Origin of the sequence: Tumebacillus permanentifrigoris, assembly GCF_003148565.1 — a bacterium.
Lineage (GTDB): Bacteria > Bacillota > Bacilli > Tumebacillales > Tumebacillaceae > Tumebacillus > Tumebacillus permanentifrigoris.
This window is the reverse complement of the sequence record NZ_QGGL01000019.1, coordinates 1-57,671: the sequence shown is the minus strand read 5'-3', so window position 1 is coordinate 57,671 and position 57,671 is coordinate 1. Positions and strand designations below refer to the sequence as shown.

General features: G+C 57.0%; 56 protein-coding genes and 3 tRNA genes (1 of these 59 running past the window's edge). 52 read left to right on the top strand and 7 right to left on the bottom strand.

The features are described 5' to 3' along the window. From mqnE to ndk, 5 genes are all read left to right on the top strand, one after another. Positions 1–198, top strand: the final stretch of a protein-coding gene (gene mqnE, locus C7459_RS18840; protein ID WP_109690830.1) for an aminofutalosine synthase MqnE. Its footprint begins 966 nt before the window's first position; 198 of the gene's 1,164 nt are visible here — the last part of the coding sequence; the start codon falls outside the window, past its left edge; it ends in the stop codon at positions 196–198. A 1-nt stretch (position 199) separates the two neighbouring features. Continuing rightward, entirely contained in the window at positions 200–1,087 is an 888-nt protein-coding gene (locus tag C7459_RS18835; protein WP_109690829.1) for a menaquinone biosynthetic enzyme MqnA/MqnD family protein, read from the top strand. Beyond that, a complete protein-coding gene (gene mqnC, locus C7459_RS18830) occupies positions 1,084–2,178 on the top strand; it encodes a cyclic dehypoxanthinyl futalosine synthase (RefSeq protein WP_109690828.1) in 1,095 nt (364 codons plus the stop codon). Before C7459_RS18835 ends, mqnC begins: the two co-directional genes overlap by 4 nt. Positions 2,179–2,190: 12 nt before the next feature. Next, a complete protein-coding gene (locus C7459_RS18825; RefSeq protein WP_109690827.1) occupies positions 2,191–3,156 on the top strand; it encodes a polyprenyl synthetase family protein in 966 nt (321 codons plus the stop codon). Positions 3,157–3,263: 107 nt separating this feature from the next. Continuing rightward, a complete protein-coding gene (ndk, locus tag C7459_RS18820; protein WP_109690826.1) occupies positions 3,264–3,710 on the top strand; it encodes a nucleoside-diphosphate kinase in 447 nt (148 codons plus the stop codon). Between the two features lie 51 nt (positions 3,711–3,761). Here the strand turns inward: ndk and C7459_RS18815 are convergent, their stop codons facing one another. Then, the gene (locus tag C7459_RS18815; RefSeq protein WP_170119557.1) at positions 3,762–4,673 is read right to left on the bottom strand and encodes a patatin-like phospholipase family protein; all 912 of its coding nucleotides are present in this window, start codon (positions 4,671–4,673) and stop codon (positions 3,762–3,764) included. Between the two features lie 93 nt (positions 4,674–4,766). On the opposite strand from C7459_RS18815, the gene C7459_RS18810 reads away from it, so the two are divergent. After that, a complete protein-coding gene (locus tag C7459_RS18810) occupies positions 4,767–5,549 on the top strand; it encodes a CheR family methyltransferase (RefSeq protein WP_109690824.1) in 783 nt (260 codons plus the stop codon). A 402-nt stretch (positions 5,550–5,951) separates the two neighbouring features. Here C7459_RS18810 and C7459_RS18805 read toward each other — a convergent pair whose 3' ends face one another. Beyond that, on the bottom strand, positions 5,952–6,302 hold the full coding sequence (locus C7459_RS18805) for a c-type cytochrome (RefSeq protein WP_109690823.1): 351 nt from the start codon (positions 6,300–6,302) through the stop codon (positions 5,952–5,954). A 243-nt stretch (positions 6,303–6,545) separates the two neighbouring features. Between C7459_RS18805 and C7459_RS18800 the strand changes: the two genes are divergently transcribed. From C7459_RS18800 to C7459_RS18775, 6 genes are all read left to right on the top strand, one after another. Continuing rightward, on the top strand, positions 6,546–11,159 hold the full coding sequence (locus tag C7459_RS18800) for a diguanylate cyclase (RefSeq protein ID WP_170119556.1): 4,614 nt from the start codon (positions 6,546–6,548) through the stop codon (positions 11,157–11,159). A gap of 138 nt (positions 11,160–11,297) precedes the next feature. After that, entirely contained in the window at positions 11,298–11,666 is a 369-nt protein-coding gene (locus C7459_RS18795) for a hypothetical protein (RefSeq protein WP_109690821.1), read from the top strand. A gap of 32 nt (positions 11,667–11,698) precedes the next feature. After that, positions 11,699–12,244 carry a GNAT family N-acetyltransferase gene (locus C7459_RS18790; RefSeq protein ID WP_109690820.1) on the top strand — a complete coding sequence of 182 codons (546 nt, stop codon included), beginning with the start codon at positions 11,699–11,701 and terminating at the stop codon, positions 12,242–12,244. 41 nt (positions 12,245–12,285) lie between these two features. Further along, complete coding sequence (locus C7459_RS18785; RefSeq protein WP_109690819.1) at positions 12,286–12,489, top strand: hypothetical protein; 204 nt, start codon at positions 12,286–12,288, stop codon at positions 12,487–12,489. Between the two features lie 55 nt (positions 12,490–12,544). Then, entirely contained in the window at positions 12,545–13,564 is a 1,020-nt protein-coding gene (locus tag C7459_RS18780) for an RluA family pseudouridine synthase (RefSeq protein ID WP_109690818.1), read from the top strand. Then, the gene (locus C7459_RS18775) at positions 13,533–13,784 is read left to right on the top strand and encodes a DUF1450 domain-containing protein (protein WP_109690817.1); all 252 of its coding nucleotides are present in this window, start codon (positions 13,533–13,535) and stop codon (positions 13,782–13,784) included. Before C7459_RS18780 ends, C7459_RS18775 begins: the two co-directional genes overlap by 32 nt. Positions 13,785–13,831: 47 nt before the next feature. Here C7459_RS18775 and pyrH read toward each other — a convergent pair whose 3' ends face one another. Both pyrH and C7459_RS18765 read right to left on the bottom strand, forming a co-directional pair. Beyond that, a complete protein-coding gene (gene pyrH, locus C7459_RS18770; protein ID WP_109690816.1) occupies positions 13,832–14,575 on the bottom strand; it encodes a UMP kinase in 744 nt (247 codons plus the stop codon). 100 nt (positions 14,576–14,675) lie between these two features. Continuing rightward, positions 14,676–14,885 carry a hypothetical protein gene (locus tag C7459_RS18765; protein ID WP_109690815.1) on the bottom strand — a complete coding sequence of 70 codons (210 nt, stop codon included), beginning with the start codon at positions 14,883–14,885 and terminating at the stop codon, positions 14,676–14,678. Positions 14,886–15,014: 129 nt separating this feature from the next. On the opposite strand from C7459_RS18765, the gene C7459_RS18760 reads away from it, so the two are divergent. From C7459_RS18760 to aroA, 13 genes are all read left to right on the top strand, one after another. After that, a complete protein-coding gene (locus C7459_RS18760; protein ID WP_146201047.1) occupies positions 15,015–15,335 on the top strand; it encodes a hypothetical protein in 321 nt (106 codons plus the stop codon). A gap of 90 nt (positions 15,336–15,425) precedes the next feature. Continuing rightward, positions 15,426–16,502, top strand: a complete 1,077-nt coding sequence (locus C7459_RS18755) for a M42 family metallopeptidase (protein WP_109690813.1) — start codon at positions 15,426–15,428, stop codon at positions 16,500–16,502. Next, positions 16,484–17,509 (top strand): M42 family metallopeptidase, encoded by a 1,026-nt coding sequence (locus tag C7459_RS18750; protein WP_109690812.1) that lies wholly within the window; start codon positions 16,484–16,486, stop codon positions 17,507–17,509. The genes C7459_RS18755 and C7459_RS18750 overlap by 19 nt, the downstream gene beginning before the upstream one ends. Next, positions 17,506–18,498 carry a M42 family metallopeptidase gene (locus C7459_RS18745; protein ID WP_109690811.1) on the top strand — a complete coding sequence of 331 codons (993 nt, stop codon included), beginning with the start codon at positions 17,506–17,508 and terminating at the stop codon, positions 18,496–18,498. The genes C7459_RS18750 and C7459_RS18745 overlap by 4 nt, the downstream gene beginning before the upstream one ends. Positions 18,499–18,635: 137 nt before the next feature. Next, positions 18,636–19,793, top strand: a complete 1,158-nt coding sequence (gene aroC / locus C7459_RS18740; protein ID WP_109690810.1) for a chorismate synthase — start codon at positions 18,636–18,638, stop codon at positions 19,791–19,793. After that, complete coding sequence (aroB, locus tag C7459_RS18735; protein WP_109690809.1) at positions 19,793–20,884, top strand: 3-dehydroquinate synthase; 1,092 nt, start codon at positions 19,793–19,795, stop codon at positions 20,882–20,884. Before aroC ends, aroB begins: the two co-directional genes overlap by 1 nt. A gap of 6 nt (positions 20,885–20,890) precedes the next feature. Continuing rightward, a complete protein-coding gene (aroH, locus tag C7459_RS18730) occupies positions 20,891–21,271 on the top strand; it encodes a chorismate mutase (RefSeq protein ID WP_170119555.1) in 381 nt (126 codons plus the stop codon). Between the two features lie 297 nt (positions 21,272–21,568). Then, positions 21,569–22,603, top strand: coding sequence for an anthranilate phosphoribosyltransferase (gene trpD / locus C7459_RS18725; protein ID WP_109690856.1), 1,035 nt, complete (start codon positions 21,569–21,571; stop codon positions 22,601–22,603). Further along, a complete protein-coding gene (gene trpC, locus C7459_RS18720) occupies positions 22,603–23,391 on the top strand; it encodes an indole-3-glycerol phosphate synthase TrpC (protein ID WP_109690808.1) in 789 nt (262 codons plus the stop codon). Before trpD ends, trpC begins: the two co-directional genes overlap by 1 nt. Then, a complete protein-coding gene (trpB, locus tag C7459_RS18715) occupies positions 23,388–25,211 on the top strand; it encodes a tryptophan synthase subunit beta (RefSeq protein WP_109690807.1) in 1,824 nt (607 codons plus the stop codon). Before trpC ends, trpB begins: the two co-directional genes overlap by 4 nt. Then, positions 25,208–26,044: a tryptophan synthase subunit alpha gene (gene trpA / locus C7459_RS18710; RefSeq protein ID WP_109690806.1), complete on the top strand. Its 837-nt coding sequence runs from the start codon at positions 25,208–25,210 to the stop codon at positions 26,042–26,044. Before trpB ends, trpA begins: the two co-directional genes overlap by 4 nt. Before the next feature lie 16 nt (positions 26,045–26,060). After that, positions 26,061–27,203 (top strand): prephenate dehydrogenase, encoded by a 1,143-nt coding sequence (locus C7459_RS18705; protein ID WP_109690855.1) that lies wholly within the window; start codon positions 26,061–26,063, stop codon positions 27,201–27,203. Between the two features lie 28 nt (positions 27,204–27,231). Further along, the gene (aroA, locus tag C7459_RS18700; RefSeq protein WP_211320425.1) at positions 27,232–28,515 is read left to right on the top strand and encodes a 3-phosphoshikimate 1-carboxyvinyltransferase; all 1,284 of its coding nucleotides are present in this window, start codon (positions 27,232–27,234) and stop codon (positions 28,513–28,515) included. Between the two features lie 192 nt (positions 28,516–28,707). Here aroA and C7459_RS23495 read toward each other — a convergent pair whose 3' ends face one another. Continuing rightward, positions 28,708–28,848 carry a hypothetical protein gene (locus tag C7459_RS23495; protein WP_170119554.1) on the bottom strand — a complete coding sequence of 47 codons (141 nt, stop codon included), beginning with the start codon at positions 28,846–28,848 and terminating at the stop codon, positions 28,708–28,710. A 130-nt stretch (positions 28,849–28,978) separates the two neighbouring features. Here C7459_RS23495 and C7459_RS18695 point away from each other — a divergent pair, with 130 nt between their 5' ends. From C7459_RS18695 to C7459_RS18650, 10 genes are all read left to right on the top strand, one after another. Then, the gene (locus C7459_RS18695; protein ID WP_109690804.1) at positions 28,979–29,506 is read left to right on the top strand and encodes a hypothetical protein; all 528 of its coding nucleotides are present in this window, start codon (positions 28,979–28,981) and stop codon (positions 29,504–29,506) included. Between the two features lie 124 nt (positions 29,507–29,630). Continuing rightward, a complete protein-coding gene (locus tag C7459_RS18690) occupies positions 29,631–30,878 on the top strand; it encodes a DNA polymerase IV (RefSeq protein WP_109690803.1) in 1,248 nt (415 codons plus the stop codon). A 376-nt stretch (positions 30,879–31,254) separates the two neighbouring features. Further along, positions 31,255–32,730: a tRNA (N6-isopentenyl adenosine(37)-C2)-methylthiotransferase MiaB gene (miaB, locus tag C7459_RS18685; protein WP_109690802.1), complete on the top strand. Its 1,476-nt coding sequence runs from the start codon at positions 31,255–31,257 to the stop codon at positions 32,728–32,730. Then, positions 32,727–33,131: a YlbF/YmcA family competence regulator gene (locus C7459_RS18680; protein WP_109690801.1), complete on the top strand. Its 405-nt coding sequence runs from the start codon at positions 32,727–32,729 to the stop codon at positions 33,129–33,131. The genes miaB and C7459_RS18680 overlap by 4 nt, the downstream gene beginning before the upstream one ends. A 146-nt stretch (positions 33,132–33,277) precedes the next feature. Further along, positions 33,278–35,968 carry a DNA mismatch repair protein MutS gene (gene mutS / locus C7459_RS18675; RefSeq protein ID WP_109690800.1) on the top strand — a complete coding sequence of 897 codons (2,691 nt, stop codon included), beginning with the start codon at positions 33,278–33,280 and terminating at the stop codon, positions 35,966–35,968. A 2-nt stretch (positions 35,969–35,970) separates the two neighbouring features. Next, the gene (gene mutL / locus C7459_RS18670; RefSeq protein ID WP_109690799.1) at positions 35,971–37,965 is read left to right on the top strand and encodes a DNA mismatch repair endonuclease MutL; all 1,995 of its coding nucleotides are present in this window, start codon (positions 35,971–35,973) and stop codon (positions 37,963–37,965) included. Between the two features lie 3 nt (positions 37,966–37,968). Continuing rightward, the gene (locus tag C7459_RS18665; protein WP_109690798.1) at positions 37,969–38,772 is read left to right on the top strand and encodes a class I SAM-dependent methyltransferase; all 804 of its coding nucleotides are present in this window, start codon (positions 37,969–37,971) and stop codon (positions 38,770–38,772) included. Beyond that, positions 38,769–39,713, top strand: coding sequence for a tRNA (adenosine(37)-N6)-dimethylallyltransferase MiaA (gene miaA, locus C7459_RS18660; protein ID WP_109690797.1), 945 nt, complete (start codon positions 38,769–38,771; stop codon positions 39,711–39,713). The genes C7459_RS18665 and miaA overlap by 4 nt, the downstream gene beginning before the upstream one ends. Positions 39,714–39,762: 49 nt before the next feature. Beyond that, positions 39,763–39,993, top strand: a complete 231-nt coding sequence (gene hfq / locus C7459_RS18655; RefSeq protein WP_038094535.1) for an RNA chaperone Hfq — start codon at positions 39,763–39,765, stop codon at positions 39,991–39,993. A gap of 113 nt (positions 39,994–40,106) precedes the next feature. Next, on the top strand, positions 40,107–40,304 hold the full coding sequence (locus tag C7459_RS18650; protein ID WP_109690796.1) for a hypothetical protein: 198 nt from the start codon (positions 40,107–40,109) through the stop codon (positions 40,302–40,304). Between the two features lie 44 nt (positions 40,305–40,348). On the opposite strand, the gene C7459_RS18645 is transcribed toward C7459_RS18650, so the two are convergent. Further along, on the bottom strand, positions 40,349–40,873 hold the full coding sequence (locus tag C7459_RS18645) for an Hsp20/alpha crystallin family protein (protein WP_109690795.1): 525 nt from the start codon (positions 40,871–40,873) through the stop codon (positions 40,349–40,351). Between the two features lie 126 nt (positions 40,874–40,999). Here C7459_RS18645 and galT point away from each other — a divergent pair, with 126 nt between their 5' ends. From galT to C7459_RS18600, 9 genes are all read left to right on the top strand, one after another. Further along, positions 41,000–41,986: a galactose-1-phosphate uridylyltransferase gene (gene galT / locus C7459_RS18640; protein WP_109690794.1), complete on the top strand. Its 987-nt coding sequence runs from the start codon at positions 41,000–41,002 to the stop codon at positions 41,984–41,986. Beyond that, on the top strand, positions 41,983–43,158 hold the full coding sequence (locus tag C7459_RS18635) for a galactokinase (RefSeq protein WP_109690793.1): 1,176 nt from the start codon (positions 41,983–41,985) through the stop codon (positions 43,156–43,158). The genes galT and C7459_RS18635 overlap by 4 nt, the downstream gene beginning before the upstream one ends. Further along, on the top strand, positions 43,146–44,132 hold the full coding sequence (gene galE, locus C7459_RS18630; protein WP_109690792.1) for a UDP-glucose 4-epimerase GalE: 987 nt from the start codon (positions 43,146–43,148) through the stop codon (positions 44,130–44,132). Before C7459_RS18635 ends, galE begins: the two co-directional genes overlap by 13 nt. Further along, complete coding sequence (locus C7459_RS18625) at positions 44,129–45,229, top strand: M24 family metallopeptidase (protein WP_245884629.1); 1,101 nt, start codon at positions 44,129–44,131, stop codon at positions 45,227–45,229. Before galE ends, C7459_RS18625 begins: the two co-directional genes overlap by 4 nt. A 27-nt stretch (positions 45,230–45,256) precedes the next feature. Next, positions 45,257–46,492, top strand: coding sequence for an ROK family transcriptional regulator (locus tag C7459_RS18620; protein ID WP_109690791.1), 1,236 nt, complete (start codon positions 45,257–45,259; stop codon positions 46,490–46,492). A 127-nt stretch (positions 46,493–46,619) separates the two neighbouring features. Further along, positions 46,620–47,918 (top strand): ABC transporter substrate-binding protein, encoded by a 1,299-nt coding sequence (locus C7459_RS18615; RefSeq protein WP_211320424.1) that lies wholly within the window; start codon positions 46,620–46,622, stop codon positions 47,916–47,918. Between the two features lie 70 nt (positions 47,919–47,988). Beyond that, positions 47,989–48,966, top strand: a complete 978-nt coding sequence (locus C7459_RS18610; RefSeq protein WP_109690790.1) for a carbohydrate ABC transporter permease — start codon at positions 47,989–47,991, stop codon at positions 48,964–48,966. A gap of 12 nt (positions 48,967–48,978) precedes the next feature. Then, positions 48,979–49,821, top strand: a complete 843-nt coding sequence (locus tag C7459_RS18605) for a carbohydrate ABC transporter permease (RefSeq protein ID WP_109690789.1) — start codon at positions 48,979–48,981, stop codon at positions 49,819–49,821. A 9-nt stretch (positions 49,822–49,830) separates the two neighbouring features. Continuing rightward, a complete protein-coding gene (locus C7459_RS18600; protein ID WP_109690788.1) occupies positions 49,831–50,496 on the top strand; it encodes a YesL family protein in 666 nt (221 codons plus the stop codon). 33 nt (positions 50,497–50,529) lie between these two features. Here the strand turns inward: C7459_RS18600 and C7459_RS18595 are convergent, their stop codons facing one another. After that, a complete protein-coding gene (locus tag C7459_RS18595) occupies positions 50,530–52,026 on the bottom strand; it encodes a glycoside hydrolase 5 family protein (RefSeq protein WP_109690787.1) in 1,497 nt (498 codons plus the stop codon). 176 nt (positions 52,027–52,202) lie between these two features. Here C7459_RS18595 and C7459_RS18590 point away from each other — a divergent pair, with 176 nt between their 5' ends. From C7459_RS18590 to C7459_RS23490, 8 genes are all read left to right on the top strand, one after another. Then, positions 52,203–53,921: a glycoside hydrolase family 2 protein gene (locus C7459_RS18590; protein WP_109690786.1), complete on the top strand. Its 1,719-nt coding sequence runs from the start codon at positions 52,203–52,205 to the stop codon at positions 53,919–53,921. Between the two features lie 129 nt (positions 53,922–54,050). Next, entirely contained in the window at positions 54,051–55,289 is a 1,239-nt protein-coding gene (locus tag C7459_RS18585; protein ID WP_109690785.1) for a serine hydrolase domain-containing protein, read from the top strand. Positions 55,290–55,332: 43 nt separating this feature from the next. Beyond that, positions 55,333–55,408: transfer RNA gene (locus tag C7459_RS18580), tRNA-Trp, on the top strand. Between the two features lie 22 nt (positions 55,409–55,430). Further along, positions 55,431–55,505: transfer RNA gene (locus tag C7459_RS18575), tRNA-Gln, on the top strand. 156 nt (positions 55,506–55,661) lie between these two features. Continuing rightward, positions 55,662–55,744, top strand: a tRNA-Leu gene (locus C7459_RS18570). 151 nt (positions 55,745–55,895) lie between these two features. After that, the gene (locus tag C7459_RS18565; protein WP_109690784.1) at positions 55,896–56,873 is read left to right on the top strand and encodes a tyrosine-type recombinase/integrase; all 978 of its coding nucleotides are present in this window, start codon (positions 55,896–55,898) and stop codon (positions 56,871–56,873) included. A gap of 11 nt (positions 56,874–56,884) precedes the next feature. After that, complete coding sequence (locus C7459_RS18560; protein ID WP_146201046.1) at positions 56,885–57,178, top strand: hypothetical protein; 294 nt, start codon at positions 56,885–56,887, stop codon at positions 57,176–57,178. A 246-nt stretch (positions 57,179–57,424) separates the two neighbouring features. Continuing rightward, positions 57,425–57,565 (top strand): hypothetical protein, encoded by a 141-nt coding sequence (locus C7459_RS23490; protein WP_170119553.1) that lies wholly within the window; start codon positions 57,425–57,427, stop codon positions 57,563–57,565. Positions 57,566–57,671 lie beyond the last annotated feature (106 nt).

Here is a 57,671-nt window from a genome sequence, read left to right as displayed (position 1 = left end):
GAGGAAAAAATCTACCACGCAGCAGGCTCAAAGAACTCGCAAGGTCTGACCAAGCTTGAGTTGGTTCGCTTGATTCGCGATGCGGGCCGCCAGCCGGTGGAACGCGATACGCTGTATAAAGTTGTGAACACGGAGTTCCCGGAAACGACTGTGGAGATCAACGCCCACAACGATGTGGAAGAATTGACGGTGATCTAACGTGAGCAAGCTCAGCGCAGGCCATCGTTCCGGTCAGTCTGACACGCAAGTCTCCACCGAACACGCCAAGTTGCGCATCGGGCAGATCAAGTTCACCAACGCGTTGCCGATCTGTCACTTCATCGACCGATCGGACCCGATGCATGAGTTTTGGCCTGGCGCGCCTTCTGAGCTGAATAGCTGGTTGGCAGATGGTACGATTGATGCGGGGCTGGTGTCGGCGTTCGCTTATGCACAACTGGCAGACGATTTTGTGGCCTTGCGAGGACTTTCAGTGTCTTCGCGCGGTCCGGTCGGCTCGATTTTTCTGTTTAGCAAGCGACCGATCGAGGAATTGAGCGGTTGTACGGTGGCGCTGACGTCGCACTCGGCTTCGAGTACGAACTTGGCGCGCATCCTGCTGGGCGAAATCGGTGTGCGCGACGTGAACTATGTCACGCAAGAGCCTGATCTGCCCAGCATGTTGGACGGAGCGGAGGCAGCGGTGCTGATCGCCGATCATGCGCTGCATTGGTCCGTTCAGGATCACGGTCTCCAGATGTATGACCTCGGTGAGGAATGGCACACCCGCACCGGTCATTCGATGACATTTGCGGTGTGTGCCGTCCCGAGGCGATTGGTGGAGCAGGACCCAGAGAAGGCTCGGGGCATCCACCGTCTGTTTTTGGAAGGCAAGCGCAAGGGGTTGGGAGATCTCGAAGCGGTGATCGCAGAAGCGACCCGCATGATGGGGCAGACCGAGGACTTCTGGCGTTCATACTTTAGCAAGTTGATCTATGATTTACATGAGGAGTTGGCGGTGGGCGCAGATGCGTACTTTGACGCAGCGTACCGTCACGGTCTCTTGACCAAGCCGGTCAAGCTTGAATTGTGGGGTGACGAATCATGAGTTTTGTAAACACGAAATCCACGAAGTTGGATGAAGTTTTGGATAAAGCGTTGCAAGGCGAACGACTGACCTTGGAAGACGGTCTGGTGCTGTACAACAGCAACGACCTGATCAAGCTCGGGGGAGCGGCGAATGAGATTCGCAAACGTCAGCACCCGGAGAACATGGCGACCTTCGTCATCAACCGCAACATCAACTACACCAATGTTTGTGATACCTACTGCCGTTTCTGCGCGTTCTACCGCGGTGAAAAATCGCCGGATGCTTACGTGTTGACGGACGAGGTTATTTTTGACAAAATCCAAGAGTTGGCCGATCTGGGCGGTACGGAAGTCCTGATGCAGGGCGGCACCCATCCAGGTCTGCCGTTCTCGTACTACACCGACTTGTTGCGCAAGATCAAGGCGCGTTTCCCTCAGATCACGATGCACTCCTTCTCGGCCGCAGAGATCTGGAAGATGGTTGAAGTTTCCGATGGTCTGTCCTTGGAGCAAGTGATGCGTGAACTGCATGCGGCCGGTCTGGACTCGCTGCCGGGCGGTGGCGCGGAGATCCTCGATGATCGCACCCGCCTGCGCATCTCGAAGCTGAAGGAATCGTGGACGAAGTGGATGGATGTACACGATGTGGCACAACGCATCGGCATGAACACCACGGCAACGATGGTCATCGGTTTTGGTGAAACCAACGAAGAACGCCTCCTGCACTTCCTGCGCGTGCGCGATCAGCAGGACAAGACCGGGAAGTTCACCGCATTCATCTCTTGGACGTACCAGCCGGATAACACCGCGCTCAAAGGCACTCGTGCCACGGCGGTGGAGTACTTGAAGAACACCGCGATCTCGCGGATCATGATCGACAACGTCAAAAACTTCCAAGCTTCTTGGGTCACGATGGGTCCGAAGATCGGCCAGTTGGCGCTGGAATTCGGTTGCAACGACATGGGCTCGACGATGCTGGAAGAAAACGTAGTTTCGGCGGCCGGTGCACACAACCGCATGAATACGCAAGAGTTGATCAACGTGATTCAAAATGCGGGTCGCACCGCTGCACAGCGTGATACGCAGTACAACATTCTGAACGTTTTCTAAGGTGGATTTTTGATGAAGTTGATGGACATCTATTTCTCGCTCAAATCGGATATTGATGTTGTGGAACGGCGGTTGCATGATGAGGTGCACACACCGCAACGCAATCTCAAAAAAGCGTCCACCCACTTGTTGAAGGCGGGAGGGAAGCGAATACGCCCCATTTTTGTCCTGCTCGCTGGCAAGTTTGGGAATTATGATGTCGATCGACTGACGAAGGTCGCAACTGCACTCGAACTGATCCATTCGGCGACACTTGTGCATGACGATGTCATCGACGATGCTGCGTTGCGGCGGGGAACCCCGACGGTGAAGGCTGAATGGGGGAACCGGATGGCGATGTACACGGGCGATTTTATCCTCGCCCGCGCCTTGGTTTTAATTTCGGAACTGCCGAACGTACAATTCCATCAACTTCTTTCCAAGTCGATTGTCAGCATTGTTGAAGGCGAGATCGAACAGATCCGCGATTTTTACAACGTCGATCAGAACCTGAGGGTGTACCTGCGTCGGATCAAGCGCAAGACCGCGCTCCTGCTGGCCGTCTCCACGACGCTTGGCGCGATTGTGGCGGATTGCAAAGCGGAGACGACGCGGGCCTTGGAGCGCTATGGGTACTTTGCCGGGATGGCGTTCCAGATCATCGATGATATCCTCGATCTGACCGCAACATCCAAGAAATTGGGCAAACCGGTCGGCAATGACCTGCGCCAAGGCAACTTGACGTTGCCGGTGCTGTATGCGCTGGAGCACTCGCCTGAGCGCGATGTGTTGCGCGCCCACATTCATCGCGACATGACCGAGGCGCAAGCGGTCGAAGCGATCCGCATCGTAAAGGCATCGGGGGGGCTGGAGTATGCTCGCCAGCTCGCTGATCGCTACATGGAAAAGTGCCTTCGCGCGCTGGAGGGCCTGCCGCAGATCGAGGCGACCCGCCAGTTGACGGCGATTGCCCATTTCATCAACGAACGCGACCACTAAGCGGTGGTCGCGTTTTTTACAGATCGTGACTTGCTTCTGGTGGGCTCACTTGGTAAAATGGACAAGGATTGTAACAAGATGTACATAACGAAGGAGTGTTTAACCCAATGGCAGTTGAAAGAACTTTCCTCATGGTAAAACCGGATGGCGTACAACGCGGTCTGATCGGTGAAATCGTTTCCCGTTTCGAGAAAAAAGGCTTCAAGCTGATCAACGCGAAACTGATCCAAGTTTCCGAAGACCTCGCGAAGTCCCACTACGCAGATCTGTCTGACAAGCCGTTCTTTGGCGAACTGACCGAGTTCATCTCCTCTTCCCCGGTATTCGGCATGGTATGGGAAGGCGATAACGTCATCTCCACCGCTCGTGCGATGATGGGCGCTACCAACCCGGCAGCAGCTGTACCGGGCACCATCCGCAACGACTACGCGATCTCGATGGGTATGAACATCATCCACGGTTCGGACTCCCCGGAAAGCGCAGAGCGTGAAATCGGCCTCTGGTTTGATGGCGAAACCCTCTCCTACGACAAAGCGATCAACAAGTGGATCTAATCCACTTCGCACGATAAAAAAAGCCTGCTCCCCTCATGGGAAGCAGGCTTTTTATTGTTGTTGCAGGTATTCCTTGATTCTCGGCAGCGCCTCTAACGTCGCGTGACGCCCCGCTTCGATGCAATCCTCGATTTTGTCAAATGAGGTCCAGCCTATGTCGTGGATGACAGGGGATATGGCGAAAAGTTTGTCGTTGTGCAGTTGCAGCGCCGTCACTTCGGAGAGCAGGATGTCCCAGCTGCGCATGAACACATCGAAAAAAGTGTTCACCGTCCCGTGCTTCATCTCGGCGTTCAGGAGGTCCACGACGATCACTTTGTCACAACCTGCTTCAAACAGCAGGTCTGCCGGGATGTTCGTGCGGACTGCGCCGTCGATCAGCGTGCGGTCGTTGATCGTGCGCGGGGTGAACACGCCTGGCATCGAGCAGGAGGCGCGCACACAGGCGGCTTTGCGCTCGATGTCGTCGCCCATGTCGTGGAACACGGTTCGGGGCAGTTCATACGTGCTGCGAGGGTGCCAGCCGTCCGTAAATACCACCGCCTCTGTGCTGTAGAGGTCGACGGAGGTGACGAACAGCGGGATCGGCTTGTGCGACGGTGGGAGCCCGTAGAGGCGCGTGAGGTAGCGCTCGAAATGGACGCCGCGGATGAAACCGGTCGGCATCAGGCGTGTGAGGTCCCGGTACCAGCCGAACAGATAGAGCGGCAACACGCTGAGGAAGCGCACCGCCCCCCAGAAGCTCGTCGACCAGTCAACCAGCTGGCGGCCGGGGAAGGAGGTCGCGACTCTTCGCAGGGTCTGTGGCGAGAGTCCATGCGCGTAGAGTGCGGCGATCACGCTGCCGGCGCTGGAGCCGGCGATCATGTCTGGTTTGATGCCCGCTTCATGCAAAACTTCCAACACGCCGACATGCGCCGCGCCGCGCAACGTGCCACCACTGAGCGCTAAACCTATTTTCATAGAAGCTGTCATCTCCCTCAGCAGGAAAATTCGACAAACAGGGCGAATACTAGCAGACATCAACATGTGCTTGGAAAGCAAGGGGGATGGGACATGGCTGTAGGAAACGAATTCGATCTCTTTATGGAGAACATCTACAAATACACGAACATCGATCTCAAGAAATACAAACGCCCACAGATGGAGCGTCGTCTGACTGCGCTGCGCGATAAGCAAGGGTTCCAAGACTTCAAACCGTATTTTGAGGCGCTACAAAAAGACCAGAACTTGTTCCACGAGTTCTTGGACCGCATGACGATCAACGTATCCGAGTTTTTCCGCAACCCGAACCGCTGGGAAGTGGTCGAGCAACGTTTGGTACCAGAAGTCCTGAAGAAAAACAAAAAGATCAAAGTCTGGAGCGCCGCTTGTTCGACCGGCGAGGAACCGTATACGATCGCGATGATCCTGAACCAATACTTGCCGTTCTCCGAGATCAAAGTGCTCGCATCTGACATCGACGACGGTGCGATCGCTCGTGCGAAAAAGGGTGTGTACCACCAACGCTCCCTGCAATTTGTACCACCGGCCTATGTATCTAAATACTTTAAGCCTCTTGACAATCAACAGTATGCGATCTCTGAGGATGTGAAGAAGTGCGTCACGTTCAAAAAGCACAACTTGCTGGAGGAGCCGTTCGAGAGTGATTTTGACTTGATCGTCTGCCGCAACGTGATCATCTATTTCACCGAGCAGGCGAAAGACTTGCTCTACACCAAGTTTTCCAATGCCTTGAAGCCTGGCGGTGTGTTGTTTGTCGGCTCGACGGAGCAGATCTTCTCCCCGCAATCGTTCCGATTTGCTACGTATGACACGTTCTTTTACCAACGCCAGTAGCACCCTACTTATATGAATGGAGACACTTGTCCTATGTACAGACCGCCTATTCGTAAATGGCGGTTTTTTTTATAGTAGCCCGATGCGAATTGCCTATTTACATTTCCGTTCATACGGTCTAGAATTAGAAATGGAGCGGGGGATTAAGTAACTAATCACGTCTGGCTGACTAGTATTAATACTCACCGCCCACTAGAGAACCCCTACATAAAACCGGGGTCGGGAGGCTTTTCCTACAAATATTATGACTAAAAAGCCGCAGCAACGTACCTGACTACGACATTCCAACATACCTTACGGAAAAGGGATCGTCCGCACTGGACAGTCCCTTTTCTAATTCGATACTAGATAAAAAAGGGTTCGGGCCAACTTCGTTGGCCCGAACCCTTTTTGGTGGAAGATTTACTTCGATTCACCAAGGCTGGTGATGTATTTCGCGACAGCTGCGACTTCTTTGTCGTTCTTCAGGCCGCCGCCGCCCATCGGAGGCATTTTGCCGTTGACGCCATCGTGAATGATCTGTGCGATGGTCTCTTCGGTCAGCAGTGCACCCTTCTCGTGAAGGTTCGGGCCGGCGTCGCCTTTGAGGTCTTTGCCGTGGCAAGATGCGCAGTTTTGTTGTGCCAGCTTCTTGCCGTCGATGGTGACCTCACTGTGCGGGGTTACGATCGTCTGCGAGTAAGAAGCAAAGCCGCTGAACGCAATGCCCAGAACAAACAGGCTGAGGACGATGATGATACCACGAAAACTCATTGCTCACACTCCTTCCAATCTGTACTCAACTATTTTACCATGTCGAATCTAAAAACCGTACACTTGATTTTTTGGTAACTTGTGTCCATTTTCGTACAGTTAGCCATTTTCAGGTCAGGAATTAGAAAAATCACTCGATTGCGAATTTCTGCTGTAAGATATACGTTCGTCTATATGACTTTTATTAATCTTTGTGTTAAGATTTAGAGAGATAGACTGTATCGGAGAATGGATGTGATTTTCATGACAGAGCGGAAGGCCACAGTTGCAGAGTCTCGTTACACCGTCGTCGACAAGCTCTCCGGCAGCAGTTACTTTGGAGATCTGTACCGGGGGTTTGACGAGGAGACGGGACGTGCCGTGCAGATTTTGAGACTTCCTGCACACTTGGTTTCGTTTATTGGTCATGAGCAGATTGAATTGCGGGCGAATCTGTTCCAGCAAGATCCGGCGTTGCCAATGTTGAAGATCGCCGATGTGTTCAGCGGACCCGACGGCAGTTCTGTCGTCTATGATGTTCCGTTGGGCGCACGCCCGCTGCTTCACTTTCTGGATGGGGAATCTCTGCCGACGATGATCGAAGTTTTCAAGCGACTCTGCGATGCGGTGTCGCTGTTGCACAACCGCACGATGTGGCACGGGGCAATCGTGCCAGAGCATGTCTGGGTGATGCCGGATGGCAACGTCCGATTGATGACGATGTTGACAGATCAACCGTTGTCGCTGTACAACGCCTCTGGCTCCTCAGAGTCCTTGGAGTTTTTCGCCCCGGAATTGATGACGATGAGCCCATTTGACGCACGCACAGATATCTACAACCTCGGTGTGCTGTTCTACTACGTTTTGACCGATACGTATCCGTTCTCGTATGAGGAAGGTACGCTGTACCCGCCATCTCGCTTCAATCAACACATCCCGCCACAACTCGACCGCATGGTGCTCAAGATGATCAACCAACGCCCGACCAAGCGTTTTCAATGGATTGGGCAGATCATCGAGGAATTGACACGCACCCTCGGACGCCACGAGATCGCAGAGCAACAGGAGTCAGAGACGTATGGTTCGGAACACTTGTTCTCGCCGGAATTCACCGGTCGGATCGAAGAGGTCGCGCAGTTGTCGCTGTTCTACGAGCGCCAGGTGCAGGGGGGGCGCAGCTCGCTCCTGATCACCGGTCGACAAGGCATCGGACGGAAACGATTGATCTACGAAGTCTCGGGGCGCTACATGTTCAATGTCTCCGGGGTTTCGGTCGTCTGCAGCGATGTCGCCGGCGCAACGATTGAGGACCTGACCTGCCGCCTGTTGATGATCTGCTTTGGGGTTCCCAAGCTGGAGCGCGTCGGGCAACAGTACGTGCGCCCGCTTTCCAAAATCATTTCACGGATCGCTTTTGAGTACCGCGATATGTTGAATGCAGATACGGATGAGGAGTTGGCTGTGCGCGGAGCTGGCTTAGCGGAAGGGGATCGTCTGGAACCGGATGCGCTGTTGTTGGAGTTTTTCACACAGGTCATCGAGGTCACTGCTGAGCCGTTCGTGCTGGAGTTGTACGATGTGCATCGCCTGGACTACGAGACGGTGCAGTTTTTCAAAAAACTGCTCAGCAACGAGCAGTTGATGTTTGGCATCATCGGGGTCGCGGAAGACACGTCGTTGTTGCTCGGGGAGCTGTTCCAAGAACGGATGCACTTGAGCAATCTGCCGGTGCACCAATTGCGAGAGTGTGTGGCGTCGAGATTCGGGGACACCGACTTCCTCAGTGATCAATTTATCGAATGGTTGAATCACCACTCGAATGATACGTTAGGACAGGCTCTGCAATTGGTCGAGTACTTGGTCGACACGCGCCAGATCTACTTGCAGCGCTACGTGTGGCATATGGATGTGCCTACGATTGAAGATCTGAACATCCCGGAATCGATGGAAAGTCTGATCCTTTACCGTCTGGAAGCGTTACCAGATCAGGCCAAAAAGGTCTGCCGCGTGCTGACGTTGTTCAAAGGGGCATTTGTCGTCGAAGCAGCGGCCAAGGCCGCCGAGATCGGCTCGGCGCAGGAGTTGACGCAGATTCTGTATCAACTCGCGGAACAAGGTCTGCTGCTTCAGACGCACAACTATTATCGGTTCCCTTCAGCGAACGTCAAGCAACACCTCTACGAAGCGATCCCAGAGGGGGAGCGCCGGGAGATGCATCACGCGCTCGGGCACTGTCTGCTCGATGTGAACTCGCTGGAATTCATGGAGATCGCGTACCAACTCGAGTGCGGGAGGGAGTGGAGGCGTGCGATTGCGCACTATATCCAAGGCGCCCGTCGCAGTTTCCGCCGGAACCTGTTGCTCGATTCGGAGACGCAGATTCGCAAGGCGCTGGAGTTATATGTGCACTTGCCAGGGCGTACCTGCCCGAATGCATTTTATAATTACCGCGCCAAGCTTCTGAAGCTCTCAGGATCGCTTGAGGAAGCGAGTGACGTCTACCAAGAGCTCTACGAAAACACGGGCAACGTGCGCAGTCTCATCAACATGACGATCAGTCGGATCAACATCGGGATGTTCCACCGCGTGGAGCCCTACGTCGCCCTGATGGAGCAACTGATCCGCGAAGGCAAGTTGCAGCATAAAGTTCAGCAATCGCTGATGGTCATTCTCGGCATGTATTATATCGAGACGGAGGGCAATTACTCCTACATCCGCGATCTGGAGGAGTACCAGCAGCGCAATGGCTCGGTGTTGCGTGAAGAGATGCGGGTCAAGGATTACATCTCGTGGCTGTACAACTTGCAAGTGTTGCTGACCTACGTGCCAGGCATTCCGTGGGAGCATCGCGCCCGCTATCTGCACGAAGCGGCGACGCTCGCGGAGCACCACAATTTCCGAGCCTTGCTGGTCGGCATCTACAATTGCATGGCGATCGGCTTCCAAGAGACCGACCCGCTGAAGGCGAAGGATTACTACTTGCAATCGGCAAGTCTCGCCGCTGACCTCAGCGACAAGTCAAAGGAAGCGATCGCGTATATCAACCTGATTGAGATCTATCGCATGCTCGGCGACATGTACCATTCGCACCGCTACATCGAAAAAGCGCGCGAGACGGGCATTGCGGTCAACAAAGGTGACGACACCTATCTGTTGCAAAATGAGATCGAGCACTTCATGTTCATCGAGGATTATGAGAAGGCCGAACAGGTCATCAACAAAATGACCGTCGTCGCCAAGCGCAACGGCCAGCAAAAGATGCGCGACACCGCTTGGTTGTTCCGTTTTCAAATCTACTGTGAGCAAGGGAACAAGCGTCGGATCGATCGGCTGTGGCCGCTGATCCAGCACATCTGCGAAGCGCGCAAGTTCGAGTCGGAACTGCAGTTCCTGCGGGCGAAGTACCAGATCGTCTACCGGCAGTACCAGGAAGTCATCGATGTGTTCCTGCCGCTCGTCGAAGAGACGGGCGTGCCCAACGAAGTCCGCATCAAGCGCTACTTGCTGTTGCTTGAAGCGATGTTGCAGGCGGGTCGCTGGCATGATGGCTTGGAGCTCGGCACGCAAGTCCAGCAGTTGATTCACAACACCGGGTATGTCGGGTTCCTCGCGAAGGCACACTTCTACCTCGGCCGACTGTACCAACTGACACATCAGTTCGTGCAGGCCAACCTGAACTACAAGCGAGCGTTGATGTGGTTCCGCAAGCTCAACCAACAGGGGCGACTCGCGGCGATCGACCGTTACATGAGCCAGACCAACATGGAGATGGTGCGGGCGGCCGATGGGATCACCGATAGGATGTTGGGCGATGTACAAGGGATGGACCCGCGTGCGGGCGTCAGGATCGCCGATGGCGGCGCGCGCTTGAAGGACTGGGCGCGTGCGATCGTCAAGGAGCGGCAGGAGATGATCGACACCTTGACCGACAACGAGATTCTGCTAGATGCGATCCGTCGCGTCTCCTCCTCGATCATGGTCAAGACGGTCTGCGAAAACTTGGCAGCAGTCGTGTTCGAAAACCTCCTGCTCGATCAGATTCACCTGAGCATCAAGATCAACGAGGAGCGCATTGAGCGCATCCACCTGAACGAACAGTTGCAGGAGACCCCGTATCTTGAAGGCAGTGAAGTGGAGAAGGTCTTCCAGAGCGTCATCGAGGTGGAGCGTCCGGTGGAGATGGAAGGCACGACGTCTTACTTGTACGGCATCCCCGTGTACTCGCATGATCAGCAAGTCATCGCGATCATGGTGTTGGAGAAAATGTCGTTGCAGACGCCTTTCACGATCCGTGACAAGCGTTTCATCACATCGCTTGCTCAACTCGTCTCTTCCAACGTGGAGAACTCGATCCTCTACGAAGTGATGATCACCGACAACCTGACCGGGCTGTACCAACGCAATTACTTCCAGAAGCGACTCAATGAGGAATTTACGAAGATTCAGCGCTATGGCATCGACTTGTCATTCCTGATGATCGACTTGGACGACTTTTCGCAAGTCAACAACCGCTTCGGGCACAACGAGGGCGACCGCGTGTTGCGCGCGGTGGCGCAGACGTTACAACGTTCGGTGCGCAACGTGGACATCGTCGGACGCTTTGGCGGCGAAGAGATGGTCGTCATCCTGCCGAACACCAACGGTTCGGCTGCGCGGATTGTCGCGGAACGGATCTTGAACAACTTGCGCGCCCTCCCGATCGAGGGCAACCGCTACCAGATCACCGCCTCAATCGGCGTCGCGAGTTTCGATCTCGACCATCCGGTCGACGTGCTCGACCTGATTGAGAAGGCCGACCAAGCGGAGACCTATGCCAAGCGCAATGGCAAAAACCGTGTCGTCTGCCATTGGGAGATGGTGGCACAACAACGGGAGTAGCAAAAGAGACCGTACCCGCGCCTGTCGCGGATACGGTCTTTTTTACATGAAACTGGGTGGTGACGTTTACACTAGAATATCAACGTGAGTTCGGAAGGAGTTGACGTCGCTGTGAAAAGCCGGGAGACGAGGGCGAGGATGCTGGACGCGTATTTTGCCAAGCACAGCCGGTTTTCAATGCGCTTGTATCGGTATTACAGCGAAAAGTCGGATGAGGAGTTGTGCTTCATACGCGCCCATTTGATCCAAGAGCAACACATGTTGGGCAATGTGCCGTTGTTGGCTTCGACGATGCCGATCGTGTTTTTGATTTTTGGTTCACAACTAGGCAAGTATTTCCCGCATGACTCGCTGTCGTGGGTGATCGCGGCGATGGTGTCGATTCTGATCATCGTCTGGTCGATCAACCACAACTTCCGCCACAAAAGCCGTGTACATCTCGATCTCTATCTGATTGAGGAGATCCAAAAGGCACGTTCCCAAAACTCTCCACGTCCTGTACAATAAGGGGGACATGAGTTGGGAAGGAGCGAGACCGCATGCAGACAGCTAGTACCTGGTCGGTGCGTCCGCTGACGATGGACGATGTGCCATCGCTTTTGGAGTGGTACAACGACGAAGAATTGCACCATATCGCCAATTCGAGGGCATTCCTGCCCTATACGCTCGATGAATTGCTCACTTATTGGAAGAAAAAGCTCAACCGCGACCACGCACTCTATTTCGTGATCGAGCGGGACGGTGAGTTGATCGGACGGTGCGGCTTGAAAGCCTCGTTGCCGACCCGTGTCGAGATGGAGTTTTCCATCCTCATCGCCCGGCGTGCGCTGTTCAGCAAAGGGATTGGCACAGCGGTTACGACGCACATGCTCGATGTGGCGTTTGCCAACCCGCAGGTGCAGGTCGTTCGTTTGTATGTGCGCCGAGACAACGCACGAGCACAGCGCTGTTATGTGAAATCAGGCTATCGCATCGTGCATTCATTCACGCAAAATGGCGTGGCCACGGAGATGATGCAAGTGGAGCGCAGCGAGTGGTCGAAGCGTCGTACACAGCAGGACGAAGACCGGATGGAGTTGGCGTAGGTTCACGCGAAATCTTTTACAGTTAGGGGAAGTGGAAACACATGAAAATCAAATGCACAGATTGCTACGAAGAGAACCACGTATCGGAACCGAAATGCACCCGTTGTGGTCGCCTGCTCGACGATGCGCGCAAGGGTCAAACCAACGACCACTTTGAGTGGCAGCACCATGACGCGCCGAACACGATCGTCGATCGCAACAAGCGCGGCGGCAGTTCCCAAGAGAAGAAAAACACCGTTTGGTAAGCACCCGCGCCTTGGGGCCGGGTGTTTTTTCTCCACACAGAGGAGCGAGTATGTCATGAGAGATGAATTGGCGAGGTTGGCGATCGGGGAGGACTTGGCCGGCTTGATGGTCAAGGACGTGCTGCGCGATCGCTTTGAGATGTCGCGCAAGATCATCCGCAAGCTGGTGGAAGGACAGGGCGTGCTCGTCAATGGCGAGCACGTCTGGTTAACATGGAGACTGCGTGCGGGCGATGAACTGCGCCTGCTGCTGCCCGTTGAGGAGTCGGAGGATATCTTGCCTGAGCCGATCCCGTTCCGAAGCGTCTATGAGGACGAGGATGTGTTGGTGATCGACAAGCCAGCGGGGCTGATCGTGCATCCGACGACCGGACATTGGACGGGCACGTTGGCAAATGGTGTGGTGTACGATTGGAAGCTGCGCGGCGTGAGTGCGAGATTCCGCCCGGTACATCGCATCGACCAACACAGCTCAGGGCTGATCGTCGTGGCGAAAAATCACTATGCCCACAAATTGCTCGGTGAGCAGATGAAGCAGCGCACGGTGGAACGGCTGTACGAGGCGGTGATCCACGGCGTGATGGAGGAGGCTCGTGGCCTCGTCGACGCGCCGATTGAGCGTTCGGACGAAGACCGTCGGGTGCGCAAAGTGCGCAAGGACGGGCAGGAAGCGCGGACGGCGTACCGAGTCTTGGAGCGCTATCCGTTCGCAGACCCCAACCCGGAGGAGTTCATCGTGGTGCCGGGCGGGCAGATCAAGCCAGGCGGGACGCGGGTGGAGTTGAAGCTGTTCACCGGGCGCACGCATCAAATTCGTGTACATATGCAACATCTGGGCTACCCGTTGTTCGGGGATGCTATGTATTACAAAGGCGACGATTCCGCATGGATCGAGCGTCAGGCGCTGCATGCCAAACTGCTCGGCTTCGAACATCCGCGCACCAAGGAGTGGATGCGCTTCCAATCCCCGTTGCCAAACGACATGGAGCAACTGGTAGAACGTCTGCGCGCAGGAGATACTGCTGGGGGGAGGGGGATGACAGGTGGAGGCCCAAGAGAAGTGCTTCACGATTGAGGTCTGTTCGAGCAATCAGTTCCTCGATGACATCGAGACGGTCGATTGGTTGATCAAGACGTACCCGGATGCTGGCATCGAACCGGCCGATTGCTTGGATCGATGCGGGATCTGTATGCGGTATGCCTACGTGGTGATCAACGACAACTTCCTCTATGCACACGACGTGCCGGAGTTGCGCGAGAAGATCGTGCAGTACATAGAGAGTCATCAGGAGTGAGAAAAAAGGACACAGCCGCTGCGTGCGGATGTGTCCCTTTTTTACGCTTACAGGATGCGGGTGGTGGTGTGGGGGGCGATGTAGGTTCCCACGTTGTTGCCAAGCACGATCTTCTCCATCGTGTCGGTGGAATCGATGTCGAAGATGTGCAGGGGCAGGTTGTAGTCGCGGGCGAGCAGCATCGCGGACTGGTCCATGACTTTGAGATTGCCAGCGACGACGTCGGCGTAGGAGATCGTCTCGTAGCAACGGGCGTTCGGCTCCAATTTGGGATCGGCGGTGAAGATGCCGTTGACCCCGTGCTTGGCGACGAGGATCGCGTCACAGCGCAGTTCCAACGCCCGTTGGACGGCCGGGTAGTCGGTGGAGACAAAGGGCTGGCCCGTGCCGCCGGCGAGGAGGACGAGGTAGCCTTTTTCGAGATGGTGGATGGCGCGCAGACGGATGTAGGGCTCGACGATCGAGTTCATCTCGATGGCGGAGAGCACGCGGACTTCGAAGGCGGAACGCGCTTTCAGGACGCTGCGCAACATCAGCGAGTTGATCACGGTGCCCATCACGCCGATGCTATCCGCTTCGGCGCGTTCGATACCCCAATTGTCAGCCACGTTCCCGCGAAAGATATTGCCTCCGCCGATCACCACAGCCACTTCGACGCCGAGGTTGGCGACAGTGAGCACTTCGCGGGTGATATGTTCGAGCGCGTCTGGGTCAAAGCCGAACTCCTGCCGTCCCGCAACAGCAGCACCGCTCAGTTTGATCAGCACGCGGTTGTATCGTCTGTTCTCCAACGAGCTTCCCCCCCTTCACGCAGAGTTCTTCGGGGAATGATATGTGCGTGGAGGGCAAAAAAGCATCACGGCGCACGCGGCTGTGATGCTTTTTCCAAAGTTACTCCTGTTGCAGTTGCTCTACGACTTGCATCAATTCCATCGGTGCGATCATGCCCGTGTCATAATCGCCTTGCAACACGCGGTACTGGTCGGCGATGCTCTCGCCGCTGTGGTGGGACTCGCTTTCCGGGTATCCGTAGCCTTTGACCAGGAACCCCTTGGCCTGCAAGTAGTTGATCGCTTGCCCAATCTTCGAATGTGTCTCCATGAGGGGATCCCTGCCTTTCCGGGGGTAGTATGTGGAGGTTTGGTAGGTTTTAGTCGAGTTGACGAAGATTCCGACGATTGGTAGAATGTACATATTGTGTGGGATCGAGTCGAGAAGGGATGGATGGACATGCTACCGATGTTGATTCTTGCGGCGATTGCGTATGTGCTGTACTACGGAGGGATTCGCCTGCAAGTGCGCGCACATCTGTCTGGTCGGACACTTCTCGATCTGCTGGGCTATGCCTCCATGCTGTCGGCAGGTACTGCTCTGGGCATCTACGGCACGCTCACCCTCGCGGCGCAACTGGCTCCGCATGCGGGTGTAGGGCTATTGAGTGTGGCCTCGACCGTCGCATCCATTGCGATCGGCGAGTTTTTGTATGCCCGCAGTTTCCGACTCTCCTTGCAGTTGTTGGCTCCGCTGCGCTCTGAAAAGGGCAAGCAGTAGAGTTTGATCTATACATACGAGTTGCGAACGGCAGACACGCGATGTGCTGACCGTTCTTTTTTCATCTATCTACCGGAGGGGGTTACGATCTTGAGCGACTTAGATATTCGCGCGACTATGAAGGCTCTTCTCGCTGACCACGGTGTGTCCGGTCATGAACACGGCATCGCAGCGAGATTCACAGAGGCGCTTGCTCCTTTTACCACCGACATTCGCATCGACAAGATCGGCAACTTGATTGCCCGCATCGAGGGTGAAGGTGAAGGTCCTCGCCCGAGCGTGCTGCTCGCGGCGCACATGGATGAGATCGGTCTGATGGTGACCAAGATCGAACGAGGTGGATTTCTGCGCATGACCAACATCGGCGGGGTCGACCCGCGGACACAAGTTGCACAGGAAGTGCTCGTACACACCCGCTCTGGCGACTATGTCGGCATCATCGGCTCCAAGCCACCGCATCTGACCACGCCAGAGGAGCGGGGCAAGGCTGCACCGCTGACCGACCTGTTCATCGACCTCGGGATGCCCGAGCAGATGGTGCGTGACAAAGTCCGCGTCGGCGATACGGTGACGATCCGTCGCGAACCGTTGGAGTTGCAATACGACCGCATCGCGGCCAAGTCGCTCGACAACCGCGCGAGTGTGGCGGCTGTGCTCGAATGCCTCGCAGAATTGCAGCGTCTGCGTTGCGGTGTCGATGTGTATGCAGTCGGCACGGTGCAGGAGGAGCGCGGGCGCATCGGAGCGGGTCCGGCCGCTTTTGGTGTGAAACCGGATATCGCCATCGCCATCGACGTGACGTTTGGTGACTACGCGGGTGCTCCAGATGACGCGAATTTCCCGCTCGACGGGGGCCCGACGATCCTGTTCGGCCCGAACGCGCATCAGAAGATCACGAAGAGTCTCGCTGAGACGGCAGATTCCTTGAACATGCCGTATGAGTACGAGTTTATCCAAGGTGACAGCAGCACCGACACCCACCTGTTGCAGGTGCAGCACGAAGGGATCGCGACGGGGTTGTTGTCGATCCCGATCCGCTACATGCACACTTCGGTGGAGACGGTTTGCTACCGTGACATCGAGCGCACAGGGAAACTGCTCGCCCATTTTATCGCCGGAATTGACCGGGCGTATGTGGAGGGATTGTCTTGCTACTTAAACGCCTGACCGAAGCGGTGGGTCCGTCTGGTTACGAGGACGAGATTCGCCAAGTGATCTATGAGGAAATCAAAGAGTATGTCGACCACGTCTATACCGATGTGATGGGCAACTTGATCGCGGAAAAACACGGCACCCGTCCGGGGCCGAAAGTGTTGCTCTGTGCACACATGGACGAGGTCAGCCTGATGATCTCCTCCATCGATGACAACGGCTTGCTCCAGTTCCGCCACATCGGCGGCATCGACGACCGCATCCTCATCGCCAAGCCGGTCAAGATCGGCAAAGACCTGATCCCGGGCGTCATCGGCTCCAAGCCACCGCACCACCAAGCGCCAGATGAACGCCGCAAGCCGATCCCGTTGGAAAACCTGCGCATCGACATCGGGGCTTCGTCCCGTGCGGAAGCGCTGCGCTATGTCCAGCCCGGCGATGTCGCGGTGTTTGCCACGCAGTACGAAGAGATCGGCGTGCGCCGTGCGAAGTCGAAGTCGTTCGACGACCGCGTCGGGTGTGCGGTGATGATTGAGACGATCAAGAAGAATTTTGACCTCCCGCTCGTGTTCGGCTTCTCCGTTCAGGAGGAGATCGGACTGCGCGGGGCTGGGCCGTTGGCCTATCGCGTCCAGCCGGACATCGCGTTGGTGCTGGAAGGAACGCTCGCGTCCGACATTCCGGGCACCGTTGCACACGGCCGCGCGACCGAGCTGGGGGCAGGTCCCGCACTGTCGCTGATGGACAGCTCCTCGATCCACAACCGCAAGTTCATCGACCACATGGTAAAAGTGGCAGAGGACGGCGGCATCCCGTACCAATTCCGCAACACGATTGCGGGTGGCAACGACGCGGGGCGCATCCACCTCGCGCGCACCGGAACACTTGCAGGCGTCGTCTCGGTGCCCACGCGCTACATCCATGCGCCGGCTCAGATGATCAGCCTCGACGATTATGAGAACACGATCTTGCTGGTGGAGAAGTTTCTGCGCAGCGTAGAGCAAGGAGGACTCACCTCATGAAGGAACTGTTGATTTCCCTCTCGGAAGCTTCTGGTCCGTGGGGCCGTGAAGAAAATGTGCGCGCCATTCTAAAGGAAGCGGTCGCTCCATACGCGGACACCGTGCAGGAAGATGTGCTCGGCAACCTGATCGTCACGAAAAAAGGCACCGCCGACACCCGCAAGCAACTGTTGCTCGTCGCACACATGGATGAGCCAGGCTTGCTCGTCAATCATATCGAGAGCGACGGCTTCCTGCGCATCCAAGGCCACATGGAACCGGCGTACCTCGTCGGCCAGCGCATCGAGTTCCCGAACGGCACGATCGGGGTCGTTTTTGCAGAAAGTTACAAGGACCCAGGCAGCGTGACACACAATGGGCTGTTTGTGGACATCGGTGCGACTTCCTACGAGGAAGCGGCGAAAAAAGTTCGCATCGGCGACATCGCCTCGCTCTCGCAACACGTGCTCGAACTCGCGCCGGACAAACTGATCGGCAAAGCGATGGACAATCGTGCCGGTTGTGCGGCGGCGGTCGACGTGTTGAAGCACCTCGGCCACCAAGCGCATGACGTCACCGTGGTGTTCTCCACGCAGGATGGTGTCGGCAGCCGTGGGATCAAGCCGGCGGCGTTTGGCGTGGAGCCGGACTTCGGTCTGGTGCTCGACGCGGTGCGCACGGGCGATACGCCGGGTGCAGGCCGCATCGAAGTCAAACTCGGCAAGGGCGTTGCTGTGAAACTGCTTGACAAAAACTTTATCGTTCCGCCGCGCATCAAGGACTTCCTGCTCGACGAAGCCGCAGCGGCGGGTCTCGCGCACCAGTTGGAAGTCTATCCGGAAGGCTCGAACGATTGCGGCGCCCTGTTGTCGATGCGCGATGGCATTCCGACGGGCGGCTTGTCGATCCCGGTGCGCTACAGCGCAACTGGCTCGGAGATGGTCGATCTGGGTGATGTGGAGACAGCGGCGAAATTGGCGCTGGCAGTCCTGACCAATTACAGCCTGTAAGTCAAGCGAAACGGCGCTCATGATGTAGAGAGCGCCGTTTTGATTGTCAAAACTTTTCACAATGAGATATAATGTGAGTATTGTTTATCTTGCTTTAAAGCGCGACAGTGTAGTGTAGGAGAGGAGCCGAGAGAGAGATGTTGAGATACCTGACAGCAGGTGAATCGCATGGACCTGCTTTGACTGCGATTGTAGAAGGGCTGCCGAGCAATTTGCAGCTTGAGATTGAGGGCATCAACCAACAACTGTGGCGGAGACAGCAGGGGTACGGACGAGGCGGGCGCATGAAGATCGAGACAGACCGCGTGGATGTTCTCAGCGGTGTGCGCTTTGGCAAGACGATGGGCACACCGGTTGCCCTGCAGATTCACAACAAGGACTGGCGAAATTGGTCGGACAAGATGGCGATTGAAGGCGAGCCGCACGAGAGCGTCGTCGAGATCACCAAGCCGCGCCCTGGGCACGCCGATCTCGCAGGTGCGTTGAAGTATCACCAAGAGGATATCCGCAATGTGCTGGAGCGCGCAAGTGCGCGCAACACCGCGACGATGGTTGCAGTCGGTTCGATTGCCCGCCAATTGCTCAAACGCTTTGGTATCGAGGTGTTCGGGCATGTCGTCGAACTCGGCCCGGTCAAGGTCGAAACGTTTGAAGGTACGATCCCTGAGATCGCAGAACGCGCGGAGCACTCGGAAGTTCGTGTCGCCGACCCGGATGCGGAAAAGAAGATCATCGACGCAATCGACGAAGCGAAAGCGGCAGGCAATACGCTGGGCGGGATCTTCGAAGTGATCGTGACCGGTGTGCCGATCGGTCTAGGTAGCTACTCACATCCCGATCGCAAGTTGGACGGGCGTCTCGCACAAGCGGTGATGAGCATCCAGGCGATCAAGGGCGTGGAGATTGGCCTCGGGTTTGAAGCAGCGCGCCGTCCGGGCTCGGACGTACACGATGAGATCGGGTTCCGCCAAGGCGACTACTACCGTCGCACGAACCGCGCAGGCGGCTTAGAGGGTGGCGTGACCAACGGGCAACCGCTGATCGTTCGCGCGGCGATGAAGCCGATCCCCACGCTGTACAAGCCGCTGGAATCGGTCGACATGCGCACCAAGGAACCGTATCGCGCCACGATTGAGCGCTCGGACGTCTGTGCCGTGCCGGCTGCGTGTGTAGTCGGGGAGGCGATGGTCGCGTGGACGGTGGCGCAGGCGTTCCTGGAGAAGTTCGGCGGCGATTCGGTCGAGGAGATCGAGCGCAACCTGAACCAGTACCTGCAATTGATCGGTGAACGCTGATGGTTCGCGAACGGGTAGACGTCGCAGGGCATCCGTATGAGATCGTGATCGGACCCGCCGTGCTGGCACGGACGGGGACGTTTTTGCAGGAACTGGGTGTGACATGTTCGTCTAAGCACTTGATCGTGACCGATACGAACGTCGAGCGGACGGGGCACTTGGAAAAAGTGACCTCCTCGCTCACGGAACTCGGGTACACGTATGACGTGCATGTGATTCCGGCTGGCGAGGAGTCGAAGTCGTTGGCGCGGGCGGGCGAGGCGTTTGAAGCGGCCTATCGAGCAGGACTTGATCGGCGTTCGGTCGTGCTGGCGCTCGGTGGCGGTGTGGTCGGGGATTTTGCAGGATTCATCGCGGCAACGTATATGCGCGGTGTGGACTTCGTGCAATTGCCGACCACGCTGTTGGCGCATGACAGCGCCGTCGGTGGCAAGGTCGCCGTCAATTTGCCGCATGCCAAGAACATGATCGGCGCGTTTCACCAACCGCTTGCGGTGCTCTATGACACGGACGCGCTGAAAACTCTGCCGGTGCGCGAACTGCGCAGCGGGCTCGCCGAGGCGATCAAGCATGGATTGATCCGCGATGCGGAGCTTTTTGCTTGGATCATGGAGCGGGTGGAGGCGATCCTGCGCGTCGAGGATGACGTGATGTCCGAACTGCTGGCACGCTCCTGCCGCATCAAGGCGGAGGTCGTCAGTGCGGATGAGCGTGAGAACGGTGTGCGCGCGATCTTGAACTTCGGCCATACGCTGGGACATGCGGTGGAAAGCCTGATGGAGTATGAGTACACGCACGGGGAGTCGGTCGCGATCGGTATGGTCGCGGCGGCAGACTTGTCGGTTCAACTGGGGCTCTGTGCGCCAGAATTGAGTTCGGTGGTCGAACAGGCGGTGGCAAAAGCGGGCCTGCCGACCCGCATCCCGGCCCAACTGTCCACCGAGGATCTCCTCGCTGCGATGCGTCAGGACAAAAAGGCGACCGGCGGCACGCTGACGTTCGTCTTGTTGACTGGGATCGGTCGCGTGGACATCGTCAAGCAGGTGCCAGAAGACGCAGTGCGCGAAGTGATTGCGCGGAGAAAGGGGTAGCTGGAGATGGCAGAGCAAACCCGCATGCGCGGTGTGCGTGGGGCGACCACCGTCGCCCGCAACGACGCAGAAGAGATTCGCACCTCAACACGAGAGTTGCTGGTCGAGATGGTGCGTCTCAATGAGATCGAGCCGGAGGACATCTGCTCCTGTCTGTTCACGAGCACGCCAGACCTTGACGCAGCGTTCCCCGCGAGCGCGATGCGCAGCTTGCCGGGCTGGGAACACGTTCCCTTGATCGGTGCTCAAGAGGTGGCGGTCGCGAACAGCTTGCCGCAGTGCGTCCGGATCTTGGTGCAGGTCAATACGACCAAGCAGCAGTCGGAGATTCAGCATGTGTACCTGCGTGAAGCGGTCGCCTTGCGCCCTGATCTTGCCAAAAAATAGGCTTGACGAAAATGGGATTGCTGGGTATCATTTAATATAGTTAAGCAGAGGAATTAGTTGAGAGTATGTGTTTAGAGCGTTTTTCCAATGAGGGGCCGAGGGCCCAGTGGCAGTTGAGATGAGTGGAGACGAGACGAGTGGAGCAGAGCTGGGCATTTTTTACGGGATGGGTCTACCCATTTTCGTGCCCTCTACAACCTGGTCCTAACGGTCAGAGCGTCTGTGCTCTGGCCTTTTTTATTAGATACGAGCTGAGACGAGTGGAGCATGAGCTGAGAGGAGTCGAGTCGAGTGGAGATGAAACAAGCACTGCAGACGGTGATCAACGGAGGTACGCTGACCTCCGAATCGGCCGAAGTGGCGATGGGGCAGATCATGGCAGGCGAAGCAACACACGCGCAGATAGCAGGCTTTTTGACGGCGTTGCGCATGCGTGGGGAGACGGTCGAGGAGATCACCGGGTTCGCCCGCGCGATGCGACGTTGTTCCACGAAGGTGGAGTGCAGTCTGGGTGGGTTGGTCGACACGTGCGGCACGGGCGGGGATGGGGCGGAGACGTTCAACATCTCCACGACCGCATCGTTTGTCGCGGCGGCGGCTGGCGTCCCGATCGCCAAGCATGGCAACCGTGCCGTGTCCAGCAAGTCGGGGAGTGCCGATGTCCTGCAAGCGCTCGGCGTGGAGATCGCGCTGACACAGGAGCAAGCGGCGTACTGTTTGGAGCAGGTCGGCATCGCGTTTCTGTTCGCGCAATCCTACCATCCGGCGATGAAGCATGCGATCGGCCCGCGCCGCGAGCTGGGGTTCCGCACCGTGTTTAACGTGCTCGGCCCGCTGACCAACCCAGCGGGGGCGAAGCGCCAAGTGATCGGCACGTTCCACCCGGATCTGGTTGACAAAATGGCACAGGTGCTCGCCGACCTCGGCACCGAACACGCGCTGGTGGTGCATGGGCACGATGGTCTCGATGAGATCACCGTCACCGGGCCGACCAAGATCGCTGAAGTTCGTGACGGTCGTGTGGAGCGCGTCTACACGTTGACACCGGAGGAAGTCGGTCTGTGCAGACATGGGATCGAGGAGCTCAAGGGCGGCGATGCGGTTTTGAACGCAGAGATTGCCAAGGGAATTCTGTCGGGTGCGCTCGGCGCAGCACGCGATGTCGTCGTGTTCAACGCGGCGGCGACGATCTACGTGGCCGGCTTGGCGGGTTCGATCCGTGAGGGTGTGCAGTTGGCACAGGACGCGATCGACAGCGGACGGGCGAATGCCGTGTTGCAAAATTTGATCTACACGTCGCAGCAGTTGACGCAGGAAAAGGAGTTGGCGTAATGATTCTCGATCGAATCGTAGCTGTGAAGCGGGAGGAAGTCGCGGAGCTGGCGAAGCATTTCGACCAGCAAGCCGTGTTGGAGGAGATCGCGAAGTTGCCGCCGACGCGTGGGTTTGCCCAGGCGTTGCGGGCGACGACAGAGTACGTCGGCCTGATCGCCGAGGTGAAAAAGGCGTCCCCCTCCAAAGGCGTGATCCGCCCCGACTTCGACCCGGTGGAGATCGCGATGACTTACGAGCGTGCGGGGGCGACCTGCTTGTCGGTGCTGACCGATGAGCAGTTTTTCCAAGGACATGCCGATTATTTGCGCAACATTCGCGCAAATGTTGCGCTGCCGATCCTGCGCAAGGACTTTATCATCGATGAGAAGCAGATCTATGAGGCACGACTGATCGGGGCCGACTGCATCCTGTTGATTGCGGCAATTCTCAGCACGGAACAGTTGCGTGAGTTTGCACAGTTGGCAGCGTCGCTAGGGCTTGATGCGCTGGTCGAGGTACACGATGAGGAAGAGTTGGGGCGGGCGTTGGATGCGGGCGCGACGTTGTTGGGTGTGAACAATCGCGACTTGCGCGATTTTTCGATGGATCTCGGCACGACCGGCCGCTTGGCGAAGCGAGTGCCACCGGGCACCTTGCTGGTCAGTGAGAGCGGCATCGTCACGCATGATGATGTTCGTTCAGTGAAGGAAGCAGGGGCGGCGGCGATCCTCGTCGGGGAAACGCTGATGCGCGACCCGGAGATCGCACCTTCTGTCGATCTGTTGCTAGGGCGTGTTGCGCGATGACCTTGATCAAAGTCTGCGGGATCAAAACCCGTGCGGCGTATGACAAACTGATTGAACTTCGAGCCGACTACGTCGGATTCGTTTTTGCCAAAAGCAAGCGACAAGTGACGGCGGAGCAGGTGGCCGATCTGGTTGCTTCTGTTGGACAAAAACGCCCTGCGCACGTCGGCGTTTTTGTCAATGAAACGCTTGAAGAACTGCTGCGCATCGCCGAAGTGGCGCAACTCGACGTCTTGCAATTGCATGGTGAGGAGTCGCCAGAGTTCTGCCGCGACTTGCGGGATCGCACGGGATGCCAGGTATGGAAGGCGTGGGGGGTCAAAAACGACGACCGCGATGCAGAACTTGGCGCGTACACCGATGTGGTGGACGCGATTTTACTTGATAATGACCGTGGTGGGACGGGTGAGAAGTTCCCTTGGGGAGCGATCCCGGCGCTGCGTGCCTATACGAAAAATCTCCCGCTGTTCATCGCGGGTGGCTTGCATCCGGATAATGTTGGCGAGTTGCTCGCCAGCCACCTGACGGATGGCGTTGATGTGTCGTCTGGCGTGGAGTCAGAAGGGGTCAAGGACCTCGCAAAAATCAAAGCATTCGTAACGAAGGTGAGGGAATCCAACATGACCAAGACCTACCCGGATCAACGCGGTCGCTTCGGTAAGTTCGGCGGCAAATTCGTCCCAGAGACGCTGATGAGCGCGCTGGAGCAGCTGGAGCGCGACTACGAAACCTATACCAAAGACCCGGAGTTCATCGAACAACTCCGCTACTACCTACATGTCTACTCCGGTCGTCCGACCTCGCTCTATTACGCGAAAAACTTGACGGAGAAACTCGGCGGGGCGAAAGTCTATCTCAAGCGTGAGGACCTCAACCACACCGGCGCACACAAAATCAACAACTGTCTGGGCCAAGGACTCCTCGCGAAGATGACTGGCAAAAAGCGCGTGATCGCGGAAACGGGCGCAGGCCAACACGGTGTGGCAACCGCTACCGTCTCTGCGTTGCTCGGTCTGGAATGCACGGTGTTCATGGGCGAAGAGGATATCGAGCGCCAGAAACTCAACGTGTTCCGCATGAAGTTGATGGGCGCAGAAGTCATCCCGGCGACCTCTGGCACGAAAACGCTAAAGGACGCGACCAACGAAGCGATCCGGCACTGGGTGGAGCATGTCGAGGATACGTTCTACATCATCGGTTCTGTCGTCGGCCCGCATCCGTACCCGATGATCGTGCGCGACTTCCAGCGCATCATCGGCGATGAGACCCGCCAGCAGATCCTCGAACTCGAAGGCCGGCTGCCAGACACGATCGTCGCTTGTGTCGGCGGTGGTTCGAACGCGATGGGGATCTTCTATCCGTTCCTGAACGATGAGTCGGTCGATCTGATCGGCGTTGAAGCGTCGGGCAAAGGCATCGACACGGAGGAGCACGCCGCGACGATCACGCTCGGTCGCCCAGGCATCATCCACGGGTCGCTGACCTACCTGTTGCAGGACGAGTACGGCCAAGTACAACCGGCGCACTCGATCTCCGCAGGTCTCGACTACCCAGGCATCGGCCCGGAGCATGCGCATCTGGCAGACACCAAGCGCGCGACCTACGTGCCGATCACCGATGACGAAGCGTTGGAATCGTTCCAACTGCTCTCCCGAATCGAAGGCATCATCCCGGCGCTGGAGTCCTCGCACGCCATCGCACAGGTCGTCAAACTGGCCCCGACGCTGCCGAAGGATCACATCATCGTCGTCTCGCTCTCGGGACGCGGTGACAAGGACGTCCACAGCGTTGCACAGGCATTGGGGGGGATTGAGGTATGAGTTCGATCACACAGACATTCCAACGATTGCAAGAGCGCGGGGAGAAAGCGTTCATCCCGTTCCTGACCGCAGGCGACCCGTCGATTGAGATCTCCGAACAGTTGATTCTCGAACTGGATCGCATCGGGGCTGACATCATCGAGATCGGCATCCCGTACAGCGATCCGCTGGCTGATGGTCCGACGATTCAAGCGGCTGCTCTGCGCGCGCTCAACGGCGGCGTGCGCTTGCCGGATGTGCTGGATATGGTGCGCCGCCTGCGTCCGCAGGTACAAGCGTCGCTCGTGTTGTTCACGTATGCGAACCCTGTGTTCCAGTGGGGGATTGAGCGCTTTTTCGAAACGGCAAGGGAAGTCGGCGCCAACGGCGTGATCATCCCAGACCTGCCGCTGGAGGAGAGCGAGGAAGCTCTCGCGGCTGCTGCGAAAAACGGCGTCGACCTCATTCCACTCGTCGCGCCGACATCGCAACAGCGCATCGCCAAGCTGTGTGCCCAAGGTCAAGGCTTCATCTACTGTGTGGCCGCACTCGGCGTGACCGGGGTGCGTGACACGCTGAGCGAGGATTTGCCGCAGGTTGTGGCGAATGTCAAACAACATACGAATCTGCCGGTGGCGGTCGGGTTTGGCGTGGGCCATCCAGAACAGGCGGAGACGATCGGTCGCTACGCCGATGGCGTGATCGTCGGCAGTGCGCTGGTCAAGCGCGTCGGGCCGATCGCTGATGCGCTGGCGGCAGGAGACCTAGCGCTTGTGGAAGAGAAAAAACGCGAACTGATCGAGTTCGCGGCATCGCTGAAAGCCCCGCTCCGCCCGAGCGGGGCGCAGGTCTAGACCCATGCGGCCCGCGATGCAAAAGGTCGTTGCCGAGCAACAGCCGCTGTTTGAAAAAGCGGTGATCGTCGGCTGTGGTTTGATCGGCGGTTCACTCGCGCTCGCCCTGCGTGAAAACGGGGCGGTGCGGGAACTCGCTGCTGTCGATTCCAACCCGTCGTCCTGCCAGTTCGCCATCGAACTTGGGGTGGTAGACGAAGCGCACGAAGAGTTGCGCGACGCGGTGCAGGACGCGGACCTGATCGTATTTGCCGCGCCAGTGCGCCAGACATGCGACCTGCTCGCGGAACTGGCGACACTGCCTTTGAAAAAAGGCTGTATCGTCACCGACGTCTGCAGCACCAAGGTTGAAGTCTGCACGCAAGCGGCGCAACAGTTGCCGCCGGGTGTGCACTTCATCGGCGGGCATCCGATGGCGGGTTCTGAGAAGTCGGGTGTGAAGGCGGCCACTGCGCGGTTGTTTGAGAACGCTGTGTATGTGTTGACACCGCCGCCGGATGCGGACGAGGCGGCTTTTGCCAAATTGGCTGCCGCAATCGAGTCTGTGCGGGCACAAGTGCTGGTGCTGGAGCCTGCGTTGCACGACCGGGTCGTGGCGGCGATCTCGCATGTCCCGCACATCATCGCCGCCCAGTTGGTCGACCAAGTGATGCGCCTCTCCGATCACCCGGAGCATGGCGATTTGTACACCAAGCTGGCGGCTGGCGGTTTCCGTGATGTGACGCGGATCGCATCTGGCAATGCCCAGATGTGGCGCGACATCGTGCTGAGCAACCGGGATGTGATCCGCGACTTGCTTCAAGATTGGCAGAGTGGTATCGCGGGGTTGTTGCACAAGCTAGAGGAGACAGAGGGGCGAGGTCTTCAGACCTTTTTCCATGACGCATCGGCGTTTCGAGATGCGTTGCCGACCAAGTTGCGCGGGGCGGTGCGCTCCGTGTATGAGATTTCCATCGATGCGGCCGACGAGCCGGGCACGATTGGCAAAGTGGCGACCTTGATGGGCATCCACAGCATCAACTTGAATGGCGTGGGCTTGATCGAAAGCCGCGAGGAGGACAATGGCCAAGTCCTGCTGTCGTTCCGCAGCAAGCGGGACATGGAGCAAGGGGCGCATGTCCTGTTGGTCAACGGATTCCACGTGTACTTCCGCGACTAGCCGTTTTTCTAGAGAGAGGATGTTGGATATGGACAAACAAATCCAGCCGGTCACCCGTTTGACCGGAGAGGTGTCGGTGCCGGGCGACAAGTCGATCTCCCACCGTGCGGTGATGTTTGGCGCGTTGGCAGATGGCGTGACGCGCGTCACCGGCTTTTTGCCAGGGGCGGACTGCCTGAGCACCGTCGATTGTTTCCGCAAGCTCGGCGTGCAGATCGAGCAACACTCGCCAACTGAACTATCGGTACACGGTGTGGGCCTCGACGGGCTGCAGGAGCCGACCGATGTGCTCGATGTGGGCAATTCTGGGACGACAGCTCGGCTGATGCTGGGCATCCTCGCCGGACAGTCGTTCCATTGCACGGTGACGGGCGATGCCTCGATTCGCAAGCGTCCGATGGGCCGAGTCGCAGGGCCTTTGCGCGAGATGGGCGCACGCATCGAGGGGCGTGACGGCGGGCGTTTGGCTCCGCTGTCTGTGCGCGGCGGAGGACTGCAGGCGTTTCGGTACGATTCCCCGGTGGCGAGTGCTCAAGTCAAATCGGGCATCCTGTTGGCGGGATTGTTTGCGGAGGGCGCGACTGGTGTTCGCGAACCGGAGCCGTCGCGCGACCATACGGAGCGCATGTTGCAGGCGTTTGGCGTAGTGGTGGAGGATCGTGAAGGCTACATCACGGTTCAAGGCGGTTCGCGTCTGACGGCGACCGATATCGAGGTGCCGGGTGACATCTCGTCTGCGGCGTTCCTGCTGGTGGCGGCAGCGATCGTGCCAGGTTCGGATGTGACGATCCGTGGCGTTGGCTTGAATCCGACGCGCACGGGGATTCTCGACGTGTTGCTGGACATGGGCGCGCAGATCGAGGTCGTAAATGAGCGCCAAGCGGGCGGTGAGCCGGTGGCGGACCTGCGCGTGCGCGGCAGTCGGTTGCGGGCGACCACAGTGCGCGGTGCGATCATTCCGCGCCTGATCGACGAGGTGCCAGTGCTGGCGGTGGCGGCGACGCAAGCGGAGGGTGTGACGGAGATTCGTGATGCGGCGGAGTTGAAGGTCAAGGAGTCGAACCGCATCGCGACCACGGCCAACGAACTGCGCAAGTTCGGCGCGATCGTCGAGGAACTGGAGGACGGTCTGCGCATTCACGGCGGCGCGCAGTTGCAGGGCGGTGCGGTCATCGAGACGCATCACGACCACCGCATCGCGATGTCGATGGCGGTCGCGGCCTTGGTGGCGAACGGAGCGACCACGATCCGCGATTGGGAGTCGGTGGACGTGTCGTTCCCTGGCTTTGCAGAACTTTTTCAAAATCTCTGATAATTATATTGACAACCAACCGGTTGTTCGATTAATATGTAGTTGTAAGCTTTAGTTCTGGTTTCTCTCCACTCCTATCATACTTGGCCTGACCGGGGGACGTCTCGGTCAGGCACTTTTTTGTTTGTAAGCGTTTTCTGAAAGGGCATACACGTAAAAAAGACACGGTCGCGCGGGCGGCCGTGTCTTTTTTTATCCCGACTTCATCGCTTCGGCGACGATCAGGCGCTCGTGTGGCTGCAAAAGTGTCATCGCTTCCGCCAGCCCTTTGGCGAGTTTCACGTTGAGGTCGAGCAAGTCGCGGACGAGGCGTTCATAGTCTGTTTCTCCCATGTGCAGGTTCCCCTTCCCAGTTCTTCTGTACTATACCTTATCGCGATTTTTTGACTTTAGACCTTTCGAACGTCTACCGCGTGGCGTGAACGAATAGGATGTACAGAAGTGGACAAAGGGGGATCGCCCAGTGAGCACTTGGAGACTGTTGGTTCGTGCAGGCACTGCACAGGTCATCATCGTCCTGTTTATCTTGATAAAAATCCTCGCCGTACCTTACCTCGTGTGGCGATTCCTCGGCACGTCGTCCGGGGCGATGATCACGCTCGACGTGGCGACGATCGTTTGCGGCACGGGGGCGGCGATGTCGATGGGGTGGCTAGGATATCAACAGGCGCGCGGGTTTCGCCGCGAGCGGAGGTTCCGGGAGGCGCTTTGGCACATGGTGTGCATCCACGGACCGGCGTTCGCTTTTTTGTTGTACAAATTCTTGCATGCGACGGCGTGGGATACGCGCCTGCTGCTGGTGCTCTCCGGCTGGGTGTCGATGTTCGCCCATCCGATGAACCTCGTGGGTTTTTACGGACAGTGGGTCGATGGCGTGGCGCTGGTCGCGATGGCAGGCTTATACCTGCTCGGAGTCTATGTCTACCATGATGAACAGCGCCAGATTCCGCCACGGACACTGCCTGTGCAGTTTAAAAGATTGGGGTCTTAATATAAAACAAGCTGTTGCTCTGGGAGCAATAGCTTTTTTTTTGCTTGCATAAGAAACATATGTTCGCATATACTGTAGACAATAATACAGGAACGAATGTTCTCTTTTAAGTGGAGGTTAGGACATGACACGATATGGTTTAACGGATAAGCGGCAGATTCTGCTGGTGGATATGAACTCGTTTTACGCGAGTGTTGAGCAAGCGCAGAACCCAGGGTGGCGTGGCAAGCCGGTCGTGATCTGCGGTGATCCAGAGCGGCGCAGCGGCATCGTGCTGGCGGCGAGTCGCGAGGCGAAGGCATTTGGGATCAAGACGGTCGACCCGGTCTGGGAAGTGCGGCAGAAGTGCCCGCAGGCGATCCTCGTGCGTCCGCGCATGGAAACCTACGTGGAGGTCTCGCTGCGGATCATGGAGATCGCCAAGCGCTTCACGCCGCAGGTCGAGGTGTTCTCGATCGATGAGCTGTTTCTCGATGTGACCGGCACGGAGAAGCTGTGGGGCGGCCCGTGGGAAGTGGCGCGCAAGTTTCGCGAGCTGGTGCGTGAGGAGACGGGCGTGGTCTGCTCGGTCGGCATCTCCTACAACAAGCTCGCCGCGAAAGTCTGCTGTGACACGATGGCCAAGAAAGCTCCCGAAGGCATCCACGAATGGAAGGCGGAGGACATCGAGCGGGAGATGCATCCGCTGCCGGTGCGTGAGTTGTTCGGGGTGGGCTCGCGGATGGAGAAGCACTTCCACAGCCGGGGCTTGGTGACGATTGGCGATCTGGCGAACTACCCGCTACATCTATTGAAGAAACGCTTCGGGGTGATGGGGGAAGTCTTCCATCTCTCCGCGAACGGCATCGACTACAGCCCGGTGACACCGAACACGTTTGCGAAGGACATGAAGGGCTGCGGGCATATGATGACCCTGCCGCGCGACTATGAGTCGGCGCAGGAGGTTGAAGTTGTGATCCTAGAGCTGGCCGAGGAGGTCGGACGCCGTCTGCGCCGGATGCAAAAGCGCGGGCGCACGATCAACATCATGTGCGGGTACAAGGGCTTCATGGGCGGTTTTTCTCGCCAGTTCACGATGTCAGAGGCGACGAACTTGACACGTGACCTGTACGAAGCGGCGCGCAAACTGTTCCACCAGCATTGGAACGGATCCCCGGTGCGTTCGATCGGGGTTTCGATCGACAACTTGGTCGACGACACGGTGCAGCAACTCGATTTGTTCCGCGATTGGGAGCGCGAGCGACGCTTGGCGTATACGCTCGACAATCTCCAAGACCGATTTGGCAAGACCGCCGTGCTCCGCGCCACCTCGCTGACGGCGGCTGGGCAGGCGCTTCAGCGGGCGGGCAAGATCGGCGGGCATTACAAGTGATGCGAGCGTGTGAGTGGAAAAAGAGCTGAATCCACCCTTGGGGGCGGATTCAGCTTTTTATTCGTTGCCGATCTCATTGCGGGCCAATTGATAGACACACCACAGCAAGCCGATGAACAACAGCGCAAACGCCAGCGGCAGCCCCGCCATCGTGATCGTTCCTCCTCAGGAGCAACAGAGTCGTGTTGTTGGAAGTAACATATGAGCGGAGGGTTGGGCGACTTGCAAAAGAAAAAGCAACAAAGTTTGCAAAAACGCACAAGCCGAAATTCACTTTTTGACGAAACTGCGTCGGGTTGGAAACATCTCTAGATATCTGTGTCCTCATTCGATATAATGCAAGATAGGCATTTTGTAAGAGAGGAGACAGCATCGTATGACCACCTCCAACAACGAAGGCTTTATCCACATAGATGACCTCGACCAGCACGCCGCCGACGCGCATCGTCCGACGATCACGGAGCGCAACCGCGTGGACTACCGAGCGGTCGCGAAGGATGTCGGTCGCATCGGCGAAGGCAAAACGTACATCATTCGTACCCACGGCTGCCAGATGAACGAACACGACACCGAGATCATGTCTGGGATGCTTGAAGAGATGGGCTACAGGCCGGCAGCAGTGCTTGAGGATGCTGACTTCGTGCTCTACAACACCTGCGCCGTGCGTGAAAATGCAGAGGACAAAGTTTTCGGTCACATCGGCACGCTCAAGCCGATGAAAGCGAAGAATCCGAACTTGATGATCGGGCTCTGCGGCTGCATGGCACAGGAAGCTGTCGTGCGCCAAAAAATCCAAGAGAAGCACCCGCACGTCGACATCGTGTTCGGCACGCACAACATCCACCAGCTCCCTGAGCTGATCGAGCAAGCGCAGGATACGAAGGAGACGATCTTTGAAGTCTGGGACAAGTCGGACGCGACGATCGAGAATCTCCCGAAACTGCGCAAGGACAAGATCCGCGCGTGGGTGAACATCCAGTATGGGTGCAACAAGTTCTGCACCTACTGCATCGTTCCGTTCACGCGTGGGGCTGAGCGCTCCCGTCTGCCGGAGGACATCCTCGCTGAACTGCGTGAACTCGCAGCCGAGGGCTACAAGGAAGTCACGCTGCTCGGACAAAACGTCAACGACTATGGCATCGACCTTGGTCACGTCGACTTTGCCGACCTGCTGGACGCCGCCGCGCGAGTGGAGGGCTTGGAGCGCATCCGCTTCACCACCTCCAACCCGTGGAACTTCACGGACAAAATGATCGACACGATCGCTCGCCACGACAACATCCCGAAGTGGGTGCATCTCCCGGCGCAATCTGGAAACTCACAAGTCCTGCGGCGGATGAAGCGCGGCTACACCCGCGAGGAATACTTGGAGCTGATCGACCGCGTGAAGGCGAAGATCCCCAACGTCACGCTGTCCACTGACTTGATCGTCGGCTTCCCTGGCGAGACCGAGGAGCAATTCCAAGACACGCTCTCGCTGATCGAGAGCGTCCGCTACGACAGTGCGTTTATGTTCATCTACTCGCCGCGCGCCGACACCCCGGCGATCCGCCTGCCGGATGATGTCAGCGACGAGGAGAAAAAAAGCCGCCTGCGCCGCCTCAACGAACTGCAAGACCGCATCTCGCTGGAGCAGAACAAAAAGCTCGAAGGACAAGTCCTCCGCGTGCTCGTCGAGAGCGAGTCGAAAAACAACCCAGACGTGCTCCAAACCCGCACCGATTCCAACAAGCTCCTGCACGTGCAGGGTTCCAAGGATCTGATCGGGCAATTCATCAATGTCAAAGTCATCGAAGCTAAGACCTGGACGCTCAACGGCGAACGGGTCAACGAGGAGGTCCCGGCCGTATGAGTACCATCGCACCCGTTATTGAAGAAAAAGCCCGCCAGATCGGAGACATGCTGACCCGGTCGCTGGAGATGTCGATCTTCCGCCAAGCGGAGCACGACCTGCAAAGCCACGGAGAAGCCCAGACGCTGATCGGCGAGGTCCAAACCAAGCAAGCCACCGGAGAGGACGTCGAGGGAGTTCTCGACCGTCTGGAATCGCTCGATGTCGTTCGCCGCTTCTCGATCGCACAGGAGAACCTCTCTGACGTGATCACCCATATCACCAAAATCCTCGCCGCCACCTTGTCCGACCGCCTCGACCTGATCGCACCTGAGAGCGAGGGCGGCTGCTGTGGTTGCCCGGCAGAGGGTTGTGACAAAGCCACGAGTTGCGACGGAGACGCTGCGTCGTTGTGTAGCTGATTTGGAGAAAAATCCCTCCCCACGTAGAGCGTGGGGAGGGATTTTTTCGATTCGATACAACAGGTACACGCAAAAAAGCGGACGACTCACCTTAGATTTGTTATAATGAAGACCGATTAGCAAACTAGAGCGGAGGAAGTTAACGAATGGCACGACTTACACCGATGATGGAACAATACTTGGCGACCAAGGCGCAGGTTCCCGATGCGCTCCTGTTCTTCCGACTGGGCGACTTTTATGAACTGTTCATGGAGGATGCGGTCACCGCAGCTCGCGAATTGGAGATCACGCTAACCGGGCGTGCCAACGGCGGTGCTGGCGGTGACGAACGGACTCCGATGTGCGGCGTGCCGCATCATTCCGCCGAGGGCTACGTCCTGCGCCTCGTTGAAAAGGGCTACAAAGTCGCGATCTGCGAACAGACCGAGGAAGCGGGTGCCCACAAGGGCATCGTGCGCCGCGAGATCGTGCGCGTCGTCACGCCGGGCACGGTCATGGAGCAAAAAGGTCTACAAGCCAAAGCCAACAACTACCTCGCCGCTGTCGTCTTGCGCGACGATGTGTACGGGTTGTCTTTTTGCGACCTGTCGACCGGGGAAATTCTCGTCGTGGAACACGATAGCGAGCAGAAAATGCTCGATGAGATGCTCCGCCATCAACCGGCTGAAATCATCGTGCCGTTTGGAGAAAAAAGCGCGTCCTACGCGCTGACGTTGCGCGACCTGCTCGCCTGCGTGCTCACAGAAGGTCTGGAAAAATCGCACAACCTCGCCCGCGCCTCCGAAGTTCTGCTGAGCCACTACGGCGTGATCTCCGTCGATTCGTTCGGCCTCGCCAACCGCGCGCTCTCGCTCTCGGCGGCGGGGATGTTGCTCGCCTACCTCGACGTTACACAGAAGCGCAATCTGCACCATCTGAAAATGCCTGCCTACATCACCAGCGACGAGTACATGACGATCGACTCGTTCTCGCGCCGCAACCTCGAACTGGTCGAGACGTTGCGCGACAAAGGCAAGCACGGCTCGCTGCTTGGCTTGCTCGACGAGACGGTCACCGCGATGGGCGGCCGTCTGTTGCGCCGCTATGTCGAGCGCCCGTTGGCGAACAAACTTCGCATCGAGGAGCGCCTCGATGCGGTAGAAGACCTCTACAAAAACCTCCTGCTGCGCGATGACATTCGCCAACTGCTCGATGCGGTGTATGACCTTGAACGCCTCGTCGCCCGCGTCTCCTACGGCTCAGCCAACGCCCGCGACCTGCAAGCGATCGGTTCGTCGCTCGCCGTGTTGCCCAGTTTAAAAGGCCGCTTGGAGAGCGCCCAAGCACCGCTGCTTCAACAGCTCGGGGCGCAGGTCGGCAACTTTGACGAGATCGTCGACCTGATCGAGCGTGCCATCGTGGACGAGCCCCCGGTTTCCATCAAGGACGGCGGCGTGATTCGCGATGGGTTTGACGACTACCTCGACACGTTGAAAAGTGCCAGCCGAGACGGCAAGCGCTGGCTGGCGGAGCTGGAACAGCAGGAGCGCGAAGCGACCGGAATTCGGTCGCTGAAGGTCGGCTTCAACAAAGTCTTTGGCTACTATATTGAAGTCTCCAAATCGAACGTCGCCAACGTCCCTGCCACCTACGAGCGCAAGCAGACGCTGACCAACGGGGAACGCTACGTCACGCCGGGTTTGAAGGAGAGGGAAGCCCTGATTCTCGAAGCGGAGGACAAGATGGTCGATCTCGAATACCAGCTGTTCGTCCAAGTCCGCGACGCGGTCGGTGAAGTGCTCAGTCAGATCCAAGCGGCGGCAGAAGCGATTGCGACCGTCGACGTCTTGCAATCCTTCGCGACCGTCTCGATCCGCCGCCGCTACAAGCGCCCACAAATCAACACCGACGACCGTCTCCAGATCGTAGAAGGTCGTCACCCGGTCGTCGAGGCGATGTTAAAAGGCGAGCCGTTCGTGGCGAACGACTCGCTGCTGAACACTTCCGACCAGCAGATCGCGCTGATCACCGGCCCGAACATGGCCGGGAAATCAACCTACATGCGCCAAGTCGCTTTGATCGTGCTCCTCGCGCAGATGGGGTGCTACGTGCCAGCAGATCGTGCAGAGATCGGGATCGTCGATCGCGTGTTTACGCGCATCGGGGCGAGCGACGATCTGGCGGGCGGGCAGTCGACGTTCATGGTCGAGATGGTCGAGTTGGCGAACATCCTGCACCATGCCACACCGCGCAGCCTGATCATCCTCGATGAGATCGGGCGTGGAACCTCGACCTTTGACGGCATCTCGATCGCGCAGGCGGTGGTGGAGTTCCTGCACCAGAGCCCGAAAGTGGGGGCGAAGACACTGTTTGCCACCCACTACCATGAGCTGACGACGTTCACGGAGTCTTTTGCAGGTGTGAAGCACTTTTCGACGCACGTGCAGGAGCAGGATGACAGCATCGTGTTCCTGCGCAAGATCATCCCGCAAGCGGCCGACCGCAGTTACGGGATCCAAGTCGCCAAGCTCGCCGGTCTCCCGCAGGAAGTGCTGACGCGGGCCCGCGAGATCTTGGTCGAACTGGAGCAGGGCGGGCACGGTGTGCAAGACGTGAGCCACCGCTACCCGGAACCAACCCACGCACCCGTCATCGTCCGCGAGACGGCAGCCACTTACGAACCTGTCGTGGAAAAAACGCCGGTGGCCGTAGCGGCACCGTCGGCGCAACTCTCGCTGTTCGACGCTGCAGATCATCCGGTGGTCGAAGAACTGCGCAAGCTCGATGTGATGCGCTTGACCCCGCTGGATGCGATGACTCTGCTCTACCAACTGCACCAGAAAGCGCGGGGTGAGTGAGGATGGGCAAGATTCAGATCCTCAGCGACCTGCTCGCCAACAAGATCGCGGCAGGGGAGGTCGTCGAACGTCCCGCCGCCGTGATCAAGGAGTTGCTGGAGAACGCCATCGACGCCGGGAGCACTGAGATCGTGATCGAGATTGAAAACGGGGGTCTCGATCTGATCAAAGTCTCAGACAACGGCATCGGCATGGAACGCGAGGATGCTCTGCTCGCATTCGAACGCCACGCAACTTCGAAGATTCGCTCTGAGAAAGACCTGTTCCGCATCCGTACACTTGGGTTTCGCGGGGAGGCGTTGCCGTCGATCGCATCGGTCTCGAAGGTCGAGATCAAGACTCGCACGGCTGAAGCCAACGAAGGAACCCTCGTCAAAATCGAGGGCGGGCAAGTGCTCACACATGGTGTGGTAGCGGCCAAGAAAGGGACCGAATTTGCAGTTCGGGACCTTTTTTTCAACACGCCTGCCCGCTTGAAATACTTGCGCACGATCCAGACGGAGTTACACCACATGCTCGACTATGTGAACCGGCTGTCGTTGGCGCACCCGACGATTTCGTTTACGCTGTATCACAACGGCCGGCAGTTGGTGCAGTCGCCGGGGGATGGGGAGTTGTTGCACTCCATCGCGGCGATCTACGGCAATGATGTGGCGCGGCAGATGTTGCCGATCGAATGGTCAGACTATGACTACAAGATCGTGGGCGCGGTTGGATTCCCGGAATTGAACCGGGCGAATCGCAACCACTGTTCGTTTTTTGTCAACGGACGCTATGTGAAAAGCTACCAACTGTTGAACGCGGTGCAAGCGGCGTATCACACGCGCTTGCCGATCAACCGCTATCCGGTCTGTGTGATCGCGCTGGAGCTCGACCCGAGTCTGGTCGACGTCAACGTGCATCCGCAGAAGTTGGAAGTCCGTTTCTCCGAGGAGCGCGATGTGACGAACGCGGTGCAACAAGCGGTGGAGCAGGCGTTGCAACAACAGACGTTCATCCCCAAAGCCACCGCCAAGTCGATTGCCGCGCAGCCGAAGGAAAAAACGCAACAGGCTGCGTTCGACCTCGCGATGCCGAACCAGCCAGCGGAAGTACCCAAGGCTCCCGCGACCGCAACCGCAACCGGATTCTCGCCAGCGACGCGTGCCCCAAGCCCTGGGATCAACGGGCCGAAGTTCAAAGACCCGCTGCCCAACGGGGGAGCAGTCGTTCGCGAGACGCCCAGTGCGTACCAACCGACCCACCGCCGCGAGGAACGCCGTGAAGCCCCTGTTCGCCAACAGGTCGACGCCGCCATGTCGATCTACGAAAAAGGGGAGGCGACCCCACGTGTAGAAGAGGTAGTGGAAACTCCGCAGGCAGAAGCCCCGCAGGTCGTGGCAAGCCCGGCACCTGAACTCTCGGCGCGATCGAACTTGCCACAGTTTCGACCGGTGGCTCAAGCGTTGGGGATGTACGTGATCGCCCAAGACGACACGGGCCTGTTCATCATCGACCAACACGCCGCGCACGAAAAAGTGCTGTACGAGAAATTCAACAAAAAGCTCGCCGACCGCCAGATTCAACCCTTGCCCTTGCTCGTCCCGCTGACGGTCGAACTGACCGCCTCTGAATCGGCACTGCTTCAACAGCGCATCGACGATCTCGCCGATTGCCAGATTGAAGTGGAACAGTTCGGCGGCACCACGTTCCTGATCCGCTCGGTGCCAGACATCTGGGAAGGGTTGGAGACGCAGGGACTGCTGCAAGAGTTGATCGACGAACTCCTGCAAGAGGGGGCAACGCCCGACCCGCGCCGCCTCATCGAGGGCAAAGTGATCACCAAAGCCTGCAAGTCGGCGATCAAAGCCAACCACTGGCTCTCCATGCCGGAGATGGTCGCGCTGTGTGACCAACTGCGTGAACTGGACAACCCGTTCACTTGTCCACATGGCCGCCCGATCATCATCCACATGTCGAACTACGACTTGGAGAAGCAATTCAAGAGGGTGATGTAGAGCATGACGCAATCCCGCAACCTCATCGTCACCACCGGCAACAAGCCGACGCCCGCATACGTGGAACTCGCCCAGTCCTACGCTCAGGAGCTGGGAGTTCCCTACATACTTCGCAAAAAGCGCGGAATTGACACGTTGCGCGCAGACTACGGCGTGGACGAGGTGTTGGTCTGCACCGAACGCGTAACGCTGTATGTGGAAGATCAGGAGTTTTTTTTCCATCCATCGATGGCAAATACAAGAATCAAGCGGCTGAAAAGTGGCGAGAATGACATAGTGATTGAACGCGCCGGAGTGCGTCCGGGCGACACCGTGCTCGACTGTACGCTCGGCCTCGGTTCTGATACCATCGTGTTCGCACACGCTGTCGGTGCAGAGGGGCGTGTGATCGGCCTCGAATCGTCTGCGGTGATCGCATTGCTGGTCAGGCGCGGCTTGCAAGAACTCAGCGTTGACACCCAAGCGGTCAACACAGCGATGCGCCACGTCGAAGTACTCTGTGTCGACCACCTCGACTACCTGCGAGCCCAGCCGGACAACTCGGTCGATGTGATCTATTTCGATCCGATGTTCCGCCGCACCGTGGAGAGAACGCAGTCGATCGAGCCGTTGCGCCATCTCGGTGACGATCGACCCTTGTCGGAGGAAGCGATTCTCGAAGCCCGTCGCGTCGCTCGGCGCCGCATCGTGCTGAAGGAACGCTGGTACTCCAAGGAATTTGCCCGCCTCGGGTTTCATATCCCGAAAAAATCAACCGGATCGATCAATTACGGTGTCATCGACTTGGAAGGAGGAGATGGTTCATGAACCAGACGGACAAACCGCCCGTCCTCATCCTCGTCGGCCCGACCGCCGTGGGCAAGACGGCGTTTTCCATCGCATGTGCCAAGCACTACAACGGAGAAATTCTCTCCGCCGACTCCATGCAGATCTACCGTGGCATGGACATCGGGACGGCGAAGGTCACGCAGGAGGAGATGGAGGGCATCCCGCACTATGGGCTTGATCTGATCGACCCTGACCAACCCTTCACCGTCGCAGAGTTTCAAGCGTATGCCGACCCTGTCATCCGTGACATCCATGCGCGCGGCAAGTTGCCGATCGTCGTCGGAGGCACGATGCTGTACGTCAAGTCGCTCACCAACCACCTCGACTTCACCGAAGCTTCTGCTGATTTCGAGTTTCGCGCTCGGCTGCAAGCAGTTGCGGACGAGCAGGGTGGAGAGTTTCTACATAAGCAATTGCATGACATCGACCCCACGACAGCAGCGCGTCTGCACCCCAACGACGTCAAGCGGATCATCCGTGCCTTGGAAGTGTACGAGACGACTGGCAAGCCGATGTCGCAAGCGTATGCGGAACAACCGCCGGAACCGAAGTACGATGCGCTCGTCGTCGGCTTGAATCTCACCGACCGCGCGGTGCTGTACGATCGCATCAACCGCCGCGTCGATCTGATGCTGGAGCAAGGTCTGATCGAGGAAGTCCAAGCCCTGCTCGCCAAGGGGTACTCGCGCGATCTGCAAAGCATGCAAGGAATCGGGTACAAGGAGATTCTTGATTACTTGGAAGGTCGCTTGACGCTGGAGGAAGCGACCGACGCGGTCAAACAAGGGTCGCGTCGCTACGCCAAGCGTCAACTTTCGTGGTGGCGTCGGGAAACCGACATCCACTGGTTTGACTCACAAGAGACAACTTTTCCCACTCGTTTCGAAACGATTGACTACTTGCGAGCAGGAATTTCATAGTAGCGGTTCGAATATAATCCAATAGAATAAAGATATGGGGGTAAATACCTTGAACAAACAACAGATCAATATCCAAGATCACTTCCTGAACCAGATTCGCAAGGACAACATCCCGGTGATCATTTACCTCGTGAACGGGTTCCAAATTCGTGGTGTCGTAAAAGCATTCGACAACTTCACAATCATCGTGGAGTCGGAAGGCAAGCAACAGATGGTCTACAAACATGCGATCTCGACGTTTACCCCGATGAAAAACGTAAGTTTCCACGCTGCTGAGTAAAAGGCAAGCGTTCTCTATAGAGAATACGCTTGGGAAGCGTTCCACTGTGAACGCTTCTTTTTTTAGTTTCCCGAAAACTGGGAAACACTAGAGCTGTAAGGAGGGATGCGTAGATGCAGAACCTACACGCAGAATCGGTCGAGCACATTTTTCAAATTCTGAATGACGTGAAGGCCGAACAACTGCCGGTCTCCGATGCGGTCGATTCGCTCGCCTATTGGTTTCACGAAGCGTTCGAGCGCGGCGAGATCGGTGTGGAGAAGACGGTGCCCGATGACGAGCAGATCAACGACGAAGGCATGTGGACGTAAAAAGAGGAGGTTGGCCGCACCGGCCAATCTCCTCTTTTCTGCGTTCAGCCAAAGCTGATCGGTACGGTGCGTCCCTTGCTTTGGGGAGGGCGTCCGCCTGTTTTCAGGATGCGGATTTCCAGCAGGCCGTTTTTGTAGATCGCGCGCGCTTGTTGCGGGCGCACGCGGGCGGGGAGGGTAACGGTGCGCTCAAACGTGCCTCGGAAGCGCTCGTTTAGGTAGAAACGGTCCTCCTTGATCGTTTTGAAACGCCCAGACAGCGAGCCGGAGAGGGTGAGCGAGTCTGACTTGATGTTCAACTTGACGGCCTGTGCCGATTCAATCCCTGGCACCTCGACGATCGCGACCACTTCTTGCTGGGTTTCATAGATATCGATGCGCGGGTACTCCAACGCTTTGTTCTCGAACAGTTGCTTGTTGAACATCTGTTCCCAGTCCATGTTGTGGTAGGTCTTTAACTCGTCTTGTGGCATCTGTTTCATCATGTTCTGGAAAAACTGCGGGCCGAACATCTGGCGCAGCTGGTCGTTGAGACCTGCAAGGCTTTTGAATCCGTCCATCGGGTTCATGCCGACACCTCCGTTTCACTCCTACTATATGCGCACGAAAAAAGAATTGCCAAACAAGTCGGATCGTATTAGTATGAAGATACATACTAAAATAATTTAATTAAGTTTTGAGAGGAAGGGTGCGAGTTGGCGGAACTGCGTTACAACCCGTTGTTGGGCGACTGGACGATGGTCGCATCAAACAGACAAAACCGACCGAACATGCCCAAGGATTTTTGCCCGTTCTGTCCAGGTTCCGGCAAAGTCCCGGAACAGTTTGACGTATTCGCCTACGACAACGACTTCCCGGCGTTGCGCCCCGACCCGCCAGAGCCTGACCCGGTCGGTTCGGAGTTGTACCGGACGGCGCATTCGTATGGCAAGTGCGAGGTGATTCTCTACTCGCCCGACCACACGGCCACGTTGCCGCAACTGTCGGTCGCGCATATCGGGAAGCTGATCAATCTATGGACGGAGCGCTACGTCGCGTTGAGTCAGGACCCGAAGCATCAGTACGTGATGATTTTTGAGAACCGAGGCGAGGAGTGCGGAGTGACGATGCCGCATCCGCACGGACAGATCTACGCGTATTCGCACATGCCATTAAAACTGCAGACGGAGCTCGACAACTGCAAGCGCCATCACAGCACGACCGGGCATTGCTTGCTCTGTGACATGAACCGCGAGGAGCAGGCATTTGGTGGGCGTGTGATTCACGAGAACGAACACTTCCTCGCGTACATCCCATTTTTTACCGATTACCCGTATGGGCTGTACATCGTCAGCAAGCAGCACAAAACCGCACTGCCGCAATTCTCGCCGGAGGAGCAACACAGTTTGGCACAGATGCTTCAGGGCATGACCGGGGCGATGGATACGCTGTTTGACCGTCTGTTCCCGTATATGATGGTCTTGCACCAGCGGCCGGTGCATGGTACCGACGTAGAGGACTATTATCATTTTCACATCGAGTTCTACCCGCCGTTGCGCGATGCGAATCGGATCAAGTTCATCGCCTCCTCGGAGACGGGCGCTTGGGCGGCTTGCAATCCACTGGCGGTGGAGGACACGGCGGAGCAGTTGCGTGCGGCGTTCCGCCGTTGGCAGAGCTTGGGGAAGGGGGATGTGCTTTGAAACAGGTGGAGGAGTTTGTAGCAGCAGCGGGCGACGACCTGCGCGTCTTTTTCGCACCTGGGCGGGTCAATTTGATCGGGGAGCACACCGACTATTCGGGTGGATACGTGTTCCCGGCTGCGCTGTCATTTGGCACACACGCCTATGTGCGTCCGCGCACCGATGGTGTGTTTCGCGTAGCATCGACCCATTTTGATCTGGAAGTTATGTTTGGGACGGAGAACCTGGTGTACCGGGCGGAGGATGACTGGGCGAATTTCCCCAAGGGTGTCGTGCGCGAGTTGGCACAGCGTGGCATTCCGCTGTCCGGTGCCGAAATTCTGTATCACGGCAACATCCCGAACGGTGCGGGGCTGTCATCCTCCGCGTCGATTGAGCTGGTGACCGCGGTGGCATTGGCGGCACTTGGCGGTGTGGACCTGTCGCGGGTCGAGCTCGTGCTGATGTGCCAAAAAGTCGAGAACGAGTTCATCGGTGTCCAATGCGGGATCATGGATCAATTTGCAGTCGGGATGGGCCGAGCGAACCATGCGGTGCTGTTAAACTGCGATACGTTGGAATACCGCTATGCACCGCTCGAACTCGGCGACTACCAACTGGTCATCACGCACACCAACAAGCGCCGCCAACTGCTCGATTCCAGTTACAACGAACGTCGGACGGAGTGTGAGACCGCGCTGGCACAAATCCAAGCGCACCATCCAGAGGTGGGCTCGCTTGGCGAACTCAGCGCTGCGGGCTGGCGAGAGGCACGCCCGCTTTTACAGGAATTCCCTGTCTTGCAACGGCGCGTCGAGCATGTGGTCTCGGAGAATGACCGGGTCTTGGCTTCCTGCCGCGCGTTGGAGAGTGGCGATCTGGCCGAATTTGGCCGCTTGATGATCCAGTCGCATGAATCGTTGCGCGACCTGTACGAAGTGACAGGTCAGGAATTGGATGCGCTGGTGGAGGCGGCACGGGTTGTGGACGGATGCATCGGCACGCGGATGACCGGTGGTGGGTTTGGCGGGTGTACCGTCTCGCTCGTGCATCGGGAAGCGATTGGTGAATTTCAAGAACTGGTGGCGGCCCGTTACACCGCGCAAACGGGTCTGACGCCGACGTTCTACGTCTGTGCGATCGGCGATGGCGCGCAAGAAGTGAAGGGGGAATTGTCCACATGGCAGTCCTAGTCACAGGCGGGGCAGGCTACATCGGCAGCCACACGGTCGCTGAACTGTTGGCACATGGCGAGGAAGTCGTCGTGCTCGACAATTTGCAAAAAGGGCATCGCCCAGCTGTACGCGCCCCTATTTTTTACGAAGGCGACATCCGCGATCAGGAATTGTTGGATCGCATCTTCGACAAGCATGCAATCGAAGCGGTCATTCACTTCGCCGCCGATTCGTTGGTCGGGGAGAGCGTGACCGATCCGTTGGCGTATTACGACAACAACGTCGTGACCGCGCAACGTCTGTTGAGCGCGATGAAGCGACACGGCGTACCCAACATCGTCTTTTCCTCGACTGCAGCAGTCTACGGGGAGCCAGAACAGGTGCCGATCTGTGAAACGGATGCCACCGCGCCGACGTCGCCATACGGGGAAACCAAGCTGGCGATTGAGAAGATGTTGCGCTGGTGTGAAGGGGCCTATGGCATCCGTTCGATCTGCCTGCGCTACTTCAACGCCGCAGGGGCGCACCCGGACGGACAGATCGGGGAGGATCACACCCCGGAGAGCCACTTGATTCCAATCGTGTTGCAGGTGGCGCTCGAACAGCGGGATGCGGTCTCGATTTTTGGTGACGACTACCCGACGGTAGACGGCACGTGTGTTCGGGACTACGTGCATGTGATGGACTTGGCGAACGCGCACTGGCTGGCCCTGCAACGGTTGCGTAAAACCAAGCAGAGCGGAATCTACAACCTCGGCAACGGACTCGGCTTTTCGGTGCGCGATGTGATCGAGCAGGCCCGAGCGGTCACGGGGCATCCGATCCCGGCGATGGTGGTTCCGCGACGTCCGGGCGATCCGGCCGTGTTGATCGCCTCGTCGCAACGCGCTGGGCAAGAACTGGGCTGGCAGCCACAGTATGATTCCCTCGAAACGATCATCGCGAGTGCATGGAACTGGCATCTGCACCATCCGAGGGGGTATGCGACATGATGCAGGAGCGAGTGGAGCAAGTCCGCACCTTGATGGGCGCTTGGGAACTGGACGGCGTACTGCTTCGCAAGCGGCGCAGTTTCGCATGGCTGACCGGAGGGCGTACCAATCATATCGTCAACACGTCAGAACACGGCGTCTGTGACCTGCTGGTTTTGCCTGATCGAGTCGTCTGCATCGTGACCCAGATGGAGGCAGCGCGCATCCGCGATGAGGAACTGGCGGAGATGTCGATCGAGTGGGTCGTGTCCGAATGGTACGAAGGTCACGCAGCTTCCATCGCCAAGCTGTGTACCGGAAAATCGATCGGCACCGATGTGGAGCCAGAATCGGTCGAAGGGTTGCGGGATGGCGTCAACCTGAGCTCCTCGTTGGCCGAATTGACCTATGTGTTGAGTGAACCCCAGATCGATGCCTACCGTTGGTTGGCACAGCGTGCCGCTCGTGCCGTCGAATCGCTCTGTCAGGAGATCGAACCTGGCATGACTGAGTATGAGATCCAAGCCCGACTCGCGGCAAAGGTCATCAAGGACGGCATCAACCCACAGGTGATCCTGATCGCCACCGACGAACGCATCTACAACTACCGCCATCCGATCCCAACTGGGAAAGTTCTGCGGTCGTATGCGATGGTGGTGCTCTGTGCCGAACGCTACGGCCTCGTCGCCAACGTCACCCGTTTCGTCCACTTCGGCGCTCTGGATCGCGAGTTGGAGGAGAACCGCTTGAAGTTGGCGGAGATCGACCTGACGATGAACCTCGCGACATCTCCTGGCACTCCGATTCGCGACATTTTTTTCCGTGGGATCGAGGCCTATCGTGCAGCCGGGCATGGCGAGGACTGGCGCTACCTGCATCAGGGCGGGCCGACCGGCTATGCGTCGCGGGAGTTTTTGGCGACGCCAGACTGTACAGGAATCGTGCAGGTCAACCAAGCGTTTGCTTGGAATCCGGCGATCCGCGGCATCAAGTCGGAGGACACGCTGCTCGTGCGAGCGGAAGGAAATGAGTTTTTGACGCACACGGGCGCGTGGAAATATATTATGATGGAACGACAGGGACAACCCTACAAACGCCCGGATATTTTGGTGAGATGACGGGAAGTTGGCAGAGGAGAAATGCACATGTCACAGTCGATCCAAGTGGGTAGCTTCCAGTGGATGAAGAACTTAAACAAATCAACGATACTCAATTTGATCCGCCTACATGGCCCGATCTCCAGAGCCGAAATCGCGAAATTGACCAAACTGACCCCGCCGACCGTCACGAACATCGTGGGAGAGTTGATGGAGAATCGGTTGGTGTTGGAGAGTGCCTTGGGTGAATCAACAGGCGGTCGCAAACCGATCATGTTGCAACTCAATGCCTCCGCTTTTTACCTGATCGGTGTCTACGCCGGGGCCAAAAAAGTTCGAGCAGTCGTCGCAACGCTTGGCGGCACCGTCGTGAACGAACGGGTTTTGCCTGTACCTCCGACTCCGACCAAGGAGCAGTTTTTGCAACTTCTCACCCAAGTTGTGCGCGAAGTGATCGACGACACCCCCTGCAGCGATCAACAGGAGTTTCTGGGGATTGGAGTGGGGATGCACGGTTTGGTTGATACGGTACGTGGCCTTTCGATTTTCGCACCGAACCTCAACTTGCATGACATGCCGATCAAGGATGAGTTAGAAGCTGTGTTCAACCTGCCCGTCGAAGTGGAGAACGATGTGCGCGCTACTGCGTTGGCGGAGAGTTGGTTTGGACAGGGGCAAGGCATCGCAAATTTCATCTGCGTCAACGTCGGCACCGGCGTGGGGGCAGGGATCATCATCGATCACAACCTCTACCATGGCGCTTCATTTACAGCGGGGGAGATGGGACACACCACGATCGATGTCAACGGCCCGCGTTGCAGTTGCGGCAATTATGGCTGTCTGGAAGCTTTGACTTCAGGTCCGGCGATTGCACAGCGTGCACGGCAGGCGATTCGACTGGGCAAACAGTCGCGGCTCCTGCACGTTGCGGGTGAGCAAGAAACGGAGATTACTGGTGAACTCGTCTATCTTGCCGCCTTGGAAGGCGATGCACTGGCAGTGGAAGTGCTTGCGGACACCGGTCGATACTTGGGGATCGGCATCGCCAATATGATCAATACGTTAAACCCCTCGCGGATCATCCTGAGTGGAGGCGTTTCGCGCGCCGGTGATTTTTTGCTCAACGCGTTGCGGGAGACGGTGCAAAAGCGGGCTTTGCATACGCCTGTGAGCATCGTCAGCATCGTCACGTCCGAACTCGGCGCCAACGCTGCCGCCATCGGTGGTTTTACGCTGTTGCTTCGTAATTTACTAACTCCAAAAGGTGTAACAACATTTGAGTGATAAGTGATTTAATTTAACGGAAAAGTTTGACCAATACAACAGGCGGATGCTATAATCCACTTAGAAAATTATTTTAATTAAGTTTCGTGAAAGCGGTATCATGAACCAGAGAGAAAGGGGCTTGTCAATGAAATCAGCGAAAGTACTACAACTTGCAATGGCTTCGGCGCTTGGCTTTTCACTCGTTTTGACTGGATGTAGCAGTACCACCACCAAGGAGGCATCTAGCACCTCCGACAGCAAGAAAGTCACGCTGGAGTTCTGGAACGGCTTCACGGGACCGGATGGCAACGACATGAAAAAGATCGTGGATGGGTTTAACAAACAATACGAAGGCAAGATCGAGATCAAGACTCAGACCATGAAGTGGGATCAGTTCTATGACAAGATCCGCACCGTCGTCAACTCCGGCACCGCGCCAGATGTGGCTGCGATGCACTTGGACCAAGTCCCGCGCATGGCAAGCAAGGGTGTGCTCACTCCGCTCGATGATCTGCTCAAAGACTCCGATCTCAAAAAGGAAGACTTCATCCCGCAAGTCTGGGATGCAGGGATCTACGAGAGCAAGCGCTATTCGGTGCCGCTCGACGTGCATCCGATCGCTCTCTACTACAACGTCGACCTGCTGAAAAAGGAAGGCTTTGACAAGCCGCCGGCCACGATGGCAGACTTCGTAAAAATCGCCAAGGCGACGACGAAGGACACCGACGGTGACGGCAAGATCGACCAGTGGGGCTTCGGGATGCCGACCCTGTGGCCAGCAAACCTGATGTACTACTCGACGCTGCGCCAATTCGGCGGTGAGTCGGTCAGCAAAGACGGCATGACCGCGCTGTACAACGATGACAAAGGTGTCAAGGCGTTGCAGACGCTGTCCGATCTGATCTACAAAGACAAGATCTCCCCGGAGAAGATCCAAGCTGACGGCGAAGTCACGCTGTTCAAGCAAGGCAAGATGGCGATGACGATCAACGGCATCTGGATGATCAACGGGTTCAAGGAGCAACAAGGTCTGAATTTCGCAGCTGCGGCGATCCCACAGTTTGGTGACATGCCGGCGACATGGGCGAACTCGCACAACTTTGTCATTCCGAAGCAGAAAAAGGACGACCCGGAGAAAACCAAAGCGGCGATCACCTTCATCAACTATGTCACTTCGAACAGCATCGAATGGGCGAAGGGCGGTCAAATCCCGGCGAAAAACTCCGTGCGTGATAGTGCTGAGTTCAAAGCGCTGAAGGAACAGAGTGCCATCGCTGAACAAGTTCCGTACCTCGTGTTCCCACCGGCGTCTCCGACCTATGTCGATGTCTGGGCTCCGGCTGAGACGGCGATCAACAAAGCGCTGCTCGGGCAGATGACCCCACAAGCGGCACTTGATGAAGCGAAGGACAAAGGCGAGAAAGCGGCAAAAGCGGCGAAGTAAGCGTATCGTCAGTAGTTGCAGAGGGGAGGGCAACCTCCCTTTTTTGCGAACTGTGAGGTGAAAGAGTCGAATGAAAACAAGCGTCCCTGTTGAGCCGAATCTACAGGTATCGGCCGCGCGCAGTCCGAAAAAGTCCCGCACGTTCACCATGCAGAGCATCACACCGTATCTGTACATCGCACCGCACTTGCTCTTTTTCCTCATCTTCCTCGTCCTTCCGACCGGATACGGGGTGTATCTAAGCCTTCATGATTGGGACCTCCTGCGTCCGGCCAAGTTTGTGGGATTGGAAAACTACTATGACATTTTTTTCAACAAGGACAGCATCGACTACAGTGAGTTTTGGAACGCCTGTTGGAACACGTTTAAGTTCGTGATCTTCGCGGTGCCTGTCTTGATCCTCGTGCCGCTGTTGCTGGCGATTGCAATCGATACCAAGACGTGGGGGAGCGGGTTCTTTCGCGCCTTGTTCTATGCACCGTCCCTGCTGTCTGTTGTCACGGCGGTGCTGATCTGGGTGTGGATGTTCGACAGCAATGCCGGTCTCGTGAACTACTATCTCGCGAAGCTCGGCATCACGGGAGTTGCTTGGTTGGCCGATCTGCCGTGGGCGTGGATTGCACTGGTGATCATCACCGTCTGGTGGACGATTGGACGGAACTTGATCATCTTCCTCGCGGGGCTCAACGACATTCCGGACGATCTGCATGAAGCGGCAAAATTGGACGGAGCAGGCAAAGTTTCGCGCTTTTTGAACGTGATCTTGCCGGGGTTGCGTGGGCCGATGTTGTTCGCGCTGGTCACGACAACGATCGATTCGTTCAACATTTTCGGACAATCGATGGTCGCAACACAGGGCGGGCCGGGCACGGAAACCAAGACGTTGATCATGTACATTCGTGAGGCGGCGTTTGGGAGCTACAGGATGGGCGATGCGGCGGCGATGGCGATCGTGATGGGGATGTTCATGCTGATCGTCAGCGTCGTGCAGTTCGGTTGGATCAACAGAGATCGCTCCGGTCGCAAGCGCCGGACACAAGCGGAATAGGGGGGAGAACACATGGCACTAAAATCGGAAGAACGCACAACCAAATGGGTGTCCTTTGTTTTCTTGACGGTGGTCGCGATCCTCTGGATGGCGCCTCTGTTGTGGATCATCTCCACCTCGTTCAAGCCTGAGGGGCAAGCGATTCAGTTGCCCTTGCGCTGGATTCCGGAGACGATCACGCTGGAGAACTACCGCAATGTGTTGGGGGATACAGAGCAATCTCCGATCTTCCTGTGGTTTGGCAATAGTTTGTTCATCTCCACTCTGCATACGCTGTTGGTGCTGATCGTGGACGCGTTGGCCGCCTATGCGTATGCCCGCATGGCGTTTCGGGGGAAGGAAATTATCTTTTGGACACTGATGGCGACGATGATGATCCCGACGGTAATGAATTTCATCCCGCTGTATGCGATCGTCGATGCGATTCACTGGATCGACACGCCGTGGGCGATGATCGTGCCAGGCCTTGGCGGGGTGTTGGGGATCTTCCTGTTGCGCTCGTTTTACGAGGGCATCCCACGCGAGTTGGAGGAGGCGGCACGGATCGATGGGGCGAGTTCGCTGCAAATCTTCGTGCGCATCATCTTGCCACTTTCCAAGCCGGCACTCGTCACCCTCGCCCTGCTCACCTTCCTTGGCAACTGGAATGACTTTCTCTGGCCCTTGATCGTCACCAACAAAGTGGAGACGCGCACGCTGCCAGTTGGCTTGTCGATTCTCCAAGGAGCGTACACGACGCAGTATGCCAAGCTGATGGCAGGAACTGTGCTCTCAGCACTGCCTGTGCTCGTCCTGTTCCTGTTCTCACAACGTTTCTTCGTCAAGGGTGTCTCCATGTCCGGGATCAAAGGGTAGGTGGACAGGATGAGCGATGCCTTGCGTCTGGTGCACAAAGCTGTGTTTGAAACCTATCGCCAATTGGGCTTTGCGATCGGGCTGACCTTGCTGTGGCTGTGCTGTTCGTGGCCGCTGGTGACGATCGGCCCTGCGACAGGGGCCGTGCTGTACACCATCCATCGCCGTGCCCAAGGGGAGGTGGAGCTGTGGCCGTGTTTCCGAGAAGGGTTGGTTCGGATCACCAAACCTACGCTGGCGTTGAGCATGCTCAACCTGCTCGTCATGGTGCCTGCTGCTTGCTACTTGTTCCTGCTCATGTCGTCCGATCATGGGTGGGTGGGTCAACTCCTGAGTTGGACGGTGCTCTATGTGGTCGTCATGGCGGTCTTGGTGCAAGTGATCGCCTACCCGCTGCTGGTGTTGCAACCTGCGACGCGCCTGCCAGAGTTGCTCAAGCAGGCATATCTTTTGGCGGGCAAGCATCCGCTGTCGGTGGTTTGTGTGTTGCTGCTGACCAGCATCCTCACGCTGATTTGCGTGGCAGTTCCGATCCTGTTCCTGACCATCTGGCCTGTTCTGATCGGGCACATGATGTATTACCATCTGTTGCATCTGCTGTCCAAGTACCACCCGACCCGCTATGCTCTCGATCTGCGTGTGAGCTGGCGTGGGCAGTGGAAACCGTGGAGATAGCAAAAAAACCGTCGCCGAGGGCAGACGGTTTTTTTACGGCTTCAGGATGTGCAAGGCAAGGTCCTTGGAGAACGGCGGGAGTTTGATCGTCAGCGAGCCTTGATCATCTGGGACGGTGGCAGAGCTGAGCAGTTCGCCCTTGTAGGTATCCCAGAACCGAACTTCATAACGGCCAGCACGCAGGCCTTTGACAATCAGGGTGGCATCCTTGAACGTCTGGATCTTGTCAGGGGTGAGGTCGCGATAGGTGTACTTGCTGGTGTCTTGGAGCAACCAGACGATCGCTTGCGACTCGTCGCCTGAGCCGATCGCTCTGACATCCTCGCGGTTCACCGACAATTGGTCGTCGATATTGTGTGAGGCGAAGTGTGTCCAATCCACCGTGCGGGCAAATTTGGACATCGCCAGTTCGTAGGTGCGCATCGTCTCAGTCAAGGTATGCGGTTCTAGATAAGGCCAGCGCATCCCGAATCCAGCACCACCAGCCATCAGGTGTGCCCAACTCATGTTGTGAAAGTACTCGTCGTCGAAGCTATGGTCGGTGATCCACTCGGTGATCGGGCCGCTTTCCGTATCGGTAAAGGGCTTCGGTGACTTCATCACCGCTTGACCGCCGCGGATGTCTTGCTGGAAGCTGACGGCGGCGTCAATGGCATTGCGAGGGGCATTGACGGCCGGTTCTGCGTAGAGGTGCGTGTTGGCGAAGTCGATGTTCGGGTGATTGAATACCGTTTCCCCGAGCACACCGTCGGGAACGGCCTTGGCGGTGGAGAACGTCACCATGTGCGTCTTGCCCAACTTTTGCTGCTCCGTAGCTTTGACATAGGCGCTCATGTCATCGACCCACTCGCGAATCTCCACAGGGGTTGCTTCCCACCACATGTCCGCCTCGTTGAGAATCTCCCAGGCCAGCAAGTGCTTGGAGTTGCCCCAGCGATTGATCATGAATTGCAGGCGGTTTTTCTGCGCTTGACGGACGGCGGGCGAGGTGAGGAAGTCATGCTTGCTCTGGGCCGGACCTCCGTTGGCGGCGTTGTACGGGTTGGTGTCCCAGTTCTTGCTCATCCAAAATGTGTCCCACGGGGTGAGCAGCACGTACAGGTCGTACTTCTCACACAGTTGGAATAGCTGATCCCAGTAGGAGATCGTTTCTGGGGTGTAGGTGCCGAGCGGGCTCTCGAAGTTGTGTACGCCATCCTGACTGTACTCTGCCATCACGCGGATCGTGTTGACCCCATGGTCGTGGAGCATCTGCAAGTAGGCTTCCGTGCGTTTCATGTTGGTGTTGCTGTAGAGGCCGTCGAGATCGGGCCATGTCATCGCTTCATTGGCACCGATGATCACGAACGGCGTGCCGTCCTCGAACTGGAAGTAGCGCTTGCTAGGGGCGACTTGTACGAATCCGGCACCGCTGGCCGGGTATTGCTTGATCTGGGGAGAGGAGATCGCTTGTTGTGCGGAGGACTGGCAACCGCCGAGCAGGACAGCGGTCAGGAGCAGGCCGAGCGGGATGGAGCGGAGGTGTTGCATCGCGTGGACTCCCTTCCGAAAATGCTTGAAAAGTTGGAAAAGCGCGGGTATAGTGGAGATAGATAATAAAATTGTTTTATAAAGTCATTATAAATCTTCGCCTTTGAATTGGGAATACAGAATTTCAACGGGTAACTAAGGAAAATAATGTACGTATCGAGAGGGGACACACGGGGATGGCCATGCTTCCGCGCAACGAATACCCACGCCCGCAGTTTCAGCGTGCGTTGTGGATGAATTTGAATGGAGAATGGGATTTCGGGTTTGAGGACGGCAACTTTACGCACCAGATCAACGTTCCGTTCGCGTACCAGAGCGAGTTGAGCGGGATCGGAGACTCCTCGTTCCATGATGTGGTCTGGTACAAGCGCACGTTCGCCCTGCCCGCTGAGATGGCGGGCCGCCGCATCCTCCTGCACTTTGGGGCTGTCGACTACCGCGCCACGGTGTGGGTGAACGGAAGCTTGGTCGGGTTCCACGAGGGTGGGCATGTACCGTTTCACCTCGACATCACCGCGGTCCTGCAGGACGGGGAAAATGAGGTCATCGTACAGGCCGAGGACCCATCTGATGCGTTGGACCAACCGCGTGGGAAGCAATATTGGAAGGAAAAGTCAGAGTCGATCTTCTACATCCGCACGACGGGCATCTGGCAGACGGTTTGGTTGGAAGCGGTTTCAGAGACGCATCTGGAACGGGTGAAACTGACGCCGGACATCGATCACGATGAGATCGCGGTGGAGTATTGGGTGGCGAATCTGCAGCGGGGGGACGCTTTGCATGTGGAGATCTCCTTTGACGGGAATTTGGTTGCTCAGGAGACTGTACATCTGCAGGAAGCGAACTCACAACGCCGTATCCGACTGCAGGATTTCAATGTACACGATGCAGGGCGGCTGTGGGCACCAGAGCATCCGAACCTCTATGACATCCAGTTTCGCGTCGTGCGCGGGGACTTGGTCCTCGATGAGGTGAATGGTTACTTTGGCATGCGCAAGATCGCGATCGAGCAGGGCAAGGTATTCCTCAACAATCGTCCCTATTATATGAAGCTTGTGTTAGACCAAGGGTATTTCCCGGACGGAATCTTGACACCGCCAAGTGACGAGGCGATCCGCCGGGATGTGGAATTGACCAAGGAGATGGGCTTCAACGGTGCTCGCAAACACCAAAAAATCGAGGACCCGCGCTACCTGTACTGGGCCGATCGGTTGGGGCTGTTGGTCTGGGGTGAGATGGCGAATGCCTACACGTATTCCGATCAAGCGGTGCGTCGAATGACAGCAGAGTGGCAGGCGGCGGTTGAGCGCGATTACAACCATCCCTGCATCGTGGCATGGGTGCCGATCAACGAGAGCTGGGGCGTTCCGCGCTTGTTGGCCGATTCTCGTCAACAGGCGCACTGCATGGCGATGTACTACCTCACCAAGTCGCTCGACCCGACCCGACCCGTCATCTCCAACGATGGTTGGGAGCACACCAAGTCGGACTTGCTGACCATCCACGACTACGAATCACGCAAGGAACAGTTGAAGGAGCGGTATTCGACCCTCGACAACATCCTCAATTCCACACCAGGTAATCGCTTGCTGTACGCGCCAGGTCATGTCTATGGCGGAGAACCGATTCAGGTGACGGAGTTCGGCGGGATCGCCTTTAAGAAAAGCGATTGGGAAGGCTGGGGGTACTCGGGGGCGAGTGATGAGCAGGACTTTGCGGCTCGCTATCATGCGGTCATCTCTGCGCTGTTGGAATCACCGTTGGTGCAAGGCTTCTGTTATACACAGTTGACCGATGTGGAGCAAGAGATCAACGGGTTGCTGACCTACGACCGCCAGCCGAAAATCGATCTGGCGCTGATCCGGCAGATCAATGAAGGCAAGGGACTCGAGTAGCAGAATGAACGCGGCGAAAACGGCACAGCGGGTTGGCGATTTGATGGCCAACCCACTGTGCCGTTTTTTGACAAGTAGGTAACAGGTGACCTACAATTGTGGCAAAGTAACTTCGAGGAGCGTGGGGAGATGGAGCAAGCGATACAACAGATCATGACCCAGTACGGAGTGGTCGGGCTGGCAGCAGCTGTGGTGCACCAAGGCCATGTGATCTGGAGTAGAGGCTTTGGGAGTGCTGACTTGGAGCGAGGCGTGCCGGTGCGGGCCGAGACGATGTTTCGTGTGGCGTCGATCTCGAAAGTCTTGGTCGGGACGGCGGTGATGCAACAGGTAGAGGCAGGGAAGTTGCAACTGGACGATGAGATCTCGACACATCTGGGGTTTGAAGTGCGCAATCCGCATCATCCAAGGATGCCGATTACGATCCGGCACCTGTTGACGCATACGGGCAGCTTGCACGAGGAGCAGACACCGGCTGCGGAACAGGCGTATTACCGCTTTCTCGGGGTCACGCGCACGACATCGGAACCACCTGCGATCCGTGAGTTGCTGGTGCCGGATGGGGCGTACTATACATCCGACCTCTGGGCTCCGTGGGCCGTAGGGGAGAAGTTCGAGTACTCCAACCTAGGCACGGGAATTCTCGCGACGATCCTCGAACGGGTGTCCGGTGAACGCTTCGATCGGTACATTCGCCAGCACATCTGCGAACCGCTGGGGATGGAGGCGACATTTAATGTCCACGATCTTGAAGACATAGACCGCATTTCGGTGCTCTACAACGCTGAACAGGAGCCGAGTATCGACCAGTTTCGCGGTGTCAAACCAGAAGCGGTTGATCTCAGTGGCTATAGGATCGGAAGCAACGGCATGATCTTCTCCCCACAGGGCGGCCTCCGTGCAAGTGTGCTCGATCTTACGAAGCTGCTGCTCGCCCACCAACAGGGCGGGGGAATCCCCTGTGCGGCAGATCGCTCTGCCGATCAAAGTGGTCGAGATATGATGGCTCCCACTTGTACGGCTACAGCAGGCGGCGGAACAGGCACGGGTGTTCATGGTCGCCTCTTGAAGCCTGAAACGATCGTAGAGATGCACGAGGAGCAGTGGCGCGGTTATGGCGTGAACGGACTCTACAAGCAAAAGGGCTTGCATGTACACATCACCGAAGACCTGATCGCAGGGGAACGGTTGTACGGGCATGCTGGGGATGCATATGGCGTGTTGACGGGGATGTACTTCAGCAAGGAACATGACTTGGGGTTGGCCTATTGCATCAATGGGGCGCACATCGAGCAGGGCCGTGCATTCAATACCGTCGAAGAGGATGTGGCACAGGCGCTATACGCTCATTTACTTTCCAAAATGTAGTTTTGACATCAGTGGGGAATTGTGATACGATAATTGATGTCACAGGGGCATAGTTCAGTTGGTAGAACGTCGGTCTCCAAAACCGAATGTCGTGGGTTCAAGTCCTGCTGCCCCTGCCACATCACACTTTCAAACTTTCGATGGGGAGTCGCCAAGCGGTAAGGCAACAGACTTTGACTCTGTCATGCGAAGGTTCGATCCCTTCCTCCCCAGCCAGATCAGTCCTTGTGTCGCGAGTACGCGAACCGAGGGCTTTTTCAATTGCGATTAGGAACGAAACGCTCGTGAGATATTCTTTTTGAAAAAAGGGTTGCAATCCTCCACAAGTTCCTATATATTAGAACTCACGGAAGCGGTTTAGTATTTTCACACGCGGATGTGGCGGAATTGGCAGACGCACTGGTTTTAGGTACCAGCGGGCAACCGTGGGGGTTCGAGTCCCTTCATCCGCACCAATTTTCCGCTTTTCGTGCGTATTATGCCTTTCCACAACGATGCTGAAATTGAATATTCCAGTGTGTCTATTCTTGAAGAAAATGACGCACAGGATTCCAAAACAGACGTTCCTTCTGTGGCACAAAATCGCCATAGGGAGGAATTTTTTTTATGCAAAAAACGCCGAAGAAACGGTTGCAAAAGGTCGCGGCCGTTGTTGGTTCATGGGAAGAGGTCTTGAGGGAGTTTCTATTCTTCAAACAAGCCCAACATAGAGTCGGCCCAACGACTCTGAGCGATTATGAGGGCCACGTCCGACGGTACTTTAAGCGGTTCCCGCAGTCCTGGCAAGATCCCACCAGCCTGTCTGCGTCCGTTATGGAATATATGTCGGACGATGTGAAGCCTGTCACGTTTAATTTGCGGCTGGGCAATCTGCGAGGGTTCTTCCAGTATTGCGTTGAAAAAGGCTTCTTTGACAACAACCCCCTCGAAGGGTTCAAACGCAGAAAGGCAGACCCTCGCATTGTGGATGTCCCTGAAGACACTTTGCAGCGTTTGCTCGATCTCCCTGACCAAAAGACTTTCGTTGGATTGCGTGACTATACGCTCATTCTCATTACGCTCGATACTGGAATCAGACCGAAAGAGGCGTTCCACCTTACGGTGAACGATTTTGATTTGCGGCATTTGGTCGTGACAGTTCCTGCTGAAGTCGCCAAGACAAGGACGGCCAGAACGTTACCTATTCTTCCGTTGACTGCTGAGTCTTTACGAAAGCTGATTCGTGCCCGTCCCGACTTTTGGGACAACACGGACGTTCCCGTTTTCTGCACGAACGAAGGAACCATGCTCAATAGGCATACGTGGGGTGATCGAATGGAAGCGTATAGCAAGCAGCTTGGTGTACACATCCGGCCCTATGATCTTAGACATAGTTTTGCGTTGATGTACTTACGAAACGGAGGCCACGCGTTCGGGTTGCAACGAACGATGGGGCATACAGACATGAACATGACGAAACGGTATGTGAATCTGACCGGCCAAGACCTAGCGAAAGCACACCAAACTGCAAGTCCTCTAAATAGCCTTGTTGCTTCGCCCAGGAAAGGCAAGACGAGGATGGGCAAGCTCAACGGTCTCAAATAGTGAGCGAGAACATGAGCGAGCATAAAGCGATCATCTTACTGCCGAACGACCGAATAAGGGCTTGGTGGGCTTCTATGGGGCATATCAAGAATCACAAGAAGGGCGAGGCGGGCCGTCAGGAGCTATTGCGTAGGGCGATTGAAATTGGCCTTGATGTAATGGAGGGTCGGCTGGTGACGGTCTCCCCTGAGCAGTATAACGTGCTGACCGCGTTTGAAGTGTTGGGTCAGTGTGGCTATCTGGGGCTCATACACTTAGACATGATCAAAACGATAAAAGCTAAGGATGAGGGCGGCGAACCGTAATGGTTTGCCGTTTTTTTTGTTGGATCGTAGAGATCGAGGCAAGAGCAGCCTGACGATCTGTATGGTGCACCCCGTAGATTGGTGTTGGTGCCAAAGTAGGCATAGCTGACGCAGGAGACGCGAGGACATGCGTGTAACTCGGAAAATCCTATAGGTCGCAGACCAAAAGCGAATTTTAGACTGAATGGGACTCCGTTCGGTCTGTTCGTGCTTCGCAAAATGTTTACTGGAAGGGTGAGAATGGGAATGGACAATTATCAGGCGATGGCTTACGCGAAGTTAGCGATAAAAAAAGTGGGGCTTGACGAGGAGACCATGAGTGATGTGTTTCAGGAGATGTACTGCTTGTTCGATCTGTTGACGGAGGAGGAAGCTCAGAAAATTTAAGGTCGATCTGCAAACCATGAGGGCGAGGTAGAGAACTGGCTCACCGATCAAGATCAGGAGTCGGAACTTCAAGCGAATCCCCAAGCCTCCATGCACACCCCTCAAA

Coding starts and splice junctions, on each gene's coding strand:
- C7459_RS18780 (WP_109690818.1), top strand. CDS start 12,545: ATGAGAGATGAATTGGCGAGGTTGGCGATCGGGGAGGACTTGGCCGGC.
- C7459_RS18810 (WP_109690824.1), top strand. CDS start 4,767: ATGGCTGTAGGAAACGAATTCGATCTCTTTATGGAGAACATCTACAAA.
- C7459_RS18585 (WP_109690785.1), top strand. CDS start 54,051: ATGGAGCAAGCGATACAACAGATCATGACCCAGTACGGAGTGGTCGGG.
- trpA (WP_109690806.1), top strand. CDS start 25,208: ATGAGTTCGATCACACAGACATTCCAACGATTGCAAGAGCGCGGGGAG.
- galE (WP_109690792.1), top strand. CDS start 43,146: ATGGCAGTCCTAGTCACAGGCGGGGCAGGCTACATCGGCAGCCACACG.
- aroA (WP_211320425.1), top strand. CDS start 27,232: ATGGACAAACAAATCCAGCCGGTCACCCGTTTGACCGGAGAGGTGTCG.
- C7459_RS18620 (WP_109690791.1), top strand. CDS start 45,257: ATGTCACAGTCGATCCAAGTGGGTAGCTTCCAGTGGATGAAGAACTTA.
- C7459_RS18590 (WP_109690786.1), top strand. CDS start 52,203: ATGGCCATGCTTCCGCGCAACGAATACCCACGCCCGCAGTTTCAGCGT.
- C7459_RS18600 (WP_109690788.1), top strand. CDS start 49,831: ATGAGCGATGCCTTGCGTCTGGTGCACAAAGCTGTGTTTGAAACCTAT.
- C7459_RS23490 (WP_170119553.1), top strand. CDS start 57,425: ATGGACAATTATCAGGCGATGGCTTACGCGAAGTTAGCGATAAAAAAA.
- C7459_RS18560 (WP_146201046.1), top strand. CDS start 56,885: ATGAGCGAGCATAAAGCGATCATCTTACTGCCGAACGACCGAATAAGG.
- C7459_RS18625 (WP_245884629.1), top strand. CDS start 44,129: ATGATGCAGGAGCGAGTGGAGCAAGTCCGCACCTTGATGGGCGCTTGG.
- trpC (WP_109690808.1), top strand. CDS start 22,603: ATGATTCTCGATCGAATCGTAGCTGTGAAGCGGGAGGAAGTCGCGGAG.
- C7459_RS18790 (WP_109690820.1), top strand. CDS start 11,699: ATGCAGACAGCTAGTACCTGGTCGGTGCGTCCGCTGACGATGGACGAT.
- C7459_RS18795 (WP_109690821.1), top strand. CDS start 11,298: ATGCTGGACGCGTATTTTGCCAAGCACAGCCGGTTTTCAATGCGCTTG.
- trpD (WP_109690856.1), top strand. CDS start 21,569: ATGAAACAAGCACTGCAGACGGTGATCAACGGAGGTACGCTGACCTCC.
- C7459_RS18705 (WP_109690855.1), top strand. CDS start 26,061: ATGCAAAAGGTCGTTGCCGAGCAACAGCCGCTGTTTGAAAAAGCGGTG.
- C7459_RS18565 (WP_109690784.1), top strand. CDS start 55,896: ATGCAAAAAACGCCGAAGAAACGGTTGCAAAAGGTCGCGGCCGTTGTT.
- C7459_RS18605 (WP_109690789.1), top strand. CDS start 48,979: ATGGCACTAAAATCGGAAGAACGCACAACCAAATGGGTGTCCTTTGTT.
- miaB (WP_109690802.1), top strand. CDS start 31,255: ATGACCACCTCCAACAACGAAGGCTTTATCCACATAGATGACCTCGAC.
- C7459_RS18815 (WP_170119557.1), bottom strand. CDS start 4,673: ATGAAAATAGGTTTAGCGCTCAGTGGTGGCACGTTGCGCGGCGCGGCG.
- miaA (WP_109690797.1), top strand. CDS start 38,769: ATGAACCAGACGGACAAACCGCCCGTCCTCATCCTCGTCGGCCCGACC.
- C7459_RS18595 (WP_109690787.1), bottom strand. CDS start 52,026: ATGCAACACCTCCGCTCCATCCCGCTCGGCCTGCTCCTGACCGCTGTC.
- C7459_RS18680 (WP_109690801.1), top strand. CDS start 32,727: ATGAGTACCATCGCACCCGTTATTGAAGAAAAAGCCCGCCAGATCGGA.
- C7459_RS18615 (WP_211320424.1), top strand. CDS start 46,620: ATGAAATCAGCGAAAGTACTACAACTTGCAATGGCTTCGGCGCTTGGC.
- C7459_RS18765 (WP_109690815.1), bottom strand. CDS start 14,885: ATGGAGACACATTCGAAGATTGGGCAAGCGATCAACTACTTGCAGGCC.
- C7459_RS18800 (WP_170119556.1), top strand. CDS start 6,546: ATGACAGAGCGGAAGGCCACAGTTGCAGAGTCTCGTTACACCGTCGTC.
- ndk (WP_109690826.1), top strand. CDS start 3,264: ATGGCAGTTGAAAGAACTTTCCTCATGGTAAAACCGGATGGCGTACAA.
- C7459_RS18785 (WP_109690819.1), top strand. CDS start 12,286: ATGAAAATCAAATGCACAGATTGCTACGAAGAGAACCACGTATCGGAA.
- C7459_RS18760 (WP_146201047.1), top strand. CDS start 15,015: ATGCTACCGATGTTGATTCTTGCGGCGATTGCGTATGTGCTGTACTAC.
- C7459_RS18610 (WP_109690790.1), top strand. CDS start 47,989: ATGAAAACAAGCGTCCCTGTTGAGCCGAATCTACAGGTATCGGCCGCG.
- C7459_RS18745 (WP_109690811.1), top strand. CDS start 17,506: ATGAAGGAACTGTTGATTTCCCTCTCGGAAGCTTCTGGTCCGTGGGGC.
- aroC (WP_109690810.1), top strand. CDS start 18,636: ATGTTGAGATACCTGACAGCAGGTGAATCGCATGGACCTGCTTTGACT.
- C7459_RS18665 (WP_109690798.1), top strand. CDS start 37,969: ATGACGCAATCCCGCAACCTCATCGTCACCACCGGCAACAAGCCGACG.
- C7459_RS18805 (WP_109690823.1), bottom strand. CDS start 6,302: ATGAGTTTTCGTGGTATCATCATCGTCCTCAGCCTGTTTGTTCTGGGC.
- C7459_RS18690 (WP_109690803.1), top strand. CDS start 29,631: ATGACACGATATGGTTTAACGGATAAGCGGCAGATTCTGCTGGTGGAT.
- mutS (WP_109690800.1), top strand. CDS start 33,278: ATGGCACGACTTACACCGATGATGGAACAATACTTGGCGACCAAGGCG.
- aroB (WP_109690809.1), top strand. CDS start 19,793: ATGGTTCGCGAACGGGTAGACGTCGCAGGGCATCCGTATGAGATCGTG.
- trpB (WP_109690807.1), top strand. CDS start 23,388: ATGACCTTGATCAAAGTCTGCGGGATCAAAACCCGTGCGGCGTATGAC.
- aroH (WP_170119555.1), top strand. CDS start 20,891: ATGGCAGAGCAAACCCGCATGCGCGGTGTGCGTGGGGCGACCACCGTC.
- mqnC (WP_109690828.1), top strand. CDS start 1,084: ATGAGTTTTGTAAACACGAAATCCACGAAGTTGGATGAAGTTTTGGAT.
- C7459_RS18650 (WP_109690796.1), top strand. CDS start 40,107: ATGCAGAACCTACACGCAGAATCGGTCGAGCACATTTTTCAAATTCTG.
- C7459_RS23495 (WP_170119554.1), bottom strand. CDS start 28,848: ATGGGAGAAACAGACTATGAACGCCTCGTCCGCGACTTGCTCGACCTC.
- C7459_RS18825 (WP_109690827.1), top strand. CDS start 2,191: ATGAAGTTGATGGACATCTATTTCTCGCTCAAATCGGATATTGATGTT.
- mutL (WP_109690799.1), top strand. CDS start 35,971: ATGGGCAAGATTCAGATCCTCAGCGACCTGCTCGCCAACAAGATCGCG.
- C7459_RS18645 (WP_109690795.1), bottom strand. CDS start 40,873: ATGAACCCGATGGACGGATTCAAAAGCCTTGCAGGTCTCAACGACCAG.